General features: G+C 43.6%; 67 protein-coding genes and 2 pseudogenes (1 of these 69 only partly in view). 62 read left to right on the forward strand and 7 right to left on the reverse strand.

Annotated features, from left to right (window positions below):
• Positions 1-141 precede the first annotated feature (141 nt).
• Positions 142-1,110 (reverse strand): cation diffusion facilitator family transporter, encoded by a 969-nt coding sequence (locus J2T19_RS10240; protein WP_307215353.1) that lies wholly within the window; start codon positions 1,108-1,110, stop codon positions 142-144.
• A gap of 325 nt (positions 1,111-1,435) precedes the next feature.
• On the opposite strand from J2T19_RS10240, the gene J2T19_RS10245 reads away from it, so the two are divergent.
• The 3 genes from J2T19_RS10245 (at position 1,436) to J2T19_RS10255 (ending at position 3,464) form a co-directional block, all read left to right on the forward strand.
• Positions 1,436-1,969: a hypothetical protein gene (locus tag J2T19_RS10245; protein WP_307215355.1), complete on the forward strand. Its 534-nt coding sequence runs from the start codon at positions 1,436-1,438 to the stop codon at positions 1,967-1,969.
• Positions 1,970-2,049: 80 nt separating this feature from the next.
• Positions 2,050-3,057, forward strand: a complete 1,008-nt coding sequence (locus tag J2T19_RS10250) for a phosphotransferase (protein ID WP_307215357.1) — start codon at positions 2,050-2,052, stop codon at positions 3,055-3,057.
• A gap of 2 nt (positions 3,058-3,059) precedes the next feature.
• On the forward strand, positions 3,060-3,464 hold the full coding sequence (locus J2T19_RS10255) for a VOC family protein (protein WP_307215359.1): 405 nt from the start codon (positions 3,060-3,062) through the stop codon (positions 3,462-3,464).
• A gap of 116 nt (positions 3,465-3,580) precedes the next feature.
• On the opposite strand, the gene J2T19_RS10260 is transcribed toward J2T19_RS10255, so the two are convergent.
• Positions 3,581-3,958, reverse strand: coding sequence for an STAS/SEC14 domain-containing protein (locus J2T19_RS10260; protein WP_307215934.1), 378 nt, complete (start codon positions 3,956-3,958; stop codon positions 3,581-3,583).
• 135 nt (positions 3,959-4,093) lie between these two features.
• Between J2T19_RS10260 and J2T19_RS10265 the strand changes: the two genes are divergently transcribed.
• From J2T19_RS10265 to J2T19_RS10415, 31 genes and pseudogenes are all read left to right on the forward strand, one after another.
• A complete protein-coding gene (locus tag J2T19_RS10265; RefSeq protein WP_307215361.1) occupies positions 4,094-4,459 on the forward strand; it encodes an NIPSNAP family protein in 366 nt (121 codons plus the stop codon).
• A 35-nt stretch (positions 4,460-4,494) separates the two neighbouring features.
• Positions 4,495-4,788 carry an RNA polymerase alpha subunit C-terminal domain-containing protein gene (locus J2T19_RS10270; RefSeq protein ID WP_370874854.1) on the forward strand — a complete coding sequence of 98 codons (294 nt, stop codon included), beginning with the start codon at positions 4,495-4,497 and terminating at the stop codon, positions 4,786-4,788.
• Positions 4,789-4,824: 36 nt separating this feature from the next.
• Positions 4,825-5,403: a GNAT family N-acetyltransferase gene (locus tag J2T19_RS10275; RefSeq protein WP_307215365.1), complete on the forward strand. Its 579-nt coding sequence runs from the start codon at positions 4,825-4,827 to the stop codon at positions 5,401-5,403.
• A gap of 1 nt (position 5,404) precedes the next feature.
• A complete protein-coding gene (locus J2T19_RS10280) occupies positions 5,405-5,686 on the forward strand; it encodes a hypothetical protein (RefSeq protein ID WP_307215366.1) in 282 nt (93 codons plus the stop codon).
• A 34-nt stretch (positions 5,687-5,720) separates the two neighbouring features.
• Entirely contained in the window at positions 5,721-6,227 is a 507-nt protein-coding gene (locus J2T19_RS10285) for a DUF2569 domain-containing protein (protein WP_307215368.1), read from the forward strand.
• Positions 6,228-6,358: 131 nt separating this feature from the next.
• Positions 6,359-7,324: a radical SAM protein gene (locus J2T19_RS10290; protein ID WP_307215370.1), complete on the forward strand. Its 966-nt coding sequence runs from the start codon at positions 6,359-6,361 to the stop codon at positions 7,322-7,324.
• Between the two features lie 192 nt (positions 7,325-7,516).
• Positions 7,517-7,840, forward strand: a pseudogene (locus tag J2T19_RS10295) (GtrA family protein); the annotation flags it as partial.
• 143 nt (positions 7,841-7,983) lie between these two features.
• A complete protein-coding gene (locus J2T19_RS10300; protein ID WP_307215372.1) occupies positions 7,984-8,691 on the forward strand; it encodes an AAA family ATPase in 708 nt (235 codons plus the stop codon).
• 37 nt (positions 8,692-8,728) lie between these two features.
• Entirely contained in the window at positions 8,729-9,217 is a 489-nt protein-coding gene (locus tag J2T19_RS10305; protein ID WP_307215374.1) for a cysteine hydrolase family protein, read from the forward strand.
• Between the two features lie 377 nt (positions 9,218-9,594).
• Positions 9,595-10,536 carry an alpha/beta fold hydrolase gene (locus J2T19_RS10310; protein WP_307215376.1) on the forward strand — a complete coding sequence of 314 codons (942 nt, stop codon included), beginning with the start codon at positions 9,595-9,597 and terminating at the stop codon, positions 10,534-10,536.
• A 21-nt stretch (positions 10,537-10,557) separates the two neighbouring features.
• On the forward strand, positions 10,558-11,100 hold the full coding sequence (locus J2T19_RS10315) for a hypothetical protein (protein ID WP_307215378.1): 543 nt from the start codon (positions 10,558-10,560) through the stop codon (positions 11,098-11,100).
• Between the two features lie 2 nt (positions 11,101-11,102).
• Entirely contained in the window at positions 11,103-11,729 is a 627-nt protein-coding gene (locus J2T19_RS10320) for a class I SAM-dependent methyltransferase (RefSeq protein ID WP_307215381.1), read from the forward strand.
• A gap of 26 nt (positions 11,730-11,755) precedes the next feature.
• On the forward strand, positions 11,756-12,229 hold the full coding sequence (locus J2T19_RS10325) for a hypothetical protein (protein WP_307215383.1): 474 nt from the start codon (positions 11,756-11,758) through the stop codon (positions 12,227-12,229).
• 198 nt (positions 12,230-12,427) lie between these two features.
• The gene (locus J2T19_RS10330) at positions 12,428-12,913 is read left to right on the forward strand and encodes a GNAT family N-acetyltransferase (protein WP_307215385.1); all 486 of its coding nucleotides are present in this window, start codon (positions 12,428-12,430) and stop codon (positions 12,911-12,913) included.
• A gap of 11 nt (positions 12,914-12,924) precedes the next feature.
• Complete coding sequence (locus tag J2T19_RS10335; RefSeq protein WP_307215387.1) at positions 12,925-13,374, forward strand: hypothetical protein; 450 nt, start codon at positions 12,925-12,927, stop codon at positions 13,372-13,374.
• A 54-nt stretch (positions 13,375-13,428) separates the two neighbouring features.
• Positions 13,429-13,830, forward strand: coding sequence for a hypothetical protein (locus J2T19_RS10340; protein ID WP_307215389.1), 402 nt, complete (start codon positions 13,429-13,431; stop codon positions 13,828-13,830).
• 143 nt (positions 13,831-13,973) lie between these two features.
• Positions 13,974-14,420 (forward strand): LytTR family DNA-binding domain-containing protein, encoded by a 447-nt coding sequence (locus J2T19_RS10345; RefSeq protein WP_307215391.1) that lies wholly within the window; start codon positions 13,974-13,976, stop codon positions 14,418-14,420.
• A complete protein-coding gene (locus tag J2T19_RS10350; RefSeq protein ID WP_307215392.1) occupies positions 14,417-14,827 on the forward strand; it encodes a hypothetical protein in 411 nt (136 codons plus the stop codon). Before J2T19_RS10345 ends, J2T19_RS10350 begins: the two co-directional genes overlap by 4 nt.
• Positions 14,828-14,840: 13 nt before the next feature.
• Positions 14,841-15,158 carry a hypothetical protein gene (locus J2T19_RS10355; protein WP_307215394.1) on the forward strand — a complete coding sequence of 106 codons (318 nt, stop codon included), beginning with the start codon at positions 14,841-14,843 and terminating at the stop codon, positions 15,156-15,158.
• 338 nt (positions 15,159-15,496) lie between these two features.
• The gene (locus J2T19_RS10360) at positions 15,497-16,018 is read left to right on the forward strand and encodes a hypothetical protein (RefSeq protein WP_307215396.1); all 522 of its coding nucleotides are present in this window, start codon (positions 15,497-15,499) and stop codon (positions 16,016-16,018) included.
• 84 nt (positions 16,019-16,102) lie between these two features.
• Positions 16,103-16,288, forward strand: a complete 186-nt coding sequence (locus tag J2T19_RS10365; RefSeq protein ID WP_307215397.1) for a hypothetical protein — start codon at positions 16,103-16,105, stop codon at positions 16,286-16,288.
• 9 nt (positions 16,289-16,297) lie between these two features.
• Positions 16,298-16,867: a GNAT family N-acetyltransferase gene (locus J2T19_RS10370; RefSeq protein ID WP_307215936.1), complete on the forward strand. Its 570-nt coding sequence runs from the start codon at positions 16,298-16,300 to the stop codon at positions 16,865-16,867.
• Positions 16,868-16,893: 26 nt separating this feature from the next.
• Positions 16,894-17,367: pseudogene (locus J2T19_RS10375) on the forward strand (GNAT family N-acetyltransferase); the annotation flags it as partial.
• Positions 17,368-17,438: 71 nt separating this feature from the next.
• A complete protein-coding gene (locus J2T19_RS10380) occupies positions 17,439-17,738 on the forward strand; it encodes an inositol monophosphatase family protein (protein ID WP_307215399.1) in 300 nt (99 codons plus the stop codon).
• 108 nt (positions 17,739-17,846) lie between these two features.
• On the forward strand, positions 17,847-18,101 hold the full coding sequence (locus J2T19_RS10385) for a hypothetical protein (RefSeq protein ID WP_307215401.1): 255 nt from the start codon (positions 17,847-17,849) through the stop codon (positions 18,099-18,101).
• 84 nt (positions 18,102-18,185) lie between these two features.
• Complete coding sequence (locus tag J2T19_RS10390; protein ID WP_307215938.1) at positions 18,186-18,392, forward strand: GNAT family N-acetyltransferase; 207 nt, start codon at positions 18,186-18,188, stop codon at positions 18,390-18,392.
• A gap of 40 nt (positions 18,393-18,432) precedes the next feature.
• The gene (locus J2T19_RS10395; RefSeq protein ID WP_307215403.1) at positions 18,433-19,044 is read left to right on the forward strand and encodes an HD domain-containing protein; all 612 of its coding nucleotides are present in this window, start codon (positions 18,433-18,435) and stop codon (positions 19,042-19,044) included.
• A gap of 33 nt (positions 19,045-19,077) precedes the next feature.
• The gene (locus J2T19_RS10400; RefSeq protein WP_307215405.1) at positions 19,078-19,536 is read left to right on the forward strand and encodes an NUDIX hydrolase; all 459 of its coding nucleotides are present in this window, start codon (positions 19,078-19,080) and stop codon (positions 19,534-19,536) included.
• A 60-nt stretch (positions 19,537-19,596) separates the two neighbouring features.
• A complete protein-coding gene (locus J2T19_RS10405) occupies positions 19,597-19,752 on the forward strand; it encodes a hypothetical protein (protein ID WP_235540671.1) in 156 nt (51 codons plus the stop codon).
• Positions 19,753-20,024: 272 nt separating this feature from the next.
• Positions 20,025-20,831: a hypothetical protein gene (locus J2T19_RS10410; RefSeq protein ID WP_307215409.1), complete on the forward strand. Its 807-nt coding sequence runs from the start codon at positions 20,025-20,027 to the stop codon at positions 20,829-20,831.
• Positions 20,828-21,388: a GNAT family N-acetyltransferase gene (locus J2T19_RS10415; protein WP_307215411.1), complete on the forward strand. Its 561-nt coding sequence runs from the start codon at positions 20,828-20,830 to the stop codon at positions 21,386-21,388. Before J2T19_RS10410 ends, J2T19_RS10415 begins: the two co-directional genes overlap by 4 nt.
• A 65-nt stretch (positions 21,389-21,453) precedes the next feature.
• On the opposite strand, the gene J2T19_RS10420 is transcribed toward J2T19_RS10415, so the two are convergent.
• Together J2T19_RS10420 and J2T19_RS10425 are read right to left on the reverse strand one after the other, a co-directional pair.
• Positions 21,454-22,509, reverse strand: a complete 1,056-nt coding sequence (locus tag J2T19_RS10420; RefSeq protein WP_307215413.1) for an anti sigma factor C-terminal domain-containing protein — start codon at positions 22,507-22,509, stop codon at positions 21,454-21,456.
• Positions 22,510-22,511: 2 nt separating this feature from the next.
• Positions 22,512-23,021 carry an RNA polymerase sigma factor gene (locus tag J2T19_RS10425; RefSeq protein WP_307215415.1) on the reverse strand — a complete coding sequence of 170 codons (510 nt, stop codon included), beginning with the start codon at positions 23,019-23,021 and terminating at the stop codon, positions 22,512-22,514.
• A gap of 113 nt (positions 23,022-23,134) precedes the next feature.
• On the opposite strand from J2T19_RS10425, the gene J2T19_RS10430 reads away from it, so the two are divergent.
• The 3 genes from J2T19_RS10430 (at position 23,135) to J2T19_RS10440 (ending at position 25,733) form a co-directional block, all read left to right on the forward strand.
• Positions 23,135-23,911 (forward strand): Cof-type HAD-IIB family hydrolase, encoded by a 777-nt coding sequence (locus J2T19_RS10430; protein WP_307215940.1) that lies wholly within the window; start codon positions 23,135-23,137, stop codon positions 23,909-23,911.
• A gap of 73 nt (positions 23,912-23,984) precedes the next feature.
• Positions 23,985-24,962 (forward strand): S66 family peptidase, encoded by a 978-nt coding sequence (locus J2T19_RS10435; RefSeq protein WP_307215417.1) that lies wholly within the window; start codon positions 23,985-23,987, stop codon positions 24,960-24,962.
• A 120-nt stretch (positions 24,963-25,082) separates the two neighbouring features.
• Positions 25,083-25,733 (forward strand): RsiV family protein, encoded by a 651-nt coding sequence (locus J2T19_RS10440; RefSeq protein WP_307215419.1) that lies wholly within the window; start codon positions 25,083-25,085, stop codon positions 25,731-25,733.
• Between the two features lie 171 nt (positions 25,734-25,904).
• Here J2T19_RS10440 and J2T19_RS10445 read toward each other — a convergent pair whose 3' ends face one another.
• Entirely contained in the window at positions 25,905-27,062 is a 1,158-nt protein-coding gene (locus J2T19_RS10445; protein ID WP_307215421.1) for a glycosyltransferase family 4 protein, read from the reverse strand.
• A gap of 273 nt (positions 27,063-27,335) precedes the next feature.
• Between J2T19_RS10445 and J2T19_RS10450 the strand changes: the two genes are divergently transcribed.
• The 8 genes from J2T19_RS10450 (at position 27,336) to J2T19_RS10485 (ending at position 35,964) form a co-directional block, all read left to right on the forward strand.
• Positions 27,336-27,905, forward strand: a complete 570-nt coding sequence (locus tag J2T19_RS10450) for a DMP19 family protein (protein ID WP_307215423.1) — start codon at positions 27,336-27,338, stop codon at positions 27,903-27,905.
• A 51-nt stretch (positions 27,906-27,956) separates the two neighbouring features.
• Positions 27,957-28,493: a DEAD/DEAH box helicase family protein gene (locus tag J2T19_RS10455; RefSeq protein WP_307215942.1), complete on the forward strand. Its 537-nt coding sequence runs from the start codon at positions 27,957-27,959 to the stop codon at positions 28,491-28,493.
• Positions 28,494-28,527: 34 nt separating this feature from the next.
• On the forward strand, positions 28,528-28,818 hold the full coding sequence (locus J2T19_RS10460) for a hypothetical protein (protein WP_307215425.1): 291 nt from the start codon (positions 28,528-28,530) through the stop codon (positions 28,816-28,818).
• A gap of 242 nt (positions 28,819-29,060) precedes the next feature.
• Positions 29,061-29,516 carry a PTS sugar transporter subunit IIA gene (locus J2T19_RS10465; protein WP_145409119.1) on the forward strand — a complete coding sequence of 152 codons (456 nt, stop codon included), beginning with the start codon at positions 29,061-29,063 and terminating at the stop codon, positions 29,514-29,516.
• Entirely contained in the window at positions 29,516-29,833 is a 318-nt protein-coding gene (locus J2T19_RS10470; RefSeq protein ID WP_056698859.1) for a PTS fructose transporter subunit IIB, read from the forward strand. Before J2T19_RS10465 ends, J2T19_RS10470 begins: the two co-directional genes overlap by 1 nt.
• A gap of 28 nt (positions 29,834-29,861) precedes the next feature.
• Positions 29,862-30,980 (forward strand): PTS fructose transporter subunit IIC, encoded by a 1,119-nt coding sequence (locus tag J2T19_RS10475; RefSeq protein WP_239292607.1) that lies wholly within the window; start codon positions 29,862-29,864, stop codon positions 30,978-30,980.
• A gap of 44 nt (positions 30,981-31,024) precedes the next feature.
• Positions 31,025-33,703: a mannosylglycerate hydrolase gene (gene mngB, locus J2T19_RS10480; RefSeq protein WP_307215429.1), complete on the forward strand. Its 2,679-nt coding sequence runs from the start codon at positions 31,025-31,027 to the stop codon at positions 33,701-33,703.
• 284 nt (positions 33,704-33,987) lie between these two features.
• Positions 33,988-35,964 (forward strand): BglG family transcription antiterminator, encoded by a 1,977-nt coding sequence (locus J2T19_RS10485; RefSeq protein WP_307215431.1) that lies wholly within the window; start codon positions 33,988-33,990, stop codon positions 35,962-35,964.
• Between the two features lie 155 nt (positions 35,965-36,119).
• On the opposite strand, the gene J2T19_RS10490 is transcribed toward J2T19_RS10485, so the two are convergent.
• Complete coding sequence (locus tag J2T19_RS10490; RefSeq protein ID WP_307215433.1) at positions 36,120-36,893, reverse strand: sporulation protein; 774 nt, start codon at positions 36,891-36,893, stop codon at positions 36,120-36,122.
• Between the two features lie 176 nt (positions 36,894-37,069).
• On the opposite strand from J2T19_RS10490, the gene J2T19_RS10495 reads away from it, so the two are divergent.
• From J2T19_RS10495 to J2T19_RS10550, 12 genes are all read left to right on the forward strand, one after another.
• Positions 37,070-37,753, forward strand: a complete 684-nt coding sequence (locus J2T19_RS10495) for a class I SAM-dependent methyltransferase (protein WP_307215435.1) — start codon at positions 37,070-37,072, stop codon at positions 37,751-37,753.
• 71 nt (positions 37,754-37,824) lie between these two features.
• Positions 37,825-38,352 (forward strand): YfiT family bacillithiol transferase, encoded by a 528-nt coding sequence (locus tag J2T19_RS10500; protein ID WP_307215437.1) that lies wholly within the window; start codon positions 37,825-37,827, stop codon positions 38,350-38,352.
• A gap of 243 nt (positions 38,353-38,595) precedes the next feature.
• Positions 38,596-39,315: a class I SAM-dependent methyltransferase gene (locus J2T19_RS10505; protein ID WP_307215439.1), complete on the forward strand. Its 720-nt coding sequence runs from the start codon at positions 38,596-38,598 to the stop codon at positions 39,313-39,315.
• 44 nt (positions 39,316-39,359) lie between these two features.
• A complete protein-coding gene (locus J2T19_RS10510; RefSeq protein WP_307215441.1) occupies positions 39,360-40,058 on the forward strand; it encodes an SDR family NAD(P)-dependent oxidoreductase in 699 nt (232 codons plus the stop codon).
• 110 nt (positions 40,059-40,168) lie between these two features.
• On the forward strand, positions 40,169-40,858 hold the full coding sequence (locus J2T19_RS10515; RefSeq protein WP_307215443.1) for a response regulator transcription factor: 690 nt from the start codon (positions 40,169-40,171) through the stop codon (positions 40,856-40,858).
• Positions 40,855-41,859, forward strand: coding sequence for a sensor histidine kinase (locus tag J2T19_RS10520; protein WP_307215445.1), 1,005 nt, complete (start codon positions 40,855-40,857; stop codon positions 41,857-41,859). The genes J2T19_RS10515 and J2T19_RS10520 overlap by 4 nt, the downstream gene beginning before the upstream one ends.
• A 141-nt stretch (positions 41,860-42,000) precedes the next feature.
• The gene (locus tag J2T19_RS10525; RefSeq protein WP_307215448.1) at positions 42,001-42,756 is read left to right on the forward strand and encodes an ABC transporter ATP-binding protein; all 756 of its coding nucleotides are present in this window, start codon (positions 42,001-42,003) and stop codon (positions 42,754-42,756) included.
• Positions 42,753-44,678, forward strand: coding sequence for an FtsX-like permease family protein (locus J2T19_RS10530; protein ID WP_307215450.1), 1,926 nt, complete (start codon positions 42,753-42,755; stop codon positions 44,676-44,678). The genes J2T19_RS10525 and J2T19_RS10530 overlap by 4 nt, the downstream gene beginning before the upstream one ends.
• Positions 44,679-44,932: 254 nt before the next feature.
• A complete protein-coding gene (locus J2T19_RS10535; RefSeq protein ID WP_307215452.1) occupies positions 44,933-45,355 on the forward strand; it encodes a GNAT family N-acetyltransferase in 423 nt (140 codons plus the stop codon).
• Positions 45,356-45,401: 46 nt separating this feature from the next.
• A complete protein-coding gene (locus J2T19_RS10540) occupies positions 45,402-45,839 on the forward strand; it encodes a GNAT family N-acetyltransferase (RefSeq protein ID WP_307215454.1) in 438 nt (145 codons plus the stop codon).
• 326 nt (positions 45,840-46,165) lie between these two features.
• Positions 46,166-47,386: an RtcB family protein gene (locus J2T19_RS10545; RefSeq protein WP_307215456.1), complete on the forward strand. Its 1,221-nt coding sequence runs from the start codon at positions 46,166-46,168 to the stop codon at positions 47,384-47,386.
• Between the two features lie 12 nt (positions 47,387-47,398).
• Positions 47,399-48,586 carry a DUF4272 domain-containing protein gene (locus J2T19_RS10550; RefSeq protein ID WP_307215458.1) on the forward strand — a complete coding sequence of 396 codons (1,188 nt, stop codon included), beginning with the start codon at positions 47,399-47,401 and terminating at the stop codon, positions 48,584-48,586.
• A 126-nt stretch (positions 48,587-48,712) separates the two neighbouring features.
• On the opposite strand, the gene J2T19_RS10555 is transcribed toward J2T19_RS10550, so the two are convergent.
• Complete coding sequence (locus J2T19_RS10555; RefSeq protein ID WP_307215460.1) at positions 48,713-49,750, reverse strand: LacI family DNA-binding transcriptional regulator; 1,038 nt, start codon at positions 49,748-49,750, stop codon at positions 48,713-48,715.
• Between the two features lie 528 nt (positions 49,751-50,278).
• On the opposite strand from J2T19_RS10555, the gene J2T19_RS10560 reads away from it, so the two are divergent.
• From J2T19_RS10560 to J2T19_RS10580, 5 genes are all read left to right on the forward strand, one after another.
• A complete protein-coding gene (locus J2T19_RS10560; protein WP_307215462.1) occupies positions 50,279-51,655 on the forward strand; it encodes an ABC transporter substrate-binding protein in 1,377 nt (458 codons plus the stop codon).
• 107 nt (positions 51,656-51,762) lie between these two features.
• Complete coding sequence (locus J2T19_RS10565; protein ID WP_307215464.1) at positions 51,763-54,690, forward strand: extracellular solute-binding protein; 2,928 nt, start codon at positions 51,763-51,765, stop codon at positions 54,688-54,690.
• 75 nt (positions 54,691-54,765) lie between these two features.
• Positions 54,766-55,677: a carbohydrate ABC transporter permease gene (locus J2T19_RS10570; protein ID WP_056699913.1), complete on the forward strand. Its 912-nt coding sequence runs from the start codon at positions 54,766-54,768 to the stop codon at positions 55,675-55,677.
• Between the two features lie 4 nt (positions 55,678-55,681).
• Positions 55,682-56,545: a carbohydrate ABC transporter permease gene (locus J2T19_RS10575; RefSeq protein ID WP_128101020.1), complete on the forward strand. Its 864-nt coding sequence runs from the start codon at positions 55,682-55,684 to the stop codon at positions 56,543-56,545.
• An 11-nt stretch (positions 56,546-56,556) separates the two neighbouring features.
• A protein-coding gene (locus tag J2T19_RS10580; RefSeq protein ID WP_307215466.1) for an NHL repeat-containing protein crosses the window boundary here: on the forward strand, positions 56,557-57,105 show its beginning. Its footprint extends 918 nt past the window's final position; the window shows 549 of its 1,467 coding nt (coding positions 1-549); it begins with the start codon at positions 56,557-56,559; its stop codon lies beyond the right edge, outside the window.

Here is a 57,105-nt window from a genome sequence, read left to right on the forward strand (position 1 = left end):
TGTTGTATCTCCATTCCGGTCTCTTTGGTGGCATACATAAAAAATACCCCATAGAGAGACTTTTTTAAAGTGTCTACTCTATAGGGTACAGTTTACTTGGGGAATAGCCCTTTTTTTGGAATGGACACTGAAGTGTCCATTTTAATGATGATGGTGCGCGTGCGCATCTGGTGCGTCGCCTTTGACGGTGCATAATACCGAACGATCATGCATGTGTTTCTCAGACTCCACCTGTAAAGTCACATGTTTAATTTCTTTATGCTCCAGCAGATGCTCAATCTTCTGGACTAACACCTCGGAAGCATATACATCCATCTTGCCATCTACTACGATATGAGCGGTTAGTGCGTTCAGGTTGCTGGTAATCGACCATACATGCACATCATGTACACCTTGCACGCCGTCTACGTTTTGGATCGTTTGTACAAGATCATTCAGATCTACATTCTTAGGTGTACCTTCCATGAGGATATGTAAGGACGATTTGGTAACGAAGAAACCACTGCGTAACACTAATACAGCGACAATTACACTTGCTAATGGATCTGCCCAACCCCAGCCGAAGAACATCATGAGCAGAGCTGCAGCAATAGCCCCAACAGAGCCGAGCATATCACTGATGACATGTAAGTATGCGCCGCGCATATTCAGATTTTTCTCTGTGTCACTGCCACGCATCATAATCCAGGCAACCAGTATATTGATGAGCAATCCAATCGTACTGATGATCAGCATGCCTACGGTTGCTACTTCGGGTGGGTTAATGAAGCGACCAATGGCTTCGTAAAAGATATATAGGGAAATACCAATAAGGGTAATCCCATTCAGTGTAGCGGCTAGAATCTCAAAACGCCGATAACCGTAGGTTTTACCTGTGTTCACAGCTTTCTCACCAAATGTGAATGCTAACAAAGCAATTCCCAAAGCAATGGAGTCTGAGAGCATGTGACCTGCATCTGATATTAATGCCAGGCTGTTCGTTATAAACCCACCAACGGCTTCAACGAACATATACAGGGTAATGATGATAAAGGAAATGAGCAGTACTTTCTTGTTGTTGGTGTGTGCGTGATGATGACCATGGTCGTGGTTGTGATGATGTCCAGACATACGGAATTCTCTCCTTTAGCAAAAAAATGTCTCATTAAGAAGCAGTTGATGAAACTTTAAAACAATTAATATGATTTAATTATGAACATATGAGCAATCACTCATATGTTTTATTTTTTATTATAAAAGCACCTCATATCAGTGTCAACCCGTTTCATCAGAATTATGAGTTATAAAATGGAAAGTAATTGAGTGAAGTTAGTAAAGCTTGTGGTATGATTGAGTGAAACATAAGGGAAATACATGAAAAAATGGGTGTTCGTACATATAGAACGGGATACTAATTCTTAAAGGAAGAGATCGGTTAGTTAGGTGGAGGATATGTATGCAAGATCGACAAAAGAAGATGTGGGTGTGGAGCAGTAGTGTAATATTATGTGCTGTAGCAGTTGGTATCATCATCTATGTTATGAACAGTGATGTCATGGAGCATAACGGGGGGAATCCAATAACAGCTGATTCTATAGCTGTGAATCATACCCTGCCGTCTGAAGATGAGACTCCGTTAGAAGCGGAAGAAGAAGTCAACATGATCGGAATGATTGAAACAAAAGATAGCAAGAATCTGGACATTTACATGAGTGCTTCAAGAAGCAATAACTTTGGGCAACTTCCATTCAAGCAAGATGAATCATTCAAAATGGTTGTAACGAGTGAAAAAGTAAACGAACTTGAAATTGGACTAATGTCGATTGCGAATGAGCGAATCTATAGTGAAATTGTAAAATCCGGAACAGGCAGCGTAACGATCAAAGTACCCGAAAGTGGGATGTACCGAATATACGTGAACAATCTATCACCTGATTCTGTACAATTTCAGTTGAAATTAGGAAAGGCGATCGAGGGGCCGATAGATTAAGCGTTGGCTTTAAGACTTGGCATAGTCAGGGTGCTGTCTGTCTTTCTGTTAACGTTAACAATAGAGAGGTTAGTTAACTTATGAATGAGGTTTCGTATAAGCTAAACTTTGAGAAATTGTGCAGTGAGCTGGAGCTTGGCGACTTAGTAGGAACACCTACAGCCATCTCAGGAGGGTTGTTACATAGAACGTTTGCCATAGTAACTAGCCTAAATAAATATGCGGTGAAAGCACTCAATCCTCAAATTATGCTCAGACCTGAAGCGGTTACGAATTATAGACAGTCGGAGCGAATTGCGAATAAGCTAGTCGAATCTATTGCTGCACAACCTGCCATAACCATCCATGGTCATGCTGTGCACCATATTGAGGATCAATACTATCTCGTATTTCAATGGATTGATGGGCAGACTTTTCAGCCTATGGACATTACTCCACTTCATTGTGAACAGATAGGTACAATTCTCGGACAGATTCATAGAACGGATTGTTCTTTGGTTCTTGATACAAGTCTTCAGCCAGCCAAACCACTAGAGATCGACTGGAACGGGTACGTGAAACGAGGTCTGCACGAAAATATAGAATGGGCTCCGCTATTGGAAAATCAATTGCATAAGCTCGATGAGTGGACTGCAAAGGCGAACACTGCTTCAACAATATTGAGCACGGATCAGGTGATCAGCCATCGGGATCTAGAGCCCAAAAATGTCATGTGGCAACATAATAAGCCCATTATTATTGATTGGGAATCTGCAGGACGGATTAATCCGCTGCATGATCTTGTTGAAACTGCAATCTATTGGTCTGTGCTTGATACGGGGAGTGTTAGTCAAGATAAATTTATGGCATTTGTCCTTGCATATCGGAAGCAAGCAGGTGAACCAAAAGCCGATTGGGGCATGGTGTTGAATCATGGTTACGGAGGCAAGTTAGCATGGCTGGAATATAGCTTGAAGCGATCCTTAAAGATTGAATGCACAGATCAAGCAGAACAACAGCTGGGAACATCTCAAGTCATGGGAACGTTAGAAAATCTGCAAAGGTACGAAAATAGGAGTACTGAGATTGAAGGCTGGCTTAATGCTTGAACATGTCTGAAGAGGGAGATGAATTCATGGTGAAACAGGGCTTTACACATTGTTTACAGATGTTTCCGAGTGTAAATATGGCTGCTACAGCTGGATTTTACGAACGTATTGGCTTCCGGGTTGTACGTTATCTAGATTCAAGTGAACCTCATGTGTGTCTATATATGGATCAGATTGAGATCGTATTAACTCAATCGAACCAAGAAGCAATTGTGCCTAATCGAGAAGTGCACGGTTATGGGTACGATGCCTATTTCATCACAGATGCCCAAGAGCAGATGGAGAACACGTTAAGAGAGTTAGGTGTAAATATTGTACGTCCGCTATCTACCACGGATTATAACAATAAGGAATTTGTGTTTGAGGATATTGATCGAAGATGGATTGCGGTAGGTAACAAGCAGTAAGAAGTAACTCTAAAATGATGATTTCTATTGCACATACGAGTTTCTGAGAGAAGGACTTTAACATTTAGGGCATATATAAAAACCAGTTGATAGTTAGCAACTGGTTCTTCCTAAATTTATATGGAGTATTCCATCAACCATTGCAAAGCTTGTTCATGATCAGCAAAGAATTTAACGGATTCGGTTTGATTCGATTGTTCTAAATAGTTCATGATCTGGCCTTCTTCAAGAAGAAACGCTATAGCCTGAGTGTGCTGCAGAAGTTGCTTGTTGAAGAACTTATCTTTCCAAGCCTTTTGCACAGAAAAATGATCTGGAATGTATCCTTTTCGATCGACCAACAATTTAAATGTCCGACCTTCGGAAATAAATTGCTGACAAGCTTGCTCAAAGCCTACAAACCATTCGTTAACATCATTTGTTGTAATCTTACCAGTTAGGTGGGTAACGATTAAATCTCCTGAAATGGTTGTGCTGATATTTTGCTTGTTAATTTGGAATCATCTCCCTTAGATATCATTATACGAATCAGAAGGCAGGAATCAATCCGAATGAGAGCTATGGATGAATGATTGAGTAGCTTCGCCATCTAAGAGTTGAATTTCCTTTAAAATTAGGAGGGATGAAATATGATCTATCGTAGGAAGACGTATATCATATATTCTTCATTTGTCGAGGAATTTAATGCTTTGTTTAATGAAATTCTGCTTCCATCGCAATTGAAATATGGTGCAAGATTAATTGGAAGATGGCATATGCCTATCGATGATGAGATTAGTGAGATCTTTGCGATGTGGGAGTACGATTCAATGGAGCAATATGAACAGATTGAGGAGCAGATTAAGGCAGATAAAGCGCATGTTAACCGAGTACAAGCGCGGCTTGACCTTATAGGAAGAGATCGTATAAAAACCGCATGGCGAGAAAACATCCAGCAACAGTTCTTCACTTCTACAGTAGATAGAAAGGATACCATTTTATCGCCTCGACCTTAATCAGATAGTAGAGTCCAATGAAAGGGTGAGTCATGTTGGCAGAAACCAATAAGACATTACGAACATGTGAACAAGGTCACCAATATTATAAAAGCAGCGACTGTCCTACATGTCCAGAATGCGAGAAGAAACGAAAACCCCTAACGGGATTTTTAAGTCTTCTTAGTGTACCGGCTCGGAGGGCATTGGAGCATGAAGGGATCACAACGTTAGAGAAGCTTTCTAATTATCGTGAGCAGGATATCTTGAAGCTGCATGGTATCGGCCCTTCCTCAATGCCGAAACTTCGCAACTCCTTGGAGGAAGAGGGGCTACGGTTCAAAGAGTAGTCTCAGCACCATCTAATTAATAAAGGGGCGATACCGATGAAAACGATTGCGGGTTACTTTGACCCATTTCCTATCCTAGAAACAGAACGCACACGTTTACGACCCATTACGTATTCAGATCTGGATGATATGTACGGCTACTGTTCGCACCCGGATGTCTCGCGCTATACCACTTGGGATAAGCATGAGAGCAAGGAGGATACAAAGGCCTTTATTGATTTTGTCTTAAGTCGGTATGAAGCTGATCAGTTGGGACCTTGGGGAATCGAGTTTAAGCCAACGGAAAAGCTGATTGGTAGCTGCAATTATCTGAATTGCGATAGCCATACGATGAAAGCTGAAATTGGGTATGCTCTCTCACATGAGTATTGGAATAAAGGTATTATGACCGAGGTTGTGAATCAAATCATTGAATTTGGCTTCAAAGAAGTTGGACTTGTTCGAATTCAGGCCATGTGTATGGTCAACAATACAGGTTCCGCGAAGGTTATGGAGAAAACGGGCATGAAGTTTGAAGGTGTTCTGCGGAATTATGCCAAGGTGAAGCAAGAACTCCACGACTTGAACATGTACGCTATTACCATCGAAGATTACAGATCGCTAAGGGGTGACTAACTTGAGTCGAAGAACAACAGGAACTTTATTATTAGTGATAGCGGCATTTTTATATGGTATTCGCTATTTGAGTGCTGCTATTTTTGCATCCAATGTTTCATCGTGGGACTCCGATCTGTTTCATTCTATGTTGGATTATGTCGGGACAGCTCCCCGGAATTTAAGCATTATAGCATTAGTGGCGGGGATATTTTATTTAATATGGGCAGAGTACGAGAGTCTTAACCCTAAGAAGCAGAAAGCTATAAAGCAATTTATGATTGATGGTGCCTCAGGTGATTGAAAATTACTACATACGAATAGGAAGTGTTAGTGTAATGCAACCACAGACGAAAGAGCAAAAAGTAGATTATCGCCCACTAGGTATATCTGGGCTTGGTGGGTGGCTAGTTCTTGTACAGATTGGACTTTATCTTACAATGATTATGGTTCTGATCCAATTATTTCAGTACTCCTTAACAGCTTTGAATCCAGTGACATGGCAGATCTTAACGTCGGATCAATCAAGTTTTTACCACCCTTGGTGGGGGGCAATCATTATTTTTGAAGTGACCTATAATGTGTTGTTCTTCATATTTAGCATAGTTACGCTTGTAATGTTTTATCGAAAGAAATCTGTATTTCCTCGTCTGATGATCATATTTTATAGTATTAGTCTAGCTGTGAGCATCATCGATTATCTGTTATTGCTTCAGATTCCTATTGCGAGAGAGCTTGAAGATGGAAGTGGTTTGACCGGAATTGTAAGGTTGGTTATCACCTGCGCAATATGGATTCCTTATTTTATTAAGTCAGAACGAGTTCGTAACACGTTTATCCGGTAAGCGGGAGATATAATAATCAGATAAACCTAAACATCATGAACGTACATAATGTCATATCGGACATCACCTGTAATCCGTTATAATCTCCAAGTTGAAAAACATGGACTAACGCAATCAGGAGGTACACCGAATTGGCAGCTAAAAATAGGTATAAATCACTCGAACTTGAAACGCCCGGCGTATATGAACTAGAAGGATTGGAAGTGGGTGTGACATCCAATTGTAATTACAAATGCGACTATTGCTGTGCATATAATCGAGACGATGGAGAATGTATCAGTGCTCAGGAGGTTATCCGAATTATCAGTGAACTTCCACGGCTCAAACGAGTGCGTTTGTCTGGGGGAGAGGTGACCCTCAAATATCAGGATTGTCTGGATATTGTGACGTACTGTGCAGCCCATGGCATTGACACACAGTTGAATACAAATGCAACCCTGCTGACAGAAGAACGAATACATACTTTACGTGATGCAGGATTATCCAATATTCATATTTCGTTTAACTACACGGAACCAGACGCGTATGCTGCTTATTACCGAGTACATCCACGCATGTATGAACGTCTGGAGCAGAACATTCGGCTCTGTACCGAAGCAGGATTAGAGACGGTGCTGGAAACTCTGCTATTTGAAGGCACGCAAACGAATATGCGAGCCATTAGTGAGAAGGTCTACGACATGGGGGTTCGCATTCACGAGATTCAGAACAGCATTGTGATGCCACATAGCAATTGGAGTCAGATTACACCAAAGGAATCCCTTGTTCGTTCGGTTACGGAACTCATTACACATAAGAAGCCGGATACGACGCTGTATTTTACGTGCATGGATCGCTTTGCCGATCAATTAGGTTTCCGTGAGGAACCGGGCGTCTATTTCTCGAATTGTGTGGACGGAACCAAGCAGCTGCATTTACATGGAAACGGGGATATCCTCATCTGTGAATTATGCCATCCGGTGGTCATCGGTAATATTTATCAAGGCACATCCTTGAAAGATATTTATGCGAACCAACCCCGTGCGTTATCGGATTTTCTAGAAAAATTACCTTGTCCGGCATACGATGCGCTTTTTGCCGATGAACAAAATGCATAATTGAAGCTGACGCAAGTGGCATGTTGCTTATTGCTTAACACTCATCACTGATGTGCTAGAAATTATTAATTAAAATGCATTCGTCATCATACAAGTAGAAGGTTATCTGGACTCCTAAACTGGGGAAAAGATGATCTTCTTTTTTTGAAAATTTATATTCAGATTCATTTAAGCTAATCAGTTGTATCGGCGCTTATCGATTTTGCCCTATTATTCATTATTCAATATTTCACACATCATCTATTTCTGGCCGTGGTTACCGCGAGATTGTGCAGTTCAATTTTCAACTATACAGTTAATCGGAAGTATGTGTTCACAAGGGGACAAACGTCCAAGGTTCACCAATCGTTTCCCAAATATTTTGCACTCGTTATCCTCGTACTGCTATTGAATTATGGTCTGCTTTATTTCTATAACGAAACCTTAATTCTTCCGCTCATTGCGGCAAAATTGTTGACAGAGGCTTCAATCTTCCTGTTCAGTTATTGGGCACAGCGTCGATTTGTTTATTCGTAAACTCATGATGAATCACATCAGGTTAGCCAGTACGTACTGGCTAGCCTTTTTTGCTTTTTTTAGTCAAAAGCATTTCTTATCGACTACAATATGGGTTACGATGTAATAAGCCAGAAGTAAACCTCTTATAAAGGAGCTTATCTATGTATTTAAAAAGTGTAGAGTTGTTGCACGATCAAGTTAGCCAAAAGGACCAGCATCCGTTCGATATTCCAACTGTCGCTTCTTTGGGACGGCTTGAGTTCAAGCGCAACATTACTTTTTTCGTAGGTGAAAATGGCTCTGGTAAGTCCACGCTATTAGAAGGTATTGCTTATCAATGCGGGTTCAATACGGCTGGAGGCGGGCGCAACAATTATTATGATACACATGCGTCCGAATCTTCATTAGGTCATTACTTGCGACTAGGGTGGTTGCCCAAAATATCTAATGGTTTCTTCATGCGCTCCGAATCTTTCTATCAATTTGCTTCACATGTCGAAGAGGTTGGTTCTCTTAAACACTATGGAGGTCAATCCTTACATAAACAATCGCACGGCGAGTCCTTTCTGAGCTTATTCATGAACCGGTTCAATTCAAAAGGAATCTATTTGTTAGATGAGCCAGAGGCGGCATTATCCCCGGCGAGGCAGCTATCATTACTGCGTATTCTGCATGACCTTTCGGATACCTCTCAGTTCATCATTGCAACGCATTCTCCGATTATTCTGGGTTACCCTGGAGCAAGCATACTAAGCTTCGATCATGGCTCCATTCAGGAAGTGGAGTACGAGGATACCGAGCATGTTCAGATTACCCGTAGTTTCTTGGAGAACCGAGACCGGATACTGAGGGAGCTATTTAGAGATTAGTGATCAGTACATATGGAACATTAAGGAGGAAGCTTTAGTGAAAATAGGTTTATTGATTGTCGATATGCAAGAGCATATTGTACGGAATCAGGTAGAAAAATCAAAGATAGATCACGCATGTGAATACATCAATCATGTTGCTGATGCGCTTCGTTCACAGAATCATGTGGTGATTCAGATTCAGGATATAGAAGGAATGGACGAGGCAAAACCCGAGGAATACCGTTGTATTCCAGAAATCGATGTGAAGCATGGCGACCTAACCATAACTAAACAAAATTCGAATGCGTTCTGGCAGACGGAACTGGAGCAAGTGCTCAGCAGCCAGAATGTAGAGCTTGTCATTATAGGTGGATTTGCTGTAGAAGAATGCGTGACATTTACGTATCATGGAGCAGAGGAACGAGGTTTCAAGCCGGTTCTATTACAGAATGGAATTCTAAGTGCACATCCAGATGCGATAACTTCAGCGCTTCGGGATCGGAATGTGGTGTCCTATCCTGTGATCGATTATTTGGTGAAATAAGTGTAGACTTGATAGGAATCGACCTTGGTCGGTTTCTTTTTTTGTAGCAACAAGAGTAAGTGCTATGTAATAAAACAGGCGCTTTTTATATAAGATTAGCCAAGGAGGAGCATCATGTTTATTATTGTGGCTAGTAAGGGCTGCGAAGCTGAATCTCGGGTATTTTGAATATGAGACCGCAGCAGAACAGTATATAGATACAATTCCAGATGAATTAAAAGAGTTCCAGCAACGGACCGTATTAAGTGGTCTCAACTATCCATTTTATATCGTAGAGTGTTAGGAGTAAGTTTTTTGAAAATGAAAAGAGCTATGAATAACAAATCAATTGTAGGTTTATTTCAAGTAAGTGATTCGTTTTTTCCAATACATGGGTTATGATGAAGAAAAAAAGTGATCAGGTGATTAAGATAACTACGTATATTATGAATCAAGGGAAAAGGATATATGTCGAAGCCATGGGCGAGGAACATCTGCCTACTTTTCTATATTTGCATGGAGGGCCTGGTGCAGGGTGTTATGATTTCCTATTAACTCAGGGAGAGCTGCTCTCTCAATTTATACGGATTATTGCTATTGATCAACGCGGTGTTCTGAGATCTGATGCAATTACAAACGAGGAATCGTTCGGACTTATGGACATTATCGCAGATTGCGAAGCGGTGCGTGAGCATTATAACTTGCAGCAGTGGGGACTAATTGGTCACTCTTTTGGCGGTTATCTGGCAGTGAAGTATAAGCTTGTACATCCCAATCGAATACATAGCATCATTTTAGAGTGTCCTACCTTTGACTTAGTAGATTCGTCGCGTTCTTTATTGAATGCTGGCTCGCGTCTGTTTGAACAAGATAATAGAGTAGTGGAAGCAGAGCGATGCAGAGAAGTGATAGCATTGCAGGATAAGTATGAGTTATGGCGTGCGAGTACCGAAATATTACAGCAGTTAGGTCATCGCCGAGATGAATTATATGTTTATGGTCCGGATAAGCACTTTTTTGATCAGATGGTCAGTGTGTCACCATTGTCTGAGGAAGAGTGGAGCAGAGCGAGTGTGCATCAGAGTAAACTGATGTCCGAAGGTGCCATATTGGAATCGTTAACCCATCAATTAGCTCAAATTGACTGTCCGATGCTGCTTATTCATGGAACTAGTGATCTGGTAACAACTGACCATCAAGTGAATTGTTTTCTTCAAGGCGGGGAGAAAAGAACTTACATTACTATTGAAGAAAGTGGTCACTTCCCAAGATTTGAACAAAAGAAGAAGTATGCAATGGAGATTCAGCAATTTGTAGTGGGTCTACATGCATTGAAATAGACCTGAGGAGGACGGGATAGCATGAATGAAATTGCAATGCCCCGATCAGCAGCACATCTGGTTGAATCGTTGCGAATGACCAATACTGAAACTTCTGTTTTTATCGAGATTCTAGTCCTCAGTGGTTCTTATATCGCGGAGACAGATCGGGAGAAGGAGTTTGTCATCTGGTTGGCACAGCGAGATCAGAATATCGTTGGACGTGGAACAGTGGGATTTGATCTGGACGAAATGCCCTGGTTAGATCATGATCTTGAACCTATGAAGCAGTTTATGTGGAGGATGATTGATGGGGCGAGAAACAAAACCCAGTGGCAGATGTTAGACTATGAGCCTAGTGAAGATTGGTGCCATGTGACACTTAATCATTTCTCCGCGATGATGCAGGCGTTCGACCAGAGTCATGTCGATGAACAACAATATATAGAATGGACTACGCTTGATGAAGAAGATGATTACGAGCCGACAATCCCTGTGGGTTATCCGAAGTGTGCACAACATAATGTGTATCTGTCCTGTTTGGGTTGTGTGATCTGCAACTCCAAGAAAGGAGAAAATGATTAATAATGAAAGTTTACTGGGACAAAAGATTTAAGAGCAAAGAGATGGTATGGGGAGAGGAGCCAAGCCGAACGGTTTATCATGCGATGGACGTATTTGCAAGCAATAATGTTCAAACAGTGTTAGTACCCGGATCAGGCTATGGTCGCAATACCCGACATTTATCTTCCCGCTTTTCAGTTACGGGTCTGGAGTTCTCAAAGGTAGCAATTGAAATGGCAAAGGGCTGGGATGCGAAGACCCAAGTGATAGAATGTTCTGTTTTAGAACCGTTCATTTTAGAGACTCAATGGGATGCAATTTACTGCTACAATGTGCTACATCTGTTTCTAATGGAAGATCGGATGAGACTGATCCGCAATAGTATGAAACAATTACGTGATCAAGGTATCATGTATTTCACATGCTTCTCTGATCAAGACCAACGCAATGGACGTGGTAACATGCTAGAGGACAATACATATGAGTATAAAGAGGGAAAAGCAGCTCATTTCTTTACAGAACAGGACTTAATTCAGCATTTTGCTGGGATGCGAGTTATTGAAACGGGATTATTAGATGAAGAGATCCCCTATAGTGAGACGGAAACTGAGAAATATAGCTTAAGGTATATCATTGTGCAGATGGTATAATTTCTAAAAAAGCCAAAACACACTTGATGATTGAAGAACATGTATTTGTTACGGATGAGCAACTGAAGGATTATTTTGAACTGAACAGACAACAAGCGATGCGGGATAAACGATTTATGGATTACCTGTGTGGTTATATTGCGCATATTTACACGGATCTGGTCTGGACATTCAATATCTATCCTCCATATGAGACTCTTCCAGACGGGAGAAAGATCTACACCCAAGATGTCACGAAGCTGGAATTCCTTATTCTACAGGAGGAAGGCGCAAACGAATGGCTAGATAAGCTGAAAGTAGGTCAAGCCTTCGACTTAAGTGGTCTACGAGAGCACGAAGTCTATCAATACCGGGAGGAGAAACTGCAATTTCTCCAAGCTCCTGAGCAGGAACCATCAGAAGATCCAAGTATTATATCGTTACGTTCGGTGAACGAGTTTATCACACATACAGCCAAGGAGATTAGGGAGCTATATCAGCCATGGGGAATTATGAAATGAGAGGACAAATAATAACATGACGAAATACATAATGGAAATTACTGATCTAATGCGCAAGTATCCAAGGGTATCGGCAGTTATATTATCTGCTATCGCAATTAATCTAATCTATACCCTAGGCAAAAACATAGGCACATTCATCTATCAGCTAATTCACTAAACGCATAGAAGTCAGATAAAGGAGCGCTGATTAAGAATATGAAGAATTCAATCCGTCTCACACGGTACGATCAGCAGTACGATGATGCATTAGCGAATTTTTCTCTCACAGGTGAACAGTTCCGATTTACCGCAATGCCTGCGGAAGTAATCGAGGAAGCGATTCAGAATGAAAATAAGTACCCCATCGTTATTTTGCATGAAGATACGGTAGTTGGCTTTTTTATCTTGCACCGATACTCTGAATATGCAGATGAACACGTTAATCGTGAGACAAATCTTCTGATCCGGGCGTTATCGATCTCAACCGAATATCAGGGGAAAGGGTATGGCCTAGAAGCTATGCAAGTATTGCCGTCATTTGTGCAACAGCTTGTTCCAGATATGAATGAGATCATACTGGCCGTCAATGAGGATAACATTGCTGCCCAGAAGTTATATCTCAAAGCAGGGTTCGTGGATACAGGCAGACGAATGATGAAAGGGCAAGTTCTCCAGTTTATTTTTCATTATAAAATGGGATAGGAGTGAGGAAGATGGATATCGTGATGAATCTAGAACCCCATGGTTGGCTGGATATCTTCATCACACCGACTTCTGGTGAACGTATTGAAATCCCGGCTTCATTTCTTACGGATGCCATTCGTGATCTAGTAGATAAACTTATTGCCCTGAGAAAAGGAGCAGACGATGTCGAAATTACGATACAGACAGAGCCAGGGGAATATCGATTCTGGATTAAGAAGCACTCACTAAGATACGTTCAATTCGAAGTGTATGAGATGAGTGATAACTTTAGCTCAGGAGCAATTCATGAGGGACATCGTTTAATGTCAGAAGAAGTCCCGATGGTACGGTTATATAAATTGATGTATAGAGAACTAAAGAAAATGAAAGATTTAGGTATTGATGAGTATAAAAAGCGGTGGAGTGGAGATTTTCCTCTAAGTGGATTTACACAAATAGAGAGATATGTTCAGAACTAACGAGGTAAACGTTGGATTTTAGAATACTAATGAAGATGACATGAGGGGGACATCATGTACGCTGTCATTGCTAACGTGATTATAGACAACCAGCTTCGAACAGGCGCCAAGGTGTTTATTTTATATTGTCATGGGATGGCTGAGAGTCCTAAGGTCTATGGAATGGCCAAAGGTGGCAAGCGCATTGAGAAGTATATTTCATACAAGAAACTCATGAAGTTTAGATCCCAGTGGATTCCCGAGCACATCAGGCATCGCGTTCGTTGGTCATATGAGGATCGAGCCAGTGCAGATCGGAGTGCCAAAGCACTGGAGTTGATGTGGACTAACGTCCGCGTATACGATACTTCTGGTACGTTAGTTAAGGATGGCGTGTCTTCTAGTAAAGTTGATGAGATAGCTAAGAACATGAACTTTATGGATCGTCATTATGTTTTTGATGAGAATGAGGATTAAGAGGCTGCTCTGTAGAGTGGCCTTTTTTGGTATAGAGAGGAAGCAAAGTGCAACAAACCTACAAGTTCTTGCAACAAAACGCGGAATCGTAGTTATAGCTTAGTTCGACATATATGATAAGTCGTAAGAGGAGGGACATTCACGTGAAGCTTATATTTGAGATCAGTTCATTGCTTGAGCGAAGTACAGCTAAGATTGTCACACATCCAGAGGAACAACAACACTGGGATTCGATCCGAGAAGCGATTCAACAAATGGATACCAAGATGGTGGTCATCAACGCTAAAAACAACCGCAATGTGCAGATTTCACTCAGTTCGATCGCCGTCATCCAATCAGAAGATCGGTTGTGCAGTGTACGTCTGATCACAGGAGAGCGCTACTTGCTACCTAAACGTCTGAAATATGTGGAAGAGGATCTTAGTGATCAGCATTTTGTGAGAATTAATAATCAAACGATTATTAACACAGCTTGTATTCAAACATTCGCAGCAACCGAGCAGGCCAGAATCCAAGTCGAGCTTGTGGACGGCTCCAGCTATTATGTCAGTCGGTATTACATCAAACAATTCAGGGGGAAATTCGTATGATAAAACAACTACGCCAATCGTTCTTTCAAGTATTCACATTGACTTCGTTATGGGTGACGCTTCTGTTAACTGTTTTGGATCCGAACCAATCCATTCGGTTGACTTATCTATGGAATGTTGCTGGGATTGCTGTTATTGCAGCGCTAATATTCGGGGTGATGTATGATGCACTATGGAACTACTTTACCCTCAAGCCGGTGTGGAATATTGTCATTACATCTACGGTGAACATACTCGGTGGAATGGCGATGGTTTGGTTATATTCGTCAGATATGTATGATGTGATCGCACCTTGGTTCCCTGGAATGTGGTTACTATCCATTGTGCTGCATATCCTTGCTTTTTATTTTTATGCTAAAATGGATAACAAGAAAAAAGTGGAAGAATTAAATCGAATACTGAAGTAGGTCAGGAGGTTACATGAATAAAAAAGGTAGAAACGTTATCTTTGTTGTTCTATTCGTCATTTTAATTCTAGTGTTTACGAATCCCAATGAAGCAGATTATGAGCAGTGGTTGGCGGAGGAACACGGTATTCATTATACGAGTTCTCCTGGGATGGGTAGAGAGTATGTGATGTCCACGAATGGTGTGGATCAGAAGATTGAATACCGTGGGGATCATATCCAGCATGCTGGAATCTATACCTTCTATGAAAAGCATTATACGGATGCTGAAGGTAGCGATATAAATATCAAGGCGTTCGGTATTCTGAAAATGCTATTTAACCGATCTTAATCTGTCCTGGTAATAAAATGGATCAATGACGAGTGAACAAATTTTATTATTGTTTTTCCCAGTTATGAAACTGAAAAAGAGAGTTGACTACCATACGCCCATGCTATGATTTTACATCATGCATCGTGGCGTATTTTTGTTAAGGCATATATGGCAGGATCGTATAGATATTCGCAAATTCCACATTATGGGTTATGATGTACTATAGAGAAAATTTAGCAGTAGCAATGATAAATAGCAGAGTTTCTCCTAGATCCCGTCTTAACGTGTGTTCCATAGTTGGGGGAAGTGCATTGGGTAAGTTGCCTTTTCCATATTATAAAAGGGGGAATCGAGAGATGCGGAAGGTAAGTGTGCTTTTACTGGTACTCGTTGTTCTCGTATTAACTGCCTGTCAAGATCAATCTACAAGTGAACGTGTGCGAGAATCAAGTTCAACGCGAGCGACCAATAATGAAACAGAACAGATCGCTTCCGAGAACGAATCATCAAGCGAGGTCGTTGTTGAGCCAGTAGTAGAAGAACCTGTATATCTGGATGAAGCGAACTATTCAGGCGATGAACTCGAAATTATACAACTAATCAACGCCCGGATACGTTATTTAGAGGAAGAGGACGAACAGCAGTATTTACAATTGTTCCAAGAACAATCAGGCGTTTCTAGCATGCCGAGTTATAAGATAGAGTCTGTTACGTTCACGAGTGATCTTACTATTAAGGAGCAACGTACATTATACGAAGGACTCGTATTTCTCGAAGAAACTAGATTTGGTGGCAAGAAATCACCGAGCATGTATGTGTTCACTAAACTCAAGGACGAGGGAGACTCTGCTCGTTGGAAGTTTGCTGGGATTGATTAAGTCTAGCAATTCAGTTGCATGTTCCGCTAAATAGGGATATGTGACTTGTACATATGTATTAGATTATCATTTGGGGGTTCGATTATGTCCGTTTACGCACTAAGTGTCATCGTAGTAACTGTACTATTACTCATTACTGGGAAACGAAGAAAAAGCAAAGTTTTACTAGGTTGGGGTATTGCAAGTCTTGCACTCTTATTGATCACAGTGGGGCCTTCATTTATTTCTGGATTTATGGATGGATTTGCTGAGGGCGTATCAGCTAGATAGTTGAATGCGATGGAGGGCGTTATGGAATACATAGGTAAGCATGTGCGCATTATGCAAGCAACGGAGGAAGATTTTGATTTTCTGTGTAGGCTGGAGTGTGATCCGAACATCTGGGTGTACGAAGAGAGTATAGAGTCAGATGCAGAGAAGGTAAGAGAAAAGTATCGAGAACAATTTTCTACAAATGTAGATCGATATGCTTACGATTTTATCATTAGACGTGTGGGCGATGCTGAGAACACGCCGATTGGACTTGTGCAGATATGGAGCTATGTTGATTTTCGGAAGAGCTGGGAATTAGGGTTCGGTATGTTACCGGAATATACTGGCCGAGGGTATGCGAGCGAAGCCACCCGGTTGTTGCTTCAATTTGCTTTTGCCGAAGTACAGGCTCACAAAGTGGTAGGGATGTGTAATGCACAAAATAAACGGTCAGCTCTTCTGATGGAGAAGGTGGGTATGAAGCGGGAAGGTATCTTCAGAGAAGAATTATTCTGGAATGAACAATATGTTGATCAGTACTTCTTCTCGATCCTCAAGAGTGAATTCTTTGCAGACACAGGTGTAGAAGGAGTCTAATAACATGAAGACAACGAAACAGGAAAAGAGAGGAGTGCTTAGGAGTGTTTGAGATCGTTGACATTAGACAGAAGCCAGCACGGGTACAGGATGCAGTGCAGTATTTCTGGAAACAGTGGGGAACTGAAACGAGCTATCACTTCTACCGAGATTGTATAGAGCGTTCGGTTGAAACGGAGAGTGATGTACCTCGATTTTATGTAATGTTGGATGGGGATCGAATCATTGGAGGTTACGCTTTATTACGTAGTGATCTGAACAGCAGGCAGGATCTATTTCCGTGGTTTGCTTGTCTCTATGTAGAGCCAGAATACCGAGGGAAGAAGCTTGGCGCACAACTACAGAACCATTCGATTCGCGAAGTGCAGTCTAAGGGGTACGATAAGTTGTACCTCTGCACAGACCTGACCGACTACTATGAGAAAAATAACTGGACTCATATCGGCAAAGGTTATTTGCTAGATGATGAAGAGACACGGATCTATGAATATAGAGTATAAGGAATTATTCGATCGTCCTTCTAGTTTTATTTGAGTGAGTTATTTTTTGTAAGTACACTTAAATTCCGACTGTGGAACGGAGTGAGACCATCGAACAGACCCTATATGTAGCTCAAACGTTGGCAGAGAAAGTGATTCGGACGGCAGGGCAAGTTGTTAGAGATTCGTTTGACCAATTAACCTGTGTCGTCGAAAAGGGAAGTCACGGTGGTGTCGTTACGGCAGTAGACTATGAAAGTGAACCGATTATATGGGAAGAGATCACCCAGTCTTTTCCGAGTCATGCAATTCACAGTGAAGAGCGAGGTCATAATGGTCAAGCAATGATTGGTTGTGGCTCAAGAAGCAGGGGCGGTCGTTATGGACTTTGAAGGTAAACCTTTTGAGAAAAGCCATCCTGAGCCTTACCTCATTGCATGCCATTCGGATCACCAAACCTATTTGCTCAACATCGTGAAGGAAGGGTTGGAGATATAGAGATGATTACGGAACTTCAACGGCAGGATTTCGATAAGGTGCAGCATATTATCAACACTTGTAGCACACTTGAGGTACGGGCTGTAGTGTCCGGCTATAATCCGGGACGAATTTATGTTGATGATATTTCGAATATCACGGCTGCTCTCGTTTGGATTCAGGGGCAAAGTGGCTTTCAGTTAATCGGGGATCCGCAGAGCGAACCTTTTATGAAGGAATTGCCTGCATTTATGACAACACATATTGAACCCGAATAGCAGAGTTAACACTCGATTCCGTGGAAATTGGCGTACAGGATGAGCGCTGGGAAGGAGTTCTGCGTAACATGACAGACTCATGCTATAGATATTGAAACTGTAGAGGTATATAGGAATAGGGGCTATGCTGCTATTGTAGCAAAAGCTTTTGTAGAAGCGTGCAGGCGGGAGGGTCTTCAGCCGTATTGGGATTGTAGTCCGGATAATACAGGTTCTGTCCGATTGGCTGAACGTGTAGGAATGGTTTTCGATTTTGATTACAGCGTGTATTGGTATCCATTATCGTCATAATTGGGCGTATCGTTATTTTGTTATGTGAGGGAGATTGGACATGAATGAATTGTTGCAACAGCAAATGCAGTTTCTAATTGAGATTGATAAATTGAAGACGATTGAGCGGCAGACCCGAATTATTCATGGTGATCGACGTGAAAATGATGCAGAGCATTCCTGGCATCTCGCAATGATGGCCTTGATCTTGCAAGGTCACGCGAATCAGGATGTGGATCTGCTTAAAGTGATGAAGATGTTACTGGTCCACGATCTGGTAGAGATCGATGCGGGAGATACATTTGCTTATGATACGGTGGGCTATGCGGATAAATATGAGCGGGAAATGCAGGCCGCCAACCGATTATTTGGACTGCTGCCACAGGCTCAAGCAGAAGAATTAATGAATCTATGGTTAGAGTTTGAAGCAAAAGAAACGCCAGAAGCTGCCTTTGCTTCATCACTGGATCGTATGCAACCAGTTATACATAATCATCAGAATGAAGGAGATACCTGGATGAAGAACAACATCACCAGCGAACAGGTATTGAATCGAAACCGTGAAGTCGAGAGAGGTTCCGAGACGCTGTGGGAATACGTACAAGAGATTGTTCAGGATTCTGTCGATCAAGGGATTTTAGCGAAGTCAGCGCCCCAGGTTACTTCAGAATAAATGTAGTTTTGGTATAGAAGAAGGAGGTAGCCTATGGGATATATCACGGAACTAAGGACAATTTTGGGCTCACGACCACTAATTTTGACAGGCTCCTGTGTACTGGTGTTTAACGAACAAGGACATATGCTCTTGCAGAAACGCACCGACAGTCTGGATTGGGGAACGATTGGAGGTTCAATGGAGCTGGGTGAATCCTTGGAGGAAACAGCGGCACGTGAATTGTATGAGGAAGCAGGTTTGAGAGCGGGGGCGTATCGACTCATTACGGTGTTTTCGGGACAAGACATGTATTATCGCTATCCGCACGGGGACGAGATCTATAATGTAATGGCTGTATATGAAGCATTGGACGTAGAAGGGGAACCTCAGATTATGGACGATGAAGGATTGGAGCTGCGTTACTTTGATCTATCCCAACCGATTCCAGAGATCAATCCGATTACGGCATATGTATTACAGAATACAGGATATATCAAAATGCCTGATTAGGAAAAATGTGCTAATATATAACATTACGATTTAATTTATATTTTAGCAGGAGGTACTATGATGAGTTTTGACTTCATTACATCTTTGGTCATGTTATATTATTTTGCGGTTGCTGGGCTTGTGCTTTATGCTCTTATTGTATTTATTAGACTTGGACATCGGGGAATCAAGGCACTCGATATTTACCTAAGCGAGAAGCGTGGAGATCGACAATAGAAATAGAACTAAACATTTACATGAAAACGGAGAGGACACAAATAACCTGAAGAAGCGGAGCGTTCGCCTTTATCCCCGTATTTCCCCTTTGGAAAAGGGAATTAAAAGGAATCTGGGGATAACAGTGATCGGAAGGTTGTTCTGTCATCGCAGTGACCAATGTGGATATTCTTTAGTTTAATAGAAATAGAATTATCATTTTTCTCTCAGTGTTTTATTGATCTTTTATTGGTATGATTGCATTATCACTCCATTTAAGAGAGGTTAATGATATGGATACCTTTTTGGAACAAATTAATGAGCTACAGGTGATTCAGAAAGATCTGGTAAGCATACACCCGATGTTTGCAGAGTATTATCCGGTGGTTGTAGCCTACGAATCTCTTCTATATATCTACGATTATTCTATAGATACACAGCAATATGAATGGGTCAAAACCGTTCCAGATGATATGAACATTCCAGAGGATTGTATGGCAGCGTTCCCCGTACCTCATATGGACTGGCGTGTATGTGCAGTCGTTACGGATGCGCTGTTTCAAAGCTTTGAACAAAAGGTCTATCTGTTTCATGAGTTTGTTCATTGTTATGTGTATGAACAATACAGAGAGCAGGTTGGCGGGCGTATCGGTATCAAGAGCACAATGGAACAGCGGAAACGGGTAAGCTGGGAAATTGATTATGAGTTTCCTTATGACGATGAGACGGTTGTTGGAATTATAGATGAGTTTATCCTTGCACTGCAAAGTAAGGACGCCAAGCAGGTAAGAGAGATTAGAACACTGCTGTTCAGCTCACTTAGCGTAGAAGCCGGTGAATTCTGGAACTGGCTGGAGTGGAACGAAGGCTACGCGCGGTATATTGAGAATCGAATTCGAGAAAAGTTTGCTTTGGAACAGAATCACGTCGGAACAGAAAAACCGTTTAATCGGCTTGTTTTCTATGAAACGGGTTCTGTCTATATCGATATGCTTGTTCAAGAACAGCCAGTGCTGCATACAGATCTGGCACAGTTATTTGAACGGCTGCAAGCTGAACGAGTGGATGCTGAATTGAAACGGAGAGAACAAGGCGTATGAACCATCTGGTCACCATTCATCCCTTAACTACATTGGATGTGGACGACGCCAATCTTGTGTTTGAGACAGCCATTCGAGGTGCGTTTCAGGACGAAGGCCTGGATGTTCTACATGATGACTTCTGGGATGAAGTGAATCACAAAAAAAGGTTGCTCCAAGTAGTCTTGCAACAAAACCATAATCAGGATGAAACGATGTTCTTTCTCCTAGCGAAGAGGGAAGATACAGTCGTTGGAACGATTTCCTTTGCGCCTTGTGGTGAGATCATTCGTAAGGGCACTAATCAGGAACTGGCAGATATCGGTGAACTGGGTACGTTGTACATTTTACCCGAATTACAAGGTCAGGGAATCGGTTCTGCTCTAATTCAGGCGTTAATCGGTGAACTTCAGCGGCGTGGTCTAGAAAAGTTCTGTCTGGATAGCGGTTATAAACATGCCCAACAGCGCTGGAAAAGGAAATTCGGTAAGCCTCACACCGTGTTACAAGACTACTGGGGAGAAGGGGCAGACCATATGATCTGGCTGTGTGACGTGAAGGATTTTGCAGCCCAATAACACATAAACAAGAAAGAGATGATCCTCTGTCGAACACAGGAATCATCTCTTTTATTACAATGGGCTTAATCCCAATTCCATATCTCTACGCGATTTAACTGGAATTGATGAAATTCCGGCAGCTTTGTTATTTTCTCCAACTCACGTACAGGACCTGTAACGACAGCCCCATAGACTTGCACGCCATTTTCTTTCAAATAGGCAAGACGCTCTCGATCCATATCCGAACCATTGTATTGTACATTGCTAGTCATCCATTCCAGATCAGACATCATCGCTTGAACTTGCTCATGCATCTGTTCTGCCTCGTCTGGTGCAAAATAGGCATACCAACCAGAACCATTTTCACCGAATGAGGTGAGAGGTTTAAGCGTGAGATGAGGCGTCATATAGTTGTACATACCTGCGCGTGAATAGGAAGTATCTATTTCTTTCAATTCACCTGCATAGACTGGCATAGCGGTTACCCCAACATCGTAATTGGCAAGAAGCTTCATCAGTTGTTCTGGAGATATTAGATTTTTCACGGATAGGGATAACTCTGCAACATGCCCATCATCAATTTTAGCAAGCCTGTTCATATGATTACTATCACTCGAATCGCTGGTGGGAGCAACCTGGTTAGACACAAGAGAGTATGGGAGGAAAAATGGCCCTGTATTGTTGCCGTTCATATATGCTCCTGTATTGGTAATCGTATAGCTCAATTTGCCGCTGATACTTAGTTCCGCTTCAATCTCTCCAGTGATTACTTCCCATGAGCCTACTTGTCGATATATTTTCAGATTCGCTTTTTGTGTTAGAAACGGACTAACCTCAAAAGCTTCATGAACGGGTTTTTCTACTCGCAGCCCATCACCGTGCATCTCTACAACAGATACGATGGAACGTAGGAAGTCATTGCGTACTTTTGATTGATCGAAGTAAATATGGAGTGATGATACATAGATGTGGTAGACGATAAATACGAGAAATAGAGCACCTCCTGCGTTAAGGAAAAATTTCCATCTCGTCTTCCATACCATGCGTTTGAACTGCTTTTGACCCCATTCAGGATGAAGATTCTCGAAATCTTCTTCTTGAAGGACACGCTGCTCATCATGTTCTGTGTGATCAGACATTCTCAATCGTCTCCTTTCATTTGAAGCATCTCTGCTTTGAATCGTTCTCTGGCACGAAAAAGGGTGACCTTGACCTGGTTCATATTCATATCCAGAATTTCGCCAAGCTCCTTGTAAGATAACTCGTTCATTTCTCGTAGTAACAATATGGTTCGATACTGTTCGGGAAGCTTCTTCATCACCTGTTGAATACGAATGGTTCGTTCACGTGCGTTGAGTACTTCCTCTGGGGAACGGTATGTATTTTCTGTACCTTGCTGTTCCAGCTCTCGATTCATTTGTAGTTCACTACGTTGTTTACGATACCAATCGATAAATAAGTGCCGGGCTACTTTGTATAACCACGCTCTGGCATAACTTGCATGCTCGGCTTTCATAGATACCATAGCTCTGTAGAATGTTTCTTGAACTAACTCCTCAGCGGTCTCCTGAGATCCACACATGCGGTAGAGATAGAGATGCAGGGAGGATTGGTACTGCTTGAATAGTTCGGCATATAGATCACTCCTCATTTCAAGTTTCCTCCTCCTTCTCTTAAGACAACGGGGCAATGCCAATTATGTTACAGTACATTTGAAAATGTTAGGAGGTTTATTTTGTGGACAAGCCAAAGCACATGCATGAAATGATTAAGATTGTATTCATGGATATAGATGGAACGTTGTTAAGTGAGGTTGATCGAACCCTATCGCCCAATACAGAGAGAGCCATAAAAGAGCTGCTTCGTCGAGGAATCCAAGTCGTGTTGGTGACAGGCAGACCCTATAGTTTATGTGAGGAATTTAGGAGAATGGGCATGGATACGATCATTTCAGCCAATGGTGCCCTCATTAAGAGTGGAGAACAAGTGATCCATAAGTCTGTACTCTCTCCGGACATGGTAAGAACGTTTAGCGAATTCGCACAGGAGAATGGTCATGGTATTTCCTATTTTACAGAGTCGTTTGCGATGAACGGTAAATATGAAACAAATAAGCGCATCACAAATGCATTACAAGATACCTTGGGCATTATGGATTACCCTGAGACTCTACCTTCGCTTGAGCGCGAAATTTATTGTCTCTGTCTATATGCAGATCAAGCGGAAGCGGAAATATATCATAAGCAGTTTCCATCCCTGAATTTCGTGCGTTTCCATGAGTATGTATCAAATGTGTTAGAAGAGAATGTAGTATCGAAGTCATCCGCTGCTGAGAAAGTACTCACGTTTCTAAACATTTCCCGAGAAGAGGCGATGGCATTTGGAGATGGGGAAAATGATATCGATCTGTTGGAGTATGTTGGTCTTGGTGTTGCGATGGGGAACGGGGGAGAACACATTAAGTTAAGTGCAGACTATGTTACACGAAAAGCAAGTGAGGATGGAATTGCGCATGCACTGAAGGCATTTAAGCTTATCTAGTGATATCCTAATTATGGTTTTTCATGTAGAATGGTGTGAATCTTCTAAAAAGAAATAAGGAGGAATTTTCCCTATGATTGCACCTAAACTGCAACCAGGAGACGAGGTTCGTGTGATCTCCCCATCAAGAAGTCTTTCCATTATAGATGAGCAGCATATCCAGCTTGCCAAAGAACGACTGGAGGCCTTGGGTCTACTCGTCTCTTTTTCGGCTAACGCATATGAGATGGATGATTTTGCTTCGTCCTCTATTGAATCGCGTATTCAAGATTTGCATGCAGCCTTTGCCGATCCACAAGTCAAAGGAATACTGGCGACCATCGGCGGGTTCAACTCCAATCAGTTACTGCAATATATCGACTATTCGCTTATTCAAGCCAATCCGAAGCGATTCTGTGGCTATTCTGATATTACTGCGTTGAGTACCGCTATATATAGGAAAACAGGGTTGATAACCTATTCGGGTCCTGCGTTCTCGACGTTTGCTATACTTCATGGTAATGAATACACCGTCGAGTTCTTCAAGAGAGTGATGATGGGATCGGCCGATTCAATTCACGTTACACCCTCTGAAGCATGGAGTGATGATGCGTGGTATCGGGATCAAGAGAACCGTCAATTTATTACGAACCAAGGGCCCGTGATTCTGAACGAAGGACAGGCGGAAGGCACCATTATTGGCGGGAATCTATGTACACTGAATCTGCTTCAAGGTACAGAATTTATGCCTTCTCTAGCAGGGACAGTCCTGTTCGTTGAGGATGACTATATGGCCGACCCGTCTACATTCGATCGGGATCTACAATCACTTATTCATCAGCCTGGATTCGAACAAGTGAGAGGGTTAGTCATTGGTAGATTCCAGAAAGCATCAGGAATGACACCGCAATTATTAGATAAAATCATTCACAGCAAGCGGGAATTAACGAACATTCCGGTTATTGCAGATGTCGATTTTGGACATACCGCACCACATTTTACTTTCCCGATTGGGGGCAAGACTAAGCTTAACGCACAAGGCACGAGCGTAGAACTCTGGATTTCAGAGTGAATAACGGAGTGAAAATTAATGAATATCTCACTTATGATAAGTAGGAATGGTTAATATAATTACGTTTGGCATAGGTAAGCAGACAATCCCACAGCCGATGTGGAAATCTAGAGGTGAATCATGAAATTCAGATGGGTGTATGTTCTTATTCTTGCTTTAATAACTACAATCATCGTACCTACAGCAGATGCAAGTGCAGCAGGTACGATTGCAGTGAAATCGAAAGTGCTTTATTACAAAGGTCAACCGTACATAGAGCTTTCAGGTGGAAACAAGAGTGTGACAGCGAAGCTTAATAAGATGTTTAAAGTGCATGCCGTTCACATTGTGAGTGCAGACAAAAAGATTAAGAAAGAAAATAAAAAGTATTCCGTAAGCACCACGAGTGTCACAGTGAAATTTAATCAGAAGGAAAAGATATCTGTTGTGTACGAGGATTACATCTATGCAGGAGCAGCACATGGTTTTCCATCCTCAACGTCCTACAACTATGATCTTAGAACAGGCAAGGAACTGAAGTTTAAAGATTTTGTGCAAAACGATGAACAACTAGCCAATTTAGAAGAGTCGATCTCAAGCAGCCTTAGAGCGATGTATAATGCGAATCAAGGTATTTTTGAAGAAAATATCAATGATTTTCCATTGGAGCAAGATCCAGCATTTTACCTCTATGATAAAGGGATCGTAATTCGCTTCTATCCTTATGAAGTCGCCCCATACGCTGCAGGATTCGTTGATGTTAAAGTTCCCTATAGCAAAATAAATAAGTAGATAACCCAAGTCAAGGTAACTATAAAACTAGGTTTAGACTAAGCGTGGTTCATTAATGAATCATGCTTTTTTATTGTTTTACAGCTACATCCCTAGTGATACGCATGAGCGTACCCTGCGGCAGGAGTTCATGTACAAAATCACCTGCCGCAGGTAGATTGGAGGGTGAACCTATGCGGAGGAAAAGGTTGTTTTGAAGCGCCGATTCCGTTGCTCAATAATCTTTTCATAGTCTTCAATGAGCTGGTCGAAGATGTTCTCCCATGACCGCTGCTGTGCAAGTTTTCGCCCATGGATGCCCATGACTTGAAGCTGCTCAGGGTGATTTGCCCACAGACCTATCTCACGAATCAGTGCATCTGCACGCCCCGGTTCAAACAATATGCCACTTCGATGGTCAGCCACAAGATCCTTTACACCGCCAGCATTAGCCGCTAATACAGGCAAGCCCGAAGCCATGGCCTCCAGGACGACATTGCCGAACGTTTCCGTACAGGAAGGAAATACAAATAGATCTGCCGAAGCATACATATGAGCAAGTTCATCCCCATGCAAATAACCAGTGAATGTTACATTTGCTGGTGCTTGTTGACGCATTTTGGGGAGTAGTGGTCCATCGCCAACGATGACCCAGTGAATACGCGATTGTAGCTCAGCCGGTAAATGCTGCATCGCCATAGTAAGTGTACCGATATCCTTCTCTGGCGCGATTCGTCCAACGTAGAGCAGGATGAGCGGAGCAGTAATCCCATGACGAAGACGGAATTCTGAATTTCGTTTATCCGGTGTATATAGATTGCAGTCAATTCCGCGCGACCATTGCTTTAATCGCTGAATACCTTGTTTGTGCAACGCTTCGAGAGTTTCCAGTGAAGGGGCAAATGTAGCGTCGGCTCCGCGGTGGAACCATTGGACATACTTCCAGTAGAGGGGAATCATGCTTTTTAATCTGTAGTATTCGAGGTAACGATCGAAGTGGGTATGATAGGATACGACATGGGGAAGATGGTTCTTGTGGGCATAACGGAGGCCAAGCAGTCCCATATTGAATGGCGTGGAGATATGTAACAGATCCGGCTGGAAAGCCTGCAATTGTTTGTAGGTGGAGGTTCTGCTGGGTAGAGCAATTCGACATTCGGGATAGAGAAAAAAAGGGATATTAGCAATAGGCTGCACTGGACAATCATCATTGCTCTCGATAATGGAGTTAGGTGTGAATAACAGATGTTCGATTCCTCTGCGCTGCATATGGGTACTCCAACGTTCGAGCGTGGCAGCAACGCCATTCGTATCTGGAGCATAAGTATCCGTGAACAAGGCCAGGCGCATGGTCATCCCTCCCGTGACTCTTGATGCCAAGATCATAACAACCGTTCATTATGCAGAAGTCAACGGCACGTTAACTTATTGCGTTTTCTTGTAAATTGCGAAGGCACGATACAGCACATCCGTTTTCTAAGCTGGTAAGTATTCTGTCAGCATATCTTGTACAGCATATTCTGCTATGATGGGATGAGGTGTCGGCGCATTCTGGTAGTACATAAAGGTGAGTCGCCATGTTAAGTCGTTCATTAAAGATAGAGAATTATTGGAGGCAGAAGAATGAAACAATTAATAGAAGAATTACAGGAATTATTACCTTTGAATCAACTTGAATCCATGTCAGGTGAAGAAGTGGTGGGTAGCGTAGCGATGGATCTATACCGCGCTGAATTTGCAACCATAAGAGAATGTGGAACAGAGATCCCGCAAATCTTACGAGAAATGATTCTGATTATTGAACTAGACACTGAATTGTCAATGAATGGAATAGTCGGATATTTGGAAAATTCAAGCGGGCAATTCTTAAGTGAAACGACAGCAGTATTACAGCGGATCGGTAATGAGACGGATGCAGAGATTATGCAGGGTATTCAAGACATGTTATCTTCGAACGGAGTGAGTACTGCACAGCTTAGGGAAAATGTGAACGGGTTATCTGAAGGGGAGTTAACGAATTCCTTGGAGGTGCATGGACAGCAGATTCATGAGGTCATACAACAAGTACAGCTTGCAGCGGAAGGATTACTAATGCAATCTGACAATGAAGAAGTATTTGAAATGCTCTATCAGTATGTGGATGCCAACATGGACAGTTTGAAGCAGCAGTTGGAGCAGCTCTTATCGGAATAATGATGTAAACACGACGAACGTGAAACGGAGGAGTGGACTTACGTGATTGTGATGATCAATGGAGCATTTGGCGCAGGTAAAACGTCGGCAGCGAACCAACTCCAGCCGTTAATACCAAACAGTATGATCTTTAACCCCGAAGAGATTGGTTACATGCTGCGAAAGGTAATTCCAGAAGACGTAAGAATGAAGGAAGAGCAAACAGATGATTTTCAGGATATGGAGCTATGGAAAATCCTTACCGTAACCATCGCTCGTGAACTGAGGCAGAAGTATAATAAACACCTAATTGTACCGATGACAATCTATAATACAGAACGCTTCGAATATATTCATGGTGGGCTTAGTGAATTAGATAGCGATCTATATCATTTTACGCTGATGACTTCAATGGAGACGTTACATGAGAGAATAGCCAAACGTGGAGATGAGCTGGGTGGATGGACGTACCAACAAGCGGTTAAATGTCTAGAGGCATTTCAGGATGCGAGATTCGAACAACATATTATAACCGATGGTCTAACTACGGATGATGTGGTCAAGCATATTTATTCCAACGTAATGCAGAAGCAATTGACTTTGGAATAGCGTTCAACCCTACAATCCTAAGGAGGATTAAGCGATGAGATTGAACAAACCATTGGTGCTTGAATCCATTATCGTAAGTTTGCTGTTAACCGTAGGCATCATCTGTTGGCAAGTTATCCAAGGCATGATCCTAACGTATCAATATAAACCGGATATCGTAGCCAGCTATACCTCTATGGAGAAATTGCAGTCCAAGGTTGTTTTTGGAACGGTATTTCGAGCCGATCTGACATTCATGTTATTGATTGGAGCGGGGCTATTCCTCTTCACGTGTCTGTACTATCGTGTTCGTTCAAGAATGAAGCAACGGAAAGCTCGTTTGTAGCCCAGTTCATGTGAAACAAACATAGATACTGTTAACAAATACATGCTGGTTTATCGTTCACCTTTAGATTAAACATAGCATTCAATCCTCCCTGAGTCCTGCTGGACTCAGGGTTTTTGAGCTGATCTAATGTTTTTCCGGTTCGAAGGGGAAATTTTGTATATCCAAGCTGGTCAAATAATCCGCTACAATGATCTTGTAAGCGCTTATCGTGTTGGATAGAGAGAGGAGAGACAGGAATCATGATTACAACAGATCAGATTTATCTGGATCAATCATTACCTAACAAAGAGGATGTATTTCAATTCATTTCCGCAGAAGCTGAACGTTATCACATTACGAGCAACCGCGAACAGCTTGAAGCTGATTTGTGGGAGCGTGAACAAGTCTATTCCACGGGGTTGCAGGATCACTTCGCAATTCCACATACGCAGAGCGAAGCAGTGACTCGTCCAGCGGTGATGGTGATCCGTTTGAACGAGCCGATTGACTGGGATTCTCATGATGGGAAGCCCGTGAAAACCATTTTTGTCATACTGGTACCGAAGGGTCATGTGGACGTATCTCATCTGAGGATCATTTCCTCACTTGCCACGTTATTACTTGAAGATTCATTCAAAGAGGGCATTGCAGCAGCGGCGAAGCCGGAAGATGTATATGGCTTGCTTCATCAATATACGGAAGGATTGGTGTCATAATGAAAATCGTAGGTGTAACGTCATGTATCGCAGGGCTTGCTCACACGCCAATGGCAGCAAAAGCATTGGAGAAGGCAGCAGTACAATTGGGTTACGAGATCAAAGTCGAGCAACAAGGTGCGATGGGTCAAGTGAACAAGCTGACAGAGGAAGATATTGCAGCGGCTAATTTTGTACTCATTGCTTCGGATCAAACGGTGAAGGATATGGAGCGATTCGGCGATAAGAAGGTCGTACGGGTCAAAATTGGTCATGCGGTTAGTCAGGCTGAAGCGGTACTAACCAAAGCGGTAGAAGCGGTAAAAGCACAATCCTAAATTATCTTCCATATGAGGAGAGAGTAAGATGAGAAAATGGTTTGGTGAAGCAAAAACACATCTCATGACAGGTATATCCTACCTGCTGCCCGTTATTATCGCGGGTTCCTTGGTTGTAGCGATCTGTAAGATCATCGCGTTGTCGATGGGCATAACAGACCTTGATCCATATAAAGATGGAAGCGGATTCTTGCATATTTTATACCTGGTACAAAATGTAGGTTGGAGTGGTATCGGGCTACTGACCATTGTATTGTCTGGTTACATTGCTTATTCCATTGCTGACAAACCGGCGCTGGCCGCTGGTTTAATCGGTGGGGTATTGGCTCAACAGACAAACGCAGGTTTCCTAGGCGCGCTCATTTCGGGTTTCTTTGCCGGATATATCACGCTCTGGGTCAAAAATAAAGTTAAAATCACAGGTCCAGCCGCGGGTTCGGTACCCTTAATCATTTTGCCACTGATCACTGTGGGACTTACGGGTTTCCTGATGGCCGTTGTTCTTGGCGGGCCACTGGGCGCACTCAATGATTATCTGATTACATGGGTACAGAACATGAGTCAGAGCGGAACCAATACAGTTGTGCTCGCTATTATTCTGGGCGCGATGATCGGATTCGATCTCGGCGGACCAGTGAACAAAGCCGCTTGGATGGCAGGTAACGCGTTGTTTCTGTCTGGTGTATATCTGCCCAATGTGTTTATCAACATTGCGATCTGTATTCCACCACTAGGTTATGGTTTAGCAACATTGCTGATGAAAAAACGTTTCTCCAAAACGTATCAGGAAGCGGGTAAAGGCGCTGTCATTATGGGTGTCATCGGGATCACAGAAGGAGCAATTCCATTTACGCTGCGTAATCCTGCGAAAATGATTTTGGTCAACATGGTTGCCTGTGCATCAGGTGCAGCATTAACCGCGTTGCTCGGCGCGCACATCATCATGCCACCGATCGGTGGATTGTACGGTGCGATCTCCGTAGGTACACCACTTGCATACCTTGCCGGAGGTATCTTCGGGGCACTCATTGTTGCGGGCGGAACGATGCTTGTTAACTTCCGTGATGAAGAAGAGAAGCAACCTGCTGAAACGAAGGAAGCTTCTGTAAAGAAAAATGGAGAAGAGATTGAACTTGTTTTTGACTAAGTTGAACTATATAGAGCTAAATAAGCAACTGGAGGGATACAGAGATGAGTGAGAGAGAACGTACGAAGGTGCATGTTATTCCACACACACACTGGGATCGGGAATGGTACTTCACCACCTCCCGTTCCAAAGTTTATCTAGTCAAACATGTCAAAGAAGTGCTGAACGCACTGGAGAATATAGAAGGATTTCATTATTACCTGCTAGATGCTCAGGGTTCCTTGTTGGATGATTACATCCGTTGGTGTCCAGAGGATGAGGAACGTATTCGTAATCTAGTTTCAGCTAAGCGACTCATGACTGGCCCGTGGTATACCCAAACAGATCAGTTGGTCATTTCCAGTGAATCCATGGTTAGAAACCTGTACTATGGAACGGAAACAGCACGCAAATATGGGCATGCCATGAAGGTTGGTTATGTGCCAGATGCGTTCGGACAATCAGCACAAATGCCGCAGATTTATCGTGAGTTCGGTATTGAACGCTTCTTGTTCTGGCGCGGGGTGTCCGATAATACGAATCCGCGTACTGAATTTACCTGGGAAGGATCGGACGGCAGCCAAGTATTCGCAGTTCAGATGCCGTTTGGATACTACTACGGAGGAAACATTCCAGAGGATACCGCGGACTTGCAGCCGTATTTGGAAAAGCAGATTGGCGCACTTGAGAACAAAGCATCAACGCGGCATATTTACTTCCCGAATGGCTTCGATCAAGCACCGATTCGTTTGAATCTGCCTCAGTTGATTGAGCGTTTCAACGAGCTAGATGACAAACGGGAATATGTAATGAATGAACCAGAACGTTTCATGGCAGAGATTGAAGCAGACAGTCATGACCTGCCGGTACTCCGCGGTGAGTTAATGGAAGCTAAGCATATGCGTATTCACAAATCCATTTTCTCCACACGTGCAGATCTCAAGCAACAGAATAACCAGATCGAGAACTTCATTGCGAACATTTTAGAGCCTGTACTTGCCATCAGTCACTCTCTTGGACATGAATATCCGCATCGCATTGTGGAAGATATCTGGAAGTTGATGTTTGAGAATGCGGCGCATGATAGTATTGGTGGATGCAACAGTGATACTACGAATCAGGACGTTGCTTTCCGTTACAAACAGGCCAATGATATCGCACGCAATCTACTAGATTTGCATATGCGAATGATTGCTTCCACCATTGAGCAGGAGGAGACATTTGCCTTTACCCTGTTCAATACCTTACCGTATGTTCGTGGGGGTGTTACGGAGATTGAAGCGTACATTCCAGAGGAATCGTTTGTTATTCGTGATACGAAGGGAAGAGAACTGGCCTATACGATTGTGGACAAAGTAGATCAGACAGATTATGTGTTAGGACAACACATTGATCTGAATCCAAGTCGTAAAGTCTATCTCCCAGACCGTGTATATCGTGCGAAACTATTAGTAGAACTGCAAGAGGTTCCAGCGATGGGGTATACTCAGATCATCTTTGACTTTAGTCAGGGAACAGCACCAACAATTGAGCGACGCAATGATCAGCATATCGAAAATGAATTCTTTGCCATCGTTGCTGAAGATAACGGTACATTAACCATTACAGATAAAACCTCTGGGCAGACATATGCCAATCAGATGGTGTTTGAAGATAATGGTGATGACGGAGACTCTTATAATTATTCACCGCCAGAGCGGGATCTTATTGTATCCTCCATTGGTTGCAAACTGAATGTGACAACAGCGAAGACCAACGTTCTTGAAGAGCTTCAACTGGGATGCACACTGAGTGTGCCTGCCGATCTGCATGAACGTGAAGCAGGAATAAGTTCGGGACAACTGCCAATTCAGGTTCAAGTAGGACTTCGTAAGGGCGAGCGATTGATCCGCTTTGAGGTTCAGGTACAAAATCAGGTGCTTAGCCACCGACTACGAGTACTTTTTGATACAGGTCTAGCTTCCTCCTTATCGATTGCAGATCAGCCTTTTGGTGTCATTGCTCGTCCTACATCCTTGCCTGAAGCCCAGGTGTGGGAACGTGAGAAGTGGCAAGAGAAACCGATTACGATTGAAGCGATGCAGAGTTATGCGGGATTGAATGACGGTAATCGTGGCATCGTAGTGATCACCGAAGGAGTGCGTGAATACGAGATTGTAGGCGAGAAGATGGATACTATTGCCTTGACCTTGTTCCGGACGTTTGGTTTCATGGGTAAAGAAAATCTTGTGTATCGCCCGGGGCGAGCTTCGGGAGAGAAAATCATTGCTACACCCGATGCACAGTTGCTAGGTGAACTGAACTTCTCGTTTGCATTGTATATCCACTATGCTGGAGTGGATGAAGCGAAGGTAGCGCATGTGGCGCGTGAATATTTAACCCCGATCGCCAGCTATCAATTGTGTGACTTTTTGAATGGCCGATTGATCTTTGCCTTCCGTGATGAAGAGCGTACATTGCCGCAGAACTACAGCTTAATGTCCTTTAATGAGGAATCCAATGCTGTACTCAGCGCATTCAAGAAAGCGGAGCATAGTGATGGTTATATTATCCGTGTCTTCAATCCGTACTTGAAGCAAAATGCAAAAGCAACAGTTCAGTTCAATCAGTCGGTTTCAGTGGAACGAGTATCTCTGGCGGAACAGTCTTTGGAACCAGCGCAGGTTATTGCGAATAAAGAGCAAGTCATCTCATTACCTGAGCTTACCCATTGCAAGCTGTTGACCGTCCTTGTATCTGTATAAATTGAATTAAACATTTACACGAGAACGGAGAGGACAGAAATAACATGGAGAAGCGGAGCGTTCGCCTTTATCCCCGGATTTTCCCTTTGGAAAAGGGAATCAAAAAAATCTGGGGATAACAGCGATCGGAAAGTTATTCTGTCATCGGAGTGGCAGTGTAAATATTCTTTAGTTCAATTTATATAAGTCGAATTAATATAAATACTGTTCACAGTCAGATATAAACAGATGCTTTTCATCGAATGCTCAGCTTAGACGGATCAGAGAGGAGGTCGGATATCGATATGATTTTTCCATACAAACGTTTGCAGAGATTGTTTCTCCTTCTTCATGGTGAAGGGCAGGATCAGGCGTGGACAAGCCAGGCTCTTGCCGAGAGGCTAGAGGTCACAGTGAGAACCATTCGGGACGATCTGAAGAAGCTGGAGAGCATCCTTGTGCAACATGGAAGCAGACTGGAATCCAAAAGAGGCAAAGGATACTCCATCGTAGTTGATGAGCCTTCTAGCTATGAAGCGTTGCTTGAAAACCGGCATAACCTTCAATCTGGAAGCTTGCCGATCCCTGGATCACCTGAGGAGCGTATACGATTTGAATTGTTTAAATTGCTAAACGAACCAGGTCATATCAAAATGGAAGACCTTGCTGATCAATTGTTTATAAGCCGTGCAACGATGAATAATGATCTTAAGATCATTCGTCAGATTCTAGAGAATTATCAATTGCAGCTCTGTATTAAACCTGGACATGGCGTGCAGGTAATCGGGGATGAGAAAAGCATCCGGTATTGCCTCGCTGAATATGCTGACGTGCGTGATGAACAATTACAATTGGCTCCGGATGGAATTACGGTCGCGCAGGAGCAATTATTACAGCCTGTGGATCCAGCCCGAATACGGGAAGTGGTGATGCGACATTTGCGTCATAAGCATGTTCGAATCGCTGATCTGGCTCTGAAGGATCTGATCACACATTTGGCTGTTATGGTAATGCGTGTTATGCAGGGTCATGGGCTAGAGAAGTTTGATACAGTAGAGGCGAATGGGCAGGATCAAGAACTTGCTCTACAGATGATTAAAGATCTGGAGGACTTATACTCCATATGTTTCTCCGCGGGAGAGCGTGATTATCTGTTATTGCATATTATTAGCAAAAAAATGACAACTACCGATTGGGATGGTCTATCGGATGATCCTCTATATGTTACCGTTCAGCGGATGCTAGATTATGTCTATGAACGATACAGTTATGATCTGAGAGATGATGAACGATTGCCGCGTGACCTTTACGCCCATCTAAAACCTATGATTACACGGCTAGAGCATGGGATGAACATGCGTAATCCACTATTAGGACATATCCGTAAATATTATCCGCTGGCGTATGAGATTACGATTGGTGCGGTTAAACAGCTAAAGACGTATGTGCCTTATGAAATTAATGATAGCGAGATTGGTTATCTGGCACTGCACTTCGGAGCGGCGTTGGAACGCAAATATCAGATTCCTCATCGAAAACGGAAGTCCGTTCTGCTCGTATGTGGCTCAGGTTATGGCACAGCACGTATTCTTGAGTCACGATTGCGTTCATTGTTCGCGGAGCTGGAGGTATCTCGCGTAGTATCCTTACGTGAATATGAGGAAATGGTGAGCATTCCAGAGGATATGGTGATCTCCACCATTCGCTTGCGAGAGCCTAAGGACAAGCCTTCGGCTGTCATCGCTGCCATTCCTTCAGAACGGGATATGGCAACCATTACGCACATGGTTCGTTCTAGTGATACTCAAGAAGAAATGACGTTGCTCCGCTATTTCGACCCTGAATTTTTCATGTATCGCACCGATCAGCCTGATAAGTTCAAGCTTATGTCAGAGATGAGTGATAGGTTATCAGCACGAGGTGTAGTGACAGAACGGTTCTGGCCTGCATTACAGGAGCGTGAGGAGATGGCTTCTACGGCTCTGGGTAGAGGCATGGCAATTCCACATCCGCTGGAGCTAAGTTCTACACGGACAGTTGTCTCCGTCTGTTTGCTGGAGAAGCCTATTCGTTGGGATGATGAGAATGAAGTACACGCGGTATTCATGTTATCGATATGCAAAGAGGATTATGAGCAAGCGATGGGCATCTACGATCTATTTGTGGAATTGATCCGCCAAGAGGAATTACTTGAGGGATTGCGCACCTGTGATGCCTTTGAGGATTTTGCCCAGATCGTTCGCCATACACTGAGTACCAAAAGTACAGATGCATATGCCTGAATAATATTTGCGTAACTGAAATATGACATGTGAACTAAAAACAAGCAGGTCTCTATCCGATTAACTGGAGAGAACTGCTTGTTTGTTTATGATTTCTTGTTTCTTGTTTGTTAATTATCATTTGTTTATTGTTGTTCTACATCATTTTCAATGAATTAAATGTGCTTCGAAATAACTTCTTCCAGCCCTTGTGCCACCGATTGTGCTCCGCGCGCTAGATGCCGCTCATATAGGTGTAGTCGAACAAAGCTCTCATCTGTACCCATCGCTTCTGAGAAAATGCCACTAAGCCCTCTAGCACGATGATCGATCTGTAGCAGTAGCTCTAGCGAGTCGCCCATCGGATAGAACAGAACCTCCAGCTCATCCAAATATCCACGAAACTTATTCGTGGGTACGAATTCGAATTCCTGAACAAAGGGCAGATTGCCGCCAAGTTTAGGCGCGTAGTCATTGGTGACTTCGCGCAATTTGAAACCAAGGATATCAATGGCATCGAAGACAGTACGCATCTCTTGGGTGGGTACAACACGTAACAAATCGCGATCCGAAGGATCTACAGCACTTGCAATATCAAGGCCTGTTTCCACCCATACCTCGGCACTATGCAGCGTGAGCGGAAGATTTTCCGGTAGGTCAAAGGAGAACTGTTTCTCCAGCTTTGCACCTGGCTGCAAGATGAAGCCATCGGTTAACAAAAACTTGGCGATAGTTGCCTTCTCCTTGAACTTACGATCATCGCGTTCACGAAGGTAATGAGTGTGAATACTTAGGTATATTCGGTCGACGTTCTGTTCGACATCACCACCTTGTATGTATACCGTTCCTGTAATAACACCGCCGGGGATAACCTCAGGAGTATCTAATTCCGTATTTACTTTTGCTGCGCCTACGCCAACACTAGCTAACATTTTCTTAAAAAATGACATGTGCTCAACCTCCGGATCAGTTCGATTTCTGGGAAAAAATACGACTTCGACCTTTATACGGAATGTGAAGGATTGCCGTTTCAAATTTTATCGTATAAAAATCTCGGAATAGTGGGGGAAATGAACGGTCATTGTCGAATATAGTTAAATAAAGGAATATGCGGAGGGGGAATCGGATGGGACTCGAATGGTATGACATGATTGCGAGACGTAACGGAGGGTACCGGGGCAGGTCGAAGTTTATCGTCGAAGGACAATCGGCGGAAGATGTGTTTGAACAGCGATTAATTGAAATGTTACCTCTCCATAACACGGTACTTGACGCGGGATGTGGTCATGGTGAGTTTACATTGCGAATGTCAGCCTACGCTCAGCACATTACCGGTTTCGACAACTCCAGCGAGATGATCCGGATCGCATTATCGGGGCTAGCATCGTCTGGTGTGAGGAACACAGAGTTTGTACACGCTACGACCAAGGCGAAGATGCCTTTTGTGGATGAACAGTTTGACCTAATCTATGATCGTCGCGGACCAACATCTATCATTGAACACGGCCGAGTGCTTCGCAAAGGCGGAACAATTATCGGTATTCACGGCGATGTAAGCAAGGTGAGAGAGCGATTATTGAATAACGAGTACGAAGATATTGAGATCGAAGAATTCAACAATGCTGCCATGGTGTTTCCCAATGAACATGAGTTTGCACTGTTTCTATCGGATACGCCGGGGAATCCAGATTATACGTTGCCTGAACTTCAGGAAGCATTTCAAGCTAAACTAGAAGAAAGTCTGGTTGACGGAAGAATCTGTGTACAGGAGCGCAAGTACATTTGGAAAGCAGTAAGAGCAAGTGAGTAAGGTCTACCGTTTCAGAAGTTCTTTATTAGTAATTCTGTATCAATATCTAAACTGAGGTGTGGAGGGAATACATGATGGATTTGAGATATCCTATTGGATCATTCGAACATTCGGGGGGAATTACAGTAGCTCAGAGAGAGCAGTGGATTGAGGACATTGCACAGCTACCGGCTAATGCTCGTCAAGCTGTAGAAGGATTGAGCCCAGAACAGTTGAGCCTACCTTACCGGGACGGGGGCTGGATGGTTAAACAAGTGATCCATCATATGGCGGATAGTCATATGAACAGCATGATTCGATTCAAGTTGGCACTGACCGAGGATAATCCAACGATCAAGCCGTATTACGAGGATCGCTGGGCTGAGCTTAGTGATTCACGGGAACTGGATATCGAATTCTCCCTTCAGATTTTAGATGCATTACACCGCCGGTGGGTCGGGCTGCTACATACCTTAACAGATGCGGATTTTGCCAAATCATTTTATCACCCAGGTTCACAAGAAACGACTAGATTGGACTATAACCTAGGCTTCTATTCCTGGCATGGCAGACACCATGTCGCTCATATTACTTCACTTCGGAAACGATTAGGTATATGAGATTAGTGTAACTTTTTAACTTTCATATGGGAGTAGTAAGGACGTCTAAGTTGGAGTAATACGCTCTCCTTAGACGTCTTTTTGTATGCCCATTTTTATACCTATACATCATGGTATTCTTCAAGAAAAATAGAGAATTTCTGGGTGAAAATGTTATAATGGAGCGTACCATAATTGTGAGAGAAAGCCGTTTGAAATGCTGATTCTGTAAGGGGGGTTCATCTGAATGAGGAGGCGAAAGGTATGGAAAAAACAATTAGGACTATCCAGGATGTATATGACATGTTAGATGCGGAATTTCGCTCTGCAAAACAGTTCTGGGAACCTTTTTATGAAGATCGTAGCAGACCGATTCCCTTTTTTCCGAATAAGCCTGATGAGAATTTGGTAGCACATGTAAACTCAGGATTGCTGACTGGAGGCAAGGCGCTAGAGCTTGGTTGTGGGCCAGGTAGAAATGCACTCTATCTGACGCGTGAGGGTTACCAAGTCGATGCATACGATCTATCCGAGACGGCTATTGCGTGGGCAAAAGAACGGGCTAATGAAGAACAGCTCGCGGTTAACTTTGAGTGTCGATCCGTATTTGAGTTATCTCCGCATGCAGAATATGATCTCGTGTATGATTCCGGCTGTCTTCATCATCTCTTGCCCCATCAGCGTATACCGTATCTGGAGATGATCTATAATGCGCTTCGACCAGGAGGCTACTTTGGCATGACTTGTTTTGCTCCGGGATTCGGGGGTATGGGCGGACCAGAGACGGTTATGGATGATTGGGATGTATACCGGGAGAAATCAATGAAGGGTGGTCTAGCATTTACAGAAGAGAAGCTCCGCTATATGCTGGAGGAATCGTTCGAGTGTGTAGAATTACGTCCGATGAAGACGATGAGTCAGGAGGATGCTGAGTTTGGCATACCCATCCTATGGGTGACGTTGTGGAAGAAGAGAGACGCATAATTACATAGATCGTGGGGTTTAAACTTAAATTAGGAGGATGACGAATGAGAACAGAACATTATATCATTACAGGTACTTCTAAAGGCATTGGGATGCAATTAGCAGATGTGTTATTGGAAAGGGGAGCTTGGGTTCATGGCATTTCACGAGGCACTCCTGAGCCGTTAACAGCTCATTCTCAATATACACATTACGCGTATGACCTTAGTGATCATACGGGAATCGATGAGCTGATGACTCGAATTCTGGCACAGATTCCAGCACAGGAAACTGAGATCATTGGACTGATTAATAATGCAGCCATGGTTGAACCGCTAAAGCCCATAGATCAATGCAATGCCGCAGAGATCAGTCAGAGTTTGAATATTAGCTTGGTAGCACCCATGATATTAAGTTCTGCTTTTATTCGTCATAGCAATGCTATGAATGTAAGGCGGAAAATTGTTAACGTTTCTTCTGCATCAGGGCAATATCCAGCGCCCGCTATGGGAACGTATTGCACAGCCAAAGCAGGCATTAACATGTTTACGCAATGCCTTGAGGCAGAGCAAGGAGGCGCGGAGAATCCAGTTGACGTGCTAACTTTTGACCCAGGTATGGTCGATACAGAGTTACAGGCAGTCGCACGAGGTAAGAACGAAGCAGAATTTGCGCTATCTACACTATTCAGTCAAGCTTACGAAGCAGGCCAACTGCAAGATGCGAGAGATGTTGCAGAGCGACTACTAGCCCAACTGAAGTAGCAAAGAGATTCTGTCTGAGGTTCAGTCCGAATTGCGCCACCAAGGAGTGAGTTTTTGAAGCATGGATATTTACCAACTGCTGCTCGACAAAGGAATGATTAAATAATCTAATGTTCAAAATTATGCTGATAGAGGACGACGAATCCCTGTTTAATGAAATGAAAGATCGATTGAGCCAGTGGTCATATGACGTTTATGGAGTGCAAGATTTTGGCAAAGTGATGGAGGTATACAGTAGTATTCAGCCTGAACTTGTCATCATCGACATTCAGCTGCCGCAATATGATGGATTTCACTGGTGTCGATTGATCCGGGCGCATTCCAATGTGCCTATTATCTTTTTGTCTTCACGGGATCATCCTACGGATATGGTAATGTCCATGCATCTGGGTGCTGACGATTTTGTGCAGAAGCCCTTCCACTTTGAAGTGTTGATTGCGAAGATCCAGGCGACGCTGCGGCGCGTGTACAATTACAATACAGAGCGGGTAGAATTACGGACTTGGCGAGGTGCAACGATTGAGTATGTGAAAAATACGCTTACTCGCGATCAGCAAGCAGTACTATTAACGAAGAATGAAATGTTGATTCTTAAAGTGCTTGTCGAACAAAAAAATCAAATTGTGACCCGTGAAGAACTCATCCGCAGTCTGTGGGATCATGAGCATTTTGTCAGTGACAATACGTTGACGGTGAATGTGAATCGATTGCGGAAGAAGCTGGAACCTCTTGGTTTGGATTCGTATATTGAAACTCATGTAGGACAAGGTTATCAGGCTACGGAAGAGGCAAATATATGATTTGGCAGTATTTACGTGAGAAGCTGACTTGGTTGTTACTCCTGGTTTTCATACAGCTCATCACTTTGTTTGTGGCTTATATGGATACATCTATTCCTTTTGAAGCGTTGGCTTATATCGTGTTGCTTCAGGTTGTCATATGTATTGTGTTTATCTGGGCGAGATATCCGAAAGAGACGCGTTATTACAAAAAATTGACTACTTGGGATCATACATATGATCTCGCCGAGCTGGATCAAGCGGATAGTCCGTATGAGCGCATTATACATAATGCTGTGGCTTCTCAGACCGAGCGTTACCGGAAGGAATCGACTTCTCATTTTAGTTCATTAGAACAGGAGAAGGACGAGATCCTCTCTTGGATTCATGAGGTTAAGACGCCACTAACGGCATTACAGCTCATGATTGACCGGATGCCAGACGATCGCTTGCGGGCACAGATGACGTATGAATGGTTGCGTATACATCAGCTCTTGGATCAACAGCTTCATCAGAAACGCATTCCGTTTATGCACAATGACTTGTTTGTGGAAAATACGGAGATTGAGCCTGTAATCGTTGGTGAGGTTCGAGCGTTAAAGTCATGGTGTATTTCCAAAGGGATTGGGTTCGATGTATCTTTATCTGCCACTCATGTACTGACAGACAGTAAGTGGCTAAGCTTCATCATTCGCCAGCTTCTGAGTAATGCAGTGAAATATAGTGATTCCTCCGATATTGTTATTATGAGTGAAGAGCATGAGGGGCATGTTGTACTTACCATTCAGGATCAGGGGCGAGGTATAGAGGCTCAGGATCTACCGCGTATTTTTGATAAAGGCTTCACATCCACTCATGGGCGGCTTGAAGGAACGGCTACGGGCATGGGACTGTATCTAACGAAGCAGGTTGCGCAGGCTCTTCGGATTGATGTTCATGTGCACTCCGTTCCGGGAGAAGGCACAACAGTACGGTTAACCTTTCCACGAGAGAATGAAATGGTGCGGCTTGCAGGCATGTGACGATAATGTCACATGCTTTTTGGTTTTGTTAGATCAATCGAAGGATAAATACTCCCGTTCCCCTTATGATAAAAATTGTTCAGAGAGCCGCTATTGATTACGGAGATGCCTAGAAACATATCGAGGAGGAGTGAGTGGGACATGTTCATTTTGGAAGCGAAGAAAATATATAAAGTTTATGGAGATAAATTTAATAAGCAAGAGGTCTTAAGAGGTATTGATCTAGGGGTGCGAAAAGGGGAGTTTGTTGGCATCATGGGACCTTCCGGATCAGGCAAAACAACCTTGTTAAATGTGCTATCCTCGATTGATCGTGTCAGCCAAGGCACGATAGAGATTGAGCGTAAAGAGTTTACTGGGATGAAGGAGAAGCAACTCGCTGAATTCCGCAAACGACATCTCGGTTTTATATTCCAGGAGTACAATCTGCTGGATACACTTACGGTTAAGGAAAATGTACTTCTACCACTCTCCGTCACCGGCATACCGAAACAAGAGGCGCATCGTAGATTCGATCATATTGCAGGAGAATTAGGCATTGCTGAACTAAAGGATAAATATCCGTCTGAAATCTCGGGCGGGCAGAAACAGAGGACTTCGGCTGCACGCGCATTCGTTCATGATCCCAGTATTATTTTTGCAGATGAGCCGACAGGTGCATTGGATTCCAAGTCAGCTTCCGATCTGCTCGGTAAGCTCAGTGATATGAACACTAAACATCAGGCAACGATTATTATGGTTACGCATGATCCAGGCGCTGCGAGCTATTGTAGCAGAGTTATTTTCATTCGCGATGGACAGATTTATACCCAATTGAACCGAGGGGACGAGTCACGTCAGACGTTCTTCAATGATATTATCAAAACGCAGGGTGTACTGGGTGGTGTGCAGCAGTGAGTCTAAACCACATCATTATTCGCAATTTGCGCAAAAATTTGAAAAATTATTATCTCTATGTTTTTGCACTAATTTTCAGCGTTGCTTTATATTTTTCATTTGTGACATTACAGTACGATTCATCCCTGACAGAAGTGGAGAACTCCGTTAAAGGTGCAGCTGCTATAGGGACATCATCGGTGCTATTAATCGTCATTGTAGCCATTTTCCTGTTATATGCGAATACGATCTTTATCAAACGTCGCAGTAAGGAGATTGGATTGTTTCAGCTCATTGGATTAACCAAAGGTAAGATTTTTCGAATTTTGAGTGTAGAGAATTTCATTCTTTATTTCGGTTCTATGATTATTGGGGTGTTGATTGGATTCCTTGGATCGAAGCTGATCCTCATGATTTTATTTAAAATTATTGGTGTAGATGCCATTACGAAGTTGGTCTTCTCTCCGATGGCATTAGTGCAGACGATCATTGTTTTTGTCGCATTGTACATGCTGATCATGTTGATGAACTACACCTTCATTCGAGCACAGAGTATTCTTTCGCTCTTTCGAGTCTCTTCAACCTCGGAGCAGCGACAAAGCCAGATGTCAATGGGGCAGGTTATCGTAGGTGTATCAGGAATTATCCTCATCGTATTCGGGTATGTCTTGTCAGCCAAATTGTTCAGTGGAGCCGCACTCGATATGCAGCAATTGATGGTCACGATGCTTGTGATCCTGTTCTCTGTTATATTGGGCACTTATCTGTTCTACAAAGGTTCCGTTAGTTTTCTGTTTAATCTGATTCGCAAAAGAAAACAGGGTTACCTATCTATTCATGAGGTGTTGTCGTTATCATCTATTATGTTCCGCATGAAGTCGAATGCCTTGTTGCTCACCATTATTACAACGGTTTCGGCTCTTGCCATTGGCATGCTGTCTCTAACATATATTTCATATTATTCGGCAGAGGCTCAAGCACGAGAGAGTGTGCCAGAGGATTTTTCGTTTGCACAAGCGAATGTGAAGAATCGATTTGTAGCTGAATTGGATCAGCGAGAGATTGCTTATGAGGTGAAGCACAGACAACCGATTTTCATTGAAATTGATGGAAAAGATATCATGAATGAATCTCAAGGTAAGGAATTTTTGTACAGCAGTGTCGTGAGCGACCAGATGGTGGATGACTTGGATCTTACCCCGGGTGAAGTGGTCTTTATGGGGTATGGAAACGTCGTTCGGCAATTAATTCCGATTCAGGAGAAAGGTTCTATTGTTCTGCATGGGATGAAGCATAGTATCGATCAGGAGTTAATTGGAACCTCGAAGCAGGGAGTACTCCCTATGTATTATACGAAAGGAACACCGGTCGCCGTGGTGGACGAATCGGTATACCAAGAGCTTCAACAGGATCTCGATCCTAAGCTTCAGGAGGAAGACAAGGCTGATTATTATGGTGTACAGATTGTAAGCTCGGCTCAGGCGGAGGAAGCATACACGATCTACAAGGAACTAGACTTACATGTCCCTAATTTCGCTCAGATCGAAATTCGAGACAGTCAGCGCACTAATATGGGTCTTATTATGTTTATCGTAGGTTTCTTAGGTCTGACCTTCCTGATTACCTCAGGATGCATTCTATACTTCAAACAAATGAACGAAAGTGAAGAAGAAAAGCCGAATTATACGATACTGCGCAAGCTCGGCTTCACCCAAGCTGATCTGTTACGTGGTATTCAACTGAAGCAATTGTTTAACTTTGGTATCCCGTTAGTGATTGGATTGAGTCATAGTTATTTTGCGGTGAAGTCGGGCTGGTTCTTCTTCGGTACTGAGCTCGTGACACCAATGGTGATCGTGATGATTGTATATACGATGTTGTATTCAATGTTTGGGTTATTATCTGTCTTGTACTATAAACGTGTGATCATGGAATCACTGTAAATTAGAGATCAGGAGAAGAGAGTCTTCTCAGCATGCGTATAAACAGCCTTAGTTCGGGTTCCTACGGGATTACCTGAGCTAAGGTTGTTTAGGAGTTATAAGACACACCCTAGTCATTAACTAATGGAAAAAAAGGAGGTTCAAGGAAGTTTAGCGAATTAATGATCAGGTGGATGGTACATTACATATGGAAGAAAGCTTCGATGCTGAGGCGATAAGATAAGAAGTTATAGAAGGGATGGTAGAACAGAGTGGTGTCTAATCATAACTTAAATACAAGTACTGCAGAAGATTCTCAGTATGTTCGTCAGCAATTAATAGCGTATAATGCAAGTCATATATCGACTGAACTCAGAGATCGGTATGAGGAACTAAACTTCCATGTGAAAAATGAGGCTGGCGAGATTGTGGCAGGCATACTCAGCACACTATGCTGGAACTGGATTGAAATCGACATTTTGTGGGTAAATCCAGAACAGCGTCAACAGGGTTTTGGCTCACAGCTTCTGCTTGAGGTGGAACAACTTGCGCGTACGAAACAATGTGACTTTGTTATGCTAAACACATTTTCCTTTCAAGCACCAGAATTTTACAAGAAGCATGGATACACCGTAACGACAGTTAATCAGAATGCCCCAACAGGGCACACACACTATTATTTTAAGAAAGAACTTTAAATGAGCCATTGTGTAATCGTTTAAGGTCAACAGGGGGTATTCCATCATGGTAACTGTAAGAGCTATCGAACTTCAAGACCTGCCAGCATTAAGTCACCTATACAATGAGTTGATGGAGACACCAACGAATGAGGTTCAAATGCAGAAGATGTTTCGTTATATTCAGCAAAATGGGCATTACTATATCCTCGGAGCGTTCTATGAGGGGAAGCTGGTCGGCTCTGTGATGGGTATTGAGTGTATGGATCTGGTAGGTCAGTGCAAACCTTTTATGGTGGTGGAGAATGTGATTGTATCTGAGCAGGTGCGCAGGCAGGGCATCGGCCAGAAGCTTATGCTACAGATCGAACGAATCGCGCGAGATCTTGCGTGTGGTTATATGATTCTGGTATCTGGCGATCAACGGAAAGAAGCTCATCAGTTTTATGAGAAGCTAGGGTTTAAGGATGAGAAGGTACAGGGGTACAGGAAGCAATTTAGCTGATCTCGTCTGAGGCTGTTACATATTCACATGGATTCCAATGGAGCATGCTCACACAAGAGAGATTTTATTAGAAAAGAGAGCCAAAGGCTCTCTTTTTTTGATGTCTCATCTATTGAACATTAATAATCAAGACCCGTCTTGTGCTGATAAGTCGCAACTTAGTCTTCATCCCAGAACAGATCGTTTAACGTCCTAGAGAGCGCTTTGCATATGGAGATCAATCCAACAAAATAAAATTACCCCTGCCGATAATCTACAAATGTTGGTAAAATATACAGAGCTATTGCTGTTTAATGTCTTATGAGTATAAGGAGGTTTTATACATTATGCGTGTGATTGATAACATTAAAGTTTGGGGGGAACCGCTGGAGAATGCAGTGAGTCAGGCTGTGACTTGCTCGCAGTATGGAGATGTGCTTGGTGTGGCATTAATGGCAGATCATCATAAAGGATATTCTCAACCCATTGGTGGTGTGGTCGCCTACCGTAATATGATTAGTCCTTCAGGTGTGGGATACGATATTGCCTGTGGTAACAAGGCGGTACGTACGAATCTAATGTGGGATGATATTTCTCACGGGATTGCGAAGATGATGGATGAGATTAATCGGGTCGTTTCATTTGGAGTGGGACGGAACAATCCAACACCGATTGACCACGAATTGTTTGATGATACGAGCTGGAAGCTATTTGACACCATCGAGCCCAAGCTAGAGCAGAAGTTAAAGACGCTGGCACGCAACCAACTCGGAACCGTGGGCAGTGGTAATCATTTTGTTGATATTTTCGTGGAAGAAGCTACGGGCAAAGTGTGGATTGCCAATCACTTCGGAAGTCGTGGATTCGGTCATAAAGTAGCGAGTGGCTTCCTCAACTTGGCAGCAGGGCGTGAATTCAGTGGGAAGGCGCCTGGTGAGTCGATGGATCAACCCCCTACACTGTTTGACCTAGGTAGCGAAATGGGTGATATGTACTGGAAGGCGATGACCCTTGCGGGTAGATATGCATATGCAGGACGTGACTACGTCATCGAACAGGTGCTAGATATCCTCGGAGCTCGCAGCGAATACGCTGTCCACAACCACCATAACTTTGCATGGAAAGAAGAGCATTTTGGTGAAGAAACGGTTGTAGTAAGAAAAGGTGCAACACCGTTATCCCCGGGACAGCTTGGTTTCGTTGGAGGCAGCATGGGAGATATCTCGGTCATTGTCGAAGGAATTCACAGCGATGAGAATACGGAGTCTTTCCGTAGCACAGTACATGGAGCAGGACGAATTATGAGTCGTACACAGGCTGCTGGCAAAATGAATTATAAGCTCCGCACACGTATGGGCGGAGAGATTAGTGAAGAACAGATGCATCAAGCCATCCGTGCGTATGGCGTAGAACTGCGTGGCGCAGGAACAGATGAAAGTCCGTTCGTGTATAAGAAGCTGCAGGATGTGCTCCATGCCCATGCAAGTACCTTGAAAGTGAATCATATTCTACGTCCTGTTGGCGTGGCCATGGCCGGGGGCAATGAGTTTGACCCGTACAAGGATTAATGACTAAAGAAGGTGAACCCATTGAAAAATTGTGCCTTATACAGCTCGCAGTTTGACTTAGAGCAAGTTCATGAGCTTCTTCGGTCATTGTATCCCCAAGATCGGATAGAGCTAAACGAAGATAAAACACATATTACCGTAACTCAGAAGAAATGGTTTAGCAAAAAAACCAAAGGATTCAACATCATGACGAGTCGAACGCATCCGGAACAATTTACAGCTATGATCCAAGGCATGATGAATTTTCTTGGCCAGATCGATGCAAACCATCCTCAGCTCCAGGAGAAAGTATTAATCAAGTGCTCAACCTTGAATATGGTTATTGGCATTGAGACGGACGAGGACATATCCGAGGCATTCTTCCATGAGCTGTTGCAACTTGCGGATCAGCTTGATGGGCTGATCTTCTGGGGCGGTGGCTCTCTATTGAACGCTCAAGGACAATTGTTACTTGATACGAACGGTGATTCAGAAGTTGAAGATTACACAGTAACTGCACATCCAAGCCTACTAGATGATGCTCGACCTCAGTCTGCATCTGGCATTCAGCGTAAGGAGCGCTCTGAACGTATTTTGACCGAACAGGGTATTCCGTTCAATCCACATTTGCCTGCCAGAGCTGGAGATGAACATACGAGAATCCGAACACTTGATGAAGTGGCAAGGCGAGCAGTGGCTCTATGTCTTGCAGCGCTCAAGGGGGAATGTTTGGGTGCGGGTGAGAGTGCTGAAGATACCGCTGCACTTGTCCAAGAGGTCATTGATAAGTATGATGCAGATTCATTCTTTTCGCCAGCAGAGCGAAGGTTTATTCATCAGCATGGAGCGGAGCAGCAGGAGGTAATATCCTTCTCGTGGGGATATGAAGCTTATTATGTTATGCTCTGGGCTCTTGGTTATATTCAAGAATTAGGGGCTCCAACACAGCTATGTAACGTAGGACAAGCGGTAGGATACTTGCAGCAATGTGACACAATTGAAGAGTTTATATCCCAAGCTTCGTTCCGTAGTGCAAGTGAAATCCTAGATGAAGCAGATTTAATCTATCGGTATAACTGGGTTTGTGTAGACAGTCGTGTGAAAGGAAGCACGCCACCTGCAGGTTTGAATAGCGGAGTTGCCTATGAACGCCACCGGGCGTTGAATTGGTTGATCTGTTATCTGGACCAAGAGTGGGATGAAGTTAGAACGGATACGTAGGTGCGCTTATGCTCATAAACTAAAAATGTAATACGCAAATACCCTCATGCCAATTCAGGAATGGCATGGGGGTGTTTGTAATGCCTTTTATAGGGATTGTTTAAGTTGGGCTAACTGTAATATAGATCAACCACTATGTCGGCCGAACTGTTCTCGAATAATAACATCTGCGAGAATGAGCTTTTTTTCCACATTACTTTCGGGGTTGATAATGCGCCACAACATCTGATCCACTGCACGCGCACCAAGTAACTCCTTGTTGACGTTCACACTAGCGAGCACAGGAATGTCGTTGTATACATTATCAAAGCCCGTGACGACACATTGATCAGGTACACGAATCCCCATGCTTTCTAGCGTCTCAATGGTAGAGAGTGCATAGAAGTCATTGGCGCACACAAATACTTCAGGCAAATTAGTTTCGTCAAACAATGAACTGAAGGTCTTGCGGAAGTCCTCCAGATCTGGGCTGCTTAGCTCGGGAATCTGGTTGAGTTCAATTCCATGTCCCATAAGGACTGAGCTGTAGGCAAGCCAGCGTTCATAGAAGCTGTGTGCATCATGGATGTTACCAACAAACTGGAAACGTTTGAATCCCTTACGAAGCAGGTAGAGCATAATGTCACGCATCGATGCAAAATTATCTGTGAAAATACTGTCACTATGGAAGACGGGATCTAGATGATCGACCATGACCACAGGTATGCCCAACCGTTTAATTTCAAGCAGGATCGGTGTGGAGATGGAGCCCACCGTAATAATGCCGCGAATGGCATCTGGATTTAATAACGTGAATAATTGGTCAGCAGAAGGCTCTGTCAGTGTCAGTATATTAATACCCTTCTGATTGAGCCGGGAGGATATCCCATTGAAGACGGGACCCCAGTACACGGATTCCTGATTCTGATAACGGATGTTAGGAAACAAAATCAAAATCGTCCCGCTCCAACGTATGTTTTGTGGATCATTAAGATCATTACTATTGTGGACATCTCCAGATAACGCAGCGTTATCTTTGAAATATCCAAGCTTGCCGGCGGCTTTAAGGATAACATCCCGTGTCTGGTCACTAACTCCTGATTTTCCAGACAACGCGCGTGAAACCGCAAATTTCGACAAACCCGTAAAGTGTGCAATTTCCTGGATTGTTACCTTCGTCTTCATCATACCATCCTTACACTCGTAGTTCTGCCGTATTGTCTACAACGAATTATGAAACTGATTCTAGTATACATGATTAATTTCCTTGAATCGAATTACAGACAGACATTTCAAAAGGATAGCTCTAGGTAGATTTAAGCGGATAGTGAAATCCATAGATGAGAGATGTTGAACGAAAATTAAAGCGAATTTTGTCTAAAAAATTATGGTTTGTTATTTTAAATAAATAACAAAAACAAAAATAAAGGTTGGTTATGCATTCGTGTGTACTCAATGGGTGATATAGATAATATGCTTTAAAATAAGCGTTTCAATTACCTGTAATTGCATTCTAACAGAAGAAATAGAAAATGTTAACAACAAAAATGTTGACGCTTACATTATGCTATGTTAAATTTTGTTTGTCAAAACCAAACGAGAAAATAACAAACGGTGGTGGTCATGTATTTTCTTTAGGGCATATGGGAGGTATCGGTATCGGTTTCGGTTTGTCCATGATTTGTAAACACATTTGGGGAGGTTGTTCTAATCATGATTAGAAAACGGAGCTTTTTTCCTATTCTTTTATTGGTGTTCATGCTTATTGTATCCGCTTGCAGTGGAGGGGGAACAGCGCAGAACGCCACGGAACAGGAAGGTACGGCGAATTCAGGCAATACCACAGAAACGGTAGAAGCAAGCACAGAGGCTGAAGAGCCTGCAGCTGATGTTCCGAATCTGAATGGTCGTGTCATTAAGATTGCAGCATGGTGGGATCTGAAACCGGCTGGAGAGACTGCGTCGGATAAAGCACGTCTGGACAAAATTGCTGAGGTTGAGAAAAAATACAACGTGACCATTGAATTCGTGAATGTACCGTTTGAAGAGTACATGAACAAATTCACAACGACTGCTCTTGCTGGCGAGCCGTTTGCGGATATTGTACAGATGGAATATAAATCTGCACTCCCGGCTGTACTGAAAGGGCAGTTATTGCCGATTTCTGAGTTTACCACTAGTGAGAACAACATCAATCAGGAAGCTAACCTGATGACTAGATTCCCGTCCATTGCAGGTAATGATTACGCATTTGACTCACCGACAAGTATTGGTCTGGGTCTTCACTATAACCGTGATTTATTCAAGAAGCTATCGCTGCCTGATCCACAGGAACTGTACAACAACGGTGAGTGGACTTGGGATAAATTCATGGAACTTGCGAAACAAGCAACCAAAGATACGGATAACGATGGCAAAATTGATGTCTATGGATATTCGGGTTGGGTAATCGATGCACTGCGTCACTTTACGGCAGCCAATGGCGGTACGATCGTAGATGACGAGAATTCCAAAGAAGGCTTGTCTGATCCGAAAACGATTGAAGCAGCTGAATTTATCAAACGCTTGTATAACGTGGAGAATGTTGTGAAAGTGAAAACAGGCGACAAAACGAACTGGGAAGAAAGCAACACATTCAAGGACGGAGACGTTGCTCTTTTCACTGCGGCAGAATGGCAATTAGGGGATCTGACCTTCGCTGCTGGCGTAGTACCTATTCCGAATGGTCCTCAGGGTGATAAGTCTGTAACGTATGCAAACAATGCGGCAGCAGCGAAGTTCATTCCCAAAGGTGTAGAAGATCCGAAGATTGTATACCAAATCTATGAAGAGACCTTCGACATTCCACAGATTGAAGAATACCCAGGGCAAGATTACCTGGAAAGTCTCTACTCAGATGAGAAGGACATCGCGATGATTCGTGAGCATATTGCTGGCACAGGTCGCATCTTGCTGGATGATGCCTATGCAGGTTATCCAATCGGTGATTATGTAAACGATATCATCAAAAACAATGCCTCTGTTACGGCAACAGCAGAGAAGTATAAAGCACAGGCTCAAGCTGCTGTGGATAAGCTCAGTAAACAATAACTACAGCAATAATGGGGGTACCTCGTATCTAAGATGCAGGAGTACCCCTCTTCCTAAATTCCAAAAAAGGAACGCTGGCATCAGCCTTGATGAGGAGGACTCGTAGGATGGCTGGAATTCTACAACGAAAGAGATGGATCCTGCCTGCCGTAATGGTCATCGCAGCAGCCGGGGTGATTTTTTATTTCACATCGGGGACAGATGCGGAGAGTGCGGATGTTCCACCCGGCGGTTTGCCGGCCATTGAAGTGGATGCTATCTTGCAGCAGACAAGGCAGAAGAAGGGGTATGAGCAATATTTGTCTAAGGTAGGCGAAGCTGCTCGGCCGAATGTGGATATTACGATTGAAGCTGGGGAGTATACACGAGCCAGTGGCGGCGAGGTGCAGACACTCGATCATTACGAGGGTCTGGAAGGAACATCGCTACATACGGGTGAGACCGGAGAGGTCGACTGGATGATCAGCGTACCAGAATCGGGATGGTACAACCTTTCTGCAACGTATTTCCCTGTAGAGGGCAAGAGTTCCGCGATTGAGCGTGCACTGTACATTGATGGTGAACTTCCGTTTGCGGAAGCCGCCTATTTGCAGTTTGATCGGGTATGGGGCAATGAGAAGGATGAGGTACAGCAGGATAATCAAGGGAATGATCTTCGACCTAAACAGGTGGAGAAACCGCGTTGGATCGAAGAGATGTTTCAGGATTCGGACGGTTACGAACAAGCACCATTCAAGTTTTATTTGGAAAAAGGGGAGCATACGCTCACGCTGAAATCTTCTCGGGAACCGATGGTTATACGCTCGTTACGACTGTTCAATGACCAATCGATAGCTCCGTATTCGGAGATGGCACAAGCACAGAATAGCGATTCATTCCCACAACCGAAGGATGTGCTCATTCGCATAGAAGGGGAGGCAGCCGTTGCCAAGTCTTCTCCAACGTTATATCCAACTAGCGAAAGATCAAGTTCAGCAGTGTCTCCTTACAGCGCTTCTCAGGTAAGAATCAATACGATTGGCGGCTATAACTGGCGTTTGCCCGGACAATGGATTGAATGGGAAGTGGATGTGCCGGAGGATGGACTTTATCATATCGGATTTACGGCGCAGCAAAATTTTGTGAAAGGAATCTATTCCACTCGTAAGCTGACCATTGATGGTGAGGTTCCATTTGCCGAAATGATGAAAGCTCCTTTTCGGTATCAGAGCGATTATCGTGTAGATGTGATGGGTGGAGATGAACCTTATAAGTTCTTGCTGGAAAAGGGCAAACATGTGATTCGGCTGGAGAACAGCCTAGGCGATTTCGCACCACTGATCCGCAATGTAGAGGATAGCTTGTACAATCTGAACTCTATGTACCGGCGAATTCTGATGATTACAGGTACCAAGCCTGATGAATTCAGGGATTATCGAGTGGAGAAGCAGATTCCGAATCTGCTGGAAGTGTTCGGTGGTGAGAGTGAGCGCTTGAAGGAAGTTGCGGCGCAGCTTCGCATTTTATCCGGCCAATCGAGCGATCAGGAAGCACTGATCAAAACGATGGCGCAACAGCTCGATGAGATGATTGAGAAACCAGACACCATTCCGAGAAGACTCGCTGCTTACAAAACAAATACAGGTGGACTCGGTACATGGGTGCAACAAGCGAGAGAACAACCACTGGAGATTGACGCACTCTACGTTACCTCGCTAGATCGTAACATTCCTGAAACGGGCATGGGGCCAATGGCCAAGATCGGACATGAAGCGAAAACGTTCTACAACTCATTTTTCATCGATTATAACCAGATCGGAAACGTTGCTACGTCAGCGGATCAGCGGACAGTGACTGTCTGGATCGGTAGCGGACGAGATCAAGCGAACACGATGAAAGCGATGATTGATGAGACGTTTACACCTGAGAGCGGCATTAATGTCAATCTGAAGCTAGTGAATATGGGGACGTTGTTGCCAGCGACGTTATCAGGCGAAGGGCCAGACATTGCGATGCAAATTGGTAATGACCTGCCTGTGAACTTTGCGATGCGGAATTCAGCAATGGATCTGACACAGTTCAGTGATTATGACGCGGTGGAACAGGAGTTCAGGGAAAGTGCGATCGTTCCATATGCCTATGATTCTGGTGTGTATGCACTCCCGGAAACGCAGACGTTCAACATGTTATTTTATCGTAAAGATGTGCTTGCTGAGCTCGGTCTTGAGGTGCCTCAGACGTGGGATGATGTGGAGAGTTTACTTGCGATCCTGAGCAAAAATCATATGGAATTTGGCATGCCGATTGTAACGCAGGCGAACATGCAAGGTGTCAATATTCCGCCGAACTCACAGTACGCAACAATGCTGTTGCAAAATGGCGGTGCGTTCTATCGGAATAACGATAAGGAATCGGATCTGGATTCTCGCGTCGGAATTGAGACGTTCAAGAAATGGACGGAGTTCTACACCGATTATAAGCTGGAGCGAGAATATGATTTTGCTAATCGATTCCGTACCGGTCAGATGCCGATTGGTCTAACGGATTACACCATGTATAACCAGCTATCTGTCTTTGCACCTGAGATTCGTGGACTGTGGGGATTCGTGCCTGTACCGGGAACGATACAGGATGATGGTACACTGAACCGCGATACGCCAGGTAGTGGTACTGCGGTCATGATGTTACAGAGTGCGAAGGATCAAGAGGCAGCATGGGAATTCATGAAATGGTGGACCAGTACACCGATTCAAGCAGAATTCGGACGTGAGATGGAAGGGTTGATGGGAGCCGCTGCACGTTATCCGACTGCGAATATAAAAGCATTGGATTCACTTCCATGGCCAGCTGAGGATTACGCTAATTTGAAGGCGCAATTCGAAACGGTGAAAGGTATTCCTGAAGTGCCAGGCGGTTACTTTACAGGACGTCATCTGTTTAATGCGTTTTACAAAACAGTCGTAGGCCAGGTGGAAGCAAGGGAATCCATTATGGACTACACCCAGTATATTCAGGACGAGATTCGGATCAAGCGTAATGAATTTGGTCTTCCGTAAGCAGAGGGAGGGTTAACAGTGTCACAAATATCACTCCGAGACGGACAAAACAGTCCTCCTGAGAAAAAGCCAACGATGGGCATGAAATCATGGTGGAGCTGGAAGCTCCAGGAAATGAAGGCCAGCAAACATTCCTATGTGCTGCTCGCTCCTTACATGATCCTGTTCATCATGTTTACCGTGATTCCCGTTGTCATCTCAATCATATTGAGCTTCACCTATTTTAACATGCTGGAATTCCCGAAATTTATTGGTTGGCAGAACTACACTCGCTTATTTCTGGAGGATGACGTATTTCTCATTGCGATCAAAAATACGTTGCTGTTTGCCATTATTACAGGGCCGATCAGTTATATTGCTTGTTTCGTGTTTGCTTGGATTATCAATGAGTTGACTCCAAAATGGAGAGCGTTTATGACATTGATTTTCTATGCACCCTCCATTTCGGGCAATGTTTATTTTATCTGGCTGATGATCTTCTCGGGAGATCGGTACGGGATTGCGAACGGTCTCTTAATTAAATGGGGATTTCTACTCGAGCCGATCCAATGGTTGAAGACCGAAGCCTACATCATGCCGATCCTCATTCTAGTGCAATTGTGGCTCAGTCTAGGAACAGGATTTCTCGCGTTTATCGCAGGTCTGCAGACGGTAGATCGGACATTGTATGAAGCAGGGGCTGTAGATGGAATCAAGAACCGTTGGCAGGAGTTATGGTACATTACGTTGCCTTCGATGCGTCCACAGCTGATGTTTGGTGCAGTTATTCAATTAACGACCTCCTTCGCTGTAGCGGACGTATCCATTGCACTTGCAGGCTTCCCGAGTGTTAACTATGCTGCTGAGACGGTTGTTACACATTTGATTGATTTTGGTACCACGCGGTTTGAGATGGGGTATGCCTCAGCCATAGCGACAGTGCTCTTTATGATTATGGTGGGCACGAACTTGCTGGTACAGAAACTTCTGAGAAGGGTGGGAGAGTAACGATATGGCCGCGATTACAACAGCCAAAAAGCGGGTGAACCGCTCATTATCCGGAAGTATCTCCCTGTTTGCCCTTCTACTGGTGTTCGGAGCGTTTATGGTACTGCCGCTCATCTATGCGATCAATAATGCGTTCAAGCCACTGGATGAGATTTTTACTTTTCCACCGACCCTATTTGTTAAAAACCCAACGTTAAGCAACTTCACCGATTTGCTGAACCTGCTTAGCGATTCATGGGTTCCATTCTCACGTTATATTTTCAACACGGTATTTATTACAGGAATCGGTATCGTGGGTCACGTGCTGCTGGCTTCTGCGGCAGCTTACCCACTTGCCAAACACAAGTTTCCTGGCAAAGTATTCATGTTTCAGGTGGTTGTACTTTCCCTGATGTTCACACCTGCCGTGACGGCAATCCCGAACTATATGATCATGTCATGGTTAGGATGGATCGATACGTATTGGGCTGTTATCATTCCGGCGTTTGCCTATTCGCTGGGTCTGTATCTCATGAAGCAATTCATGGAACAGATTCCGGATGCATTACTGGAAGCAGCTAAGATTGATGGCGCAAGTGAGTATCGCATTTTCTGGTCGATCGTCATGCCGAATGTGAAGCCAGCGTGGCTTACTTTGATTATTCTGTTATTCCAGATGCTGTGGGGAAGCGATGGCAATGGATATATCTATAGTGAGCAGTTGAAGACCTTGCATTATGCTGCAGGGCAGATCATTCAGGGCGGAATTTCCCGTGCCGGAGCAGGTGCAGCGGTTGCATTGATCTTGATGAGTGTGCCAATTACGCTGTTTATTTTCTCACAGAGCCGCATCATTGAGACGATGGCAAGCTCAGGCATGAAGGATTAAGGGGGAACGATATGGCACGCACAGTGAAAAGATGGCTAAGTCTTCTGGCGGCAGTATCCCTGTTGCTGGTGAATGCCATGCCTGCGGCAGCCTCCCCGGCGCCGTATGACAGTTATAACTACAACTACTGGAAAGAAGCCGTTCCTTCACCGGATGCCTACCTGCCTGAGCGAACGATCTCAGGTAGTGATCTGGGGATTGGCGAATTCAAAGATCCTGGTGATATCAACGTCTCTACATCCGGTCAAATCTATATTTTGGACAGTGGTAACAGCCGCATCGTTGTCATGGACGCAAACTACAAGCTGTTACGCGTTATTGAAGGTTTTATGCTGGATGGCAGCAAGGAGGCATTTAGCGTTCCAAGCGGACTATTTGTGGACGAAGAGGAACAGATTTACATTGCAGATACCGGCAACAGTCGCGTTGTTGTGTTAGATGCAGAAGGGAACCTGGTACATACCATTACGAAGCCAGAATCGGACATTTTGGCGACTGATTTTCAGTTTCAGCCTTTGAAGCTGACCGTGGATCGTGTGGGCCGGGTATACGTTGTGGCG

The sequence above is a fragment of the Paenibacillus tundrae genome (assembly GCF_030812775.1).
Classification (GTDB): domain Bacteria; phylum Bacillota; class Bacilli; order Paenibacillales; family Paenibacillaceae; genus Paenibacillus; species Paenibacillus tundrae_A.

Bases quoted from the DNA above. Each gene is read 5' to 3' on its own strand.
- J2T19_RS10335 (WP_307215387.1), top strand. From the start codon at position 12,925: ATGGATATCGTGATGAATCTAGAACCCCATGGTTGGCTGGATATCTTC.
- mngB (WP_307215429.1), top strand. From the start codon at position 31,025: ATGAGTGAGAGAGAACGTACGAAGGTGCATGTTATTCCACACACACAC.
- J2T19_RS10330 (WP_307215385.1), top strand. From the start codon at position 12,428: ATGAAGAATTCAATCCGTCTCACACGGTACGATCAGCAGTACGATGAT.
- J2T19_RS10490 (WP_307215433.1), bottom strand. From the start codon at position 36,893: ATGTCATTTTTTAAGAAAATGTTAGCTAGTGTTGGCGTAGGCGCAGCA.
- J2T19_RS10555 (WP_307215460.1), bottom strand. From the start codon at position 49,750: ATGAAGACGAAGGTAACAATCCAGGAAATTGCACACTTTACGGGTTTG.
- J2T19_RS10500 (WP_307215437.1), top strand. From the start codon at position 37,825: ATGATGGATTTGAGATATCCTATTGGATCATTCGAACATTCGGGGGGA.
- J2T19_RS10565 (WP_307215464.1), top strand. From the start codon at position 51,763: ATGGCTGGAATTCTACAACGAAAGAGATGGATCCTGCCTGCCGTAATG.
- J2T19_RS10510 (WP_307215441.1), top strand. From the start codon at position 39,360: ATGAGAACAGAACATTATATCATTACAGGTACTTCTAAAGGCATTGGG.
- J2T19_RS10520 (WP_307215445.1), top strand. From the start codon at position 40,855: ATGATTTGGCAGTATTTACGTGAGAAGCTGACTTGGTTGTTACTCCTG.
- J2T19_RS10400 (WP_307215405.1), top strand. From the start codon at position 19,078: ATGGGATATATCACGGAACTAAGGACAATTTTGGGCTCACGACCACTA.
- J2T19_RS10320 (WP_307215381.1), top strand. From the start codon at position 11,103: ATGAAAGTTTACTGGGACAAAAGATTTAAGAGCAAAGAGATGGTATGG.
- J2T19_RS10410 (WP_307215409.1), top strand. From the start codon at position 20,025: ATGGATACCTTTTTGGAACAAATTAATGAGCTACAGGTGATTCAGAAA.
- J2T19_RS10425 (WP_307215415.1), bottom strand. From the start codon at position 23,021: ATGAGGAGTGATCTATATGCCGAACTATTCAAGCAGTACCAATCCTCC.
- J2T19_RS10485 (WP_307215431.1), top strand. From the start codon at position 33,988: ATGATTTTTCCATACAAACGTTTGCAGAGATTGTTTCTCCTTCTTCAT.
- J2T19_RS10240 (WP_307215353.1), bottom strand. From the start codon at position 1,110: ATGTCTGGACATCATCACAACCACGACCATGGTCATCATCACGCACAC.
- J2T19_RS10250 (WP_307215357.1), top strand. From the start codon at position 2,050: ATGAATGAGGTTTCGTATAAGCTAAACTTTGAGAAATTGTGCAGTGAG.
- J2T19_RS10370 (WP_307215936.1), top strand. From the start codon at position 16,298: ATGGAGGGCGTTATGGAATACATAGGTAAGCATGTGCGCATTATGCAA.
- J2T19_RS10265 (WP_307215361.1), top strand. From the start codon at position 4,094: ATGATCTATCGTAGGAAGACGTATATCATATATTCTTCATTTGTCGAG.
- J2T19_RS10570 (WP_056699913.1), top strand. From the start codon at position 54,766: ATGGGCATGAAATCATGGTGGAGCTGGAAGCTCCAGGAAATGAAGGCC.
- J2T19_RS10430 (WP_307215940.1), top strand. From the start codon at position 23,135: ATGATTAAGATTGTATTCATGGATATAGATGGAACGTTGTTAAGTGAG.
- J2T19_RS10455 (WP_307215942.1), top strand. From the start codon at position 27,957: ATGATCAATGGAGCATTTGGCGCAGGTAAAACGTCGGCAGCGAACCAA.
- J2T19_RS10315 (WP_307215378.1), top strand. From the start codon at position 10,558: ATGAATGAAATTGCAATGCCCCGATCAGCAGCACATCTGGTTGAATCG.
- J2T19_RS10245 (WP_307215355.1), top strand. From the start codon at position 1,436: ATGCAAGATCGACAAAAGAAGATGTGGGTGTGGAGCAGTAGTGTAATA.
- J2T19_RS10465 (WP_145409119.1), top strand. From the start codon at position 29,061: ATGATTACAACAGATCAGATTTATCTGGATCAATCATTACCTAACAAA.
- J2T19_RS10355 (WP_307215394.1), top strand. From the start codon at position 14,841: ATGAATAAAAAAGGTAGAAACGTTATCTTTGTTGTTCTATTCGTCATT.
- J2T19_RS10310 (WP_307215376.1), top strand. From the start codon at position 9,595: ATGATGAAGAAAAAAAGTGATCAGGTGATTAAGATAACTACGTATATT.
- J2T19_RS10350 (WP_307215392.1), top strand. From the start codon at position 14,417: ATGATAAAACAACTACGCCAATCGTTCTTTCAAGTATTCACATTGACT.
- J2T19_RS10475 (WP_239292607.1), top strand. From the start codon at position 29,862: ATGAGAAAATGGTTTGGTGAAGCAAAAACACATCTCATGACAGGTATA.
- J2T19_RS10540 (WP_307215454.1), top strand. From the start codon at position 45,402: ATGGTAACTGTAAGAGCTATCGAACTTCAAGACCTGCCAGCATTAAGT.
- J2T19_RS10470 (WP_056698859.1), top strand. From the start codon at position 29,516: ATGAAAATCGTAGGTGTAACGTCATGTATCGCAGGGCTTGCTCACACG.
- J2T19_RS10405 (WP_235540671.1), top strand. From the start codon at position 19,597: ATGAGTTTTGACTTCATTACATCTTTGGTCATGTTATATTATTTTGCG.
- J2T19_RS10515 (WP_307215443.1), top strand. From the start codon at position 40,169: ATGTTCAAAATTATGCTGATAGAGGACGACGAATCCCTGTTTAATGAA.
- J2T19_RS10435 (WP_307215417.1), top strand. From the start codon at position 23,985: ATGATTGCACCTAAACTGCAACCAGGAGACGAGGTTCGTGTGATCTCC.
- J2T19_RS10385 (WP_307215401.1), top strand. From the start codon at position 17,847: ATGATTACGGAACTTCAACGGCAGGATTTCGATAAGGTGCAGCATATT.
- J2T19_RS10495 (WP_307215435.1), top strand. From the start codon at position 37,070: ATGGGACTCGAATGGTATGACATGATTGCGAGACGTAACGGAGGGTAC.
- J2T19_RS10255 (WP_307215359.1), top strand. From the start codon at position 3,060: ATGTCTGAAGAGGGAGATGAATTCATGGTGAAACAGGGCTTTACACAT.
- J2T19_RS10360 (WP_307215396.1), top strand. From the start codon at position 15,497: ATGCGGAAGGTAAGTGTGCTTTTACTGGTACTCGTTGTTCTCGTATTA.
- J2T19_RS10285 (WP_307215368.1), top strand. From the start codon at position 5,721: ATGCAACCACAGACGAAAGAGCAAAAAGTAGATTATCGCCCACTAGGT.
- J2T19_RS10575 (WP_128101020.1), top strand. From the start codon at position 55,682: ATGGCCGCGATTACAACAGCCAAAAAGCGGGTGAACCGCTCATTATCC.
- J2T19_RS10460 (WP_307215425.1), top strand. From the start codon at position 28,528: ATGAGATTGAACAAACCATTGGTGCTTGAATCCATTATCGTAAGTTTG.
- J2T19_RS10420 (WP_307215413.1), bottom strand. From the start codon at position 22,509: ATGTCTGATCACACAGAACATGATGAGCAGCGTGTCCTTCAAGAAGAA.
- J2T19_RS10340 (WP_307215389.1), top strand. From the start codon at position 13,429: ATGTACGCTGTCATTGCTAACGTGATTATAGACAACCAGCTTCGAACA.
- J2T19_RS10300 (WP_307215372.1), top strand. From the start codon at position 7,984: ATGTATTTAAAAAGTGTAGAGTTGTTGCACGATCAAGTTAGCCAAAAG.
- J2T19_RS10415 (WP_307215411.1), top strand. From the start codon at position 20,828: ATGAACCATCTGGTCACCATTCATCCCTTAACTACATTGGATGTGGAC.
- J2T19_RS10365 (WP_307215397.1), top strand. From the start codon at position 16,103: ATGTCCGTTTACGCACTAAGTGTCATCGTAGTAACTGTACTATTACTC.
- J2T19_RS10440 (WP_307215419.1), top strand. From the start codon at position 25,083: ATGAAATTCAGATGGGTGTATGTTCTTATTCTTGCTTTAATAACTACA.
- J2T19_RS10275 (WP_307215365.1), top strand. From the start codon at position 4,825: ATGAAAACGATTGCGGGTTACTTTGACCCATTTCCTATCCTAGAAACA.
- J2T19_RS10505 (WP_307215439.1), top strand. From the start codon at position 38,596: ATGGAAAAAACAATTAGGACTATCCAGGATGTATATGACATGTTAGAT.
- J2T19_RS10395 (WP_307215403.1), top strand. From the start codon at position 18,433: ATGAATGAATTGTTGCAACAGCAAATGCAGTTTCTAATTGAGATTGAT.
- J2T19_RS10325 (WP_307215383.1), top strand. From the start codon at position 11,756: ATGATTGAAGAACATGTATTTGTTACGGATGAGCAACTGAAGGATTAT.
- J2T19_RS10560 (WP_307215462.1), top strand. From the start codon at position 50,279: ATGATTAGAAAACGGAGCTTTTTTCCTATTCTTTTATTGGTGTTCATG.
- J2T19_RS10450 (WP_307215423.1), top strand. From the start codon at position 27,336: ATGAAACAATTAATAGAAGAATTACAGGAATTATTACCTTTGAATCAA.
- J2T19_RS10525 (WP_307215448.1), top strand. From the start codon at position 42,001: ATGTTCATTTTGGAAGCGAAGAAAATATATAAAGTTTATGGAGATAAA.
- J2T19_RS10545 (WP_307215456.1), top strand. From the start codon at position 46,166: ATGCGTGTGATTGATAACATTAAAGTTTGGGGGGAACCGCTGGAGAAT.
- J2T19_RS10445 (WP_307215421.1), bottom strand. From the start codon at position 27,062: ATGCGCCTGGCCTTGTTCACGGATACTTATGCTCCAGATACGAATGGC.